This window comes from Micromonospora sp. RTGN7, assembly GCF_033804645.1.
In the GTDB taxonomy this organism is placed as follows: Bacteria; Actinomycetota; Actinomycetes; order Mycobacteriales; family Micromonosporaceae; genus Micromonospora.
The window spans coordinates 112,340-170,010 of record NZ_JAPZLF010000006.1; the positions used below are offsets into that span (position 1 = coordinate 112,340).

The window sequence follows — 57,671 nt, forward strand, 5'->3', positions numbered from 1 at the left end:
GTTGCTCGGCGGTGCCGTAGCGCATCTGGGCGGCGGGGCTGACCCCACTGGAGGAGACGAGCACGAGGAAGGCGGCCAGCTCGGGGTGGAGCGCGGCGGTCAGCGGTGCCGCCCAGGCGCCCTGGCTCAGCCCCCACAGCCCGACCGGCACGTCGCCGACGTGTCGGCGCAGGACAGCGATGGCCGCGGCCGCGTCGGCGGCCTGGTCGGCCAGGGGGACGCCATGGCCGTCCACCCGGGGTCGGCGGTCGAAGCGCAGCACCGCGATCCCCGCGCCGGGCAGCAGCCGGGCCAGGTGCTCGTAGCAGAAGTACGATCGGTGCCCGGCCTGCGCGGCGTGCAGCACCACCACCCCGCCCCGGACCGGGCCGACCGGCAGGTCCAACGTGGCCGGCAACCGCAGACCGTCGGCATCGAGTTCAAGCTCCACGCCGCCACCTGCCCAAGGCGTCAGGAGACGTCACTGAAGCGGCGCAGGGTCCAGCGGGGCGGTGGCCAACCCGTGGGGTCGCCGTCGGTGTTCCACTCGGTGATCGAGGCCAGGGCCACCTCCATGTCGAACCCCCGGAAGAGCGGCTGAGCGGCAAGGGCGTGGAAAGAGCCTTCGACCGTCTCGGTGTGGCCGACCAGCACGACGTTGCCGCCCCGGTGCCGGTACGCGATGTCCATGATCGCCCGGCTGACCCGTACGACCAGCTCCGCCCAGGTCTCGTTGCCCTCCTCGAACGGCCGGAAGATCCCGCCGCCGTCCGTCGCGCGCTCGCTGTGGAACCGGGCCGTGGGCAGCCCGTCGGCGTACGGCGGGGTGTGCCAGGCGCACAGCCCACAGTCCGCCACCGGGCTGACGCCCAGCGCCGAGGCGATCGGCCAGGCGGTCTCGACCGCCCGGCGCAGCACGGAGGAGTAGACGGCCACGGGGCCGGAGACCGCGAGTTCGTCGGCGAGCCGCCCGGCTAGGCGGTGTGCCTGCTGGTGGCCCGTTTCGGTCAGTCCCCGGCAGCCATGCGGGCCACCCACGACCCCCTCGACCTGGTGCACCGACTCACCATGCCGAACGAAGAGCAGCCGAGTTCGCATGACGCCATCATGCAGCGCGTTGGCTGACCTGTCGATCAACCCCCGGACGGGCCCGCCGGAATCGCGGCGATACGCGGACCGCAGTGCTACCGCTGAAGGGCGACTGACAGGAGTGATCCCGTACCCGGCCGGTCGCCTCCCGACATCACGCTGAGCGTTTGGCTGAGCTTACGATGTGCCAGAATCGCCGCGTGCGCCACGAGCAACGCATGCCGACACGGACGCCCGAGTCCCGAGCCTTCGCGGAGCGCGTACAGCTGGTCATGGACCTGACCTCGCGCCTCAACGCGCTGCCGTTCGACGACCTCGACGGGCGTAGGACGGTGCTCACCGAAATCTTCGGTCGACCGATCCCCGACTCGCTGTCCATACTGCCCCCGTTCTATTGCGACTACGGGCTCGGCGCGTCGTTCGGGGAACGGGTCTTCATCAATCAGGGGTGCTTTTTCCTCGACTACGGGGGCATCACCATCGGCGACCGCGTCATGATCGGTCCCCGAGTGACGCTGAGCACTGCCGGGCACCCCGTCGAGCCCGACGAACGGTACGACTTCATCACGCACTCGCCCATCGTCATCGAGGATGATGTGTGGATCGGCGCCGCGGCCACGGTCACCCCTGGAGTGACGATCGGCCGGGGTTCGGTCGTCGGCGCGGGCGCCATCGTCGCGAAGGATGTGCCGCCGCTGAGTGTGGTGACAGCGACAAGCCTCGTCGAGCGCAAGCGGCTGAAGTCAGCGCCTACCGCGACCTGAGACCTGCTCCTTGAGTTCGGCGCTGTGTCTGACTCCGACATGGCCACGAAGAAGTACGGCGCGGGTCGCGGTTGAGGTGATCCCGGTGCGGCTGGGCGCTGCCACCTTGCACGATGACGCGGTGACCGGTCTTGACAGTGAGCCTCAGGATTCCCGGGTGCCCTCGGGTTCCACGCCGCCGGCTCGCAAGATCCGCCGGACCTGTTCGCGGCCGTAGCCGGTGACCCGGGCGATTTCGCCTACGCGCCGACCATCCCGGTACCCCGTCACGATCGCGGCGGCCAGCCGCTCGCGCACCTTCGGCACGTCGGCACGGGCCGAGGCGACTTCAGCGAGCCCGTCCTGTACCCGCTGGAGTGCCACTCGGTACTCCTCCGAGGCTGCCTCAAGGTCGCCCTCCACGTGGCCACTCTGGCATGCGCACCGCGTCACACTTGCAAGCATACAAAGGCGGCCACCTTTACGATGTCGCGCTCGGTGGCCGTGATGACCTGCGGCACGTAGTCAGCCACGAGATGCCTCCAGGCCGCTCAACCCTTACTCCTAGACGTTGAAGCGGAACTAAGAGCCCTGATCTCCTGACCAGCACAACCAGCAGCCGACACCTGTTCAGGAGGCGTCTCGGGCTGTCATCGCTACTCGCTGGTTGACGACGTTTCACGCTGTCTTGTGCCCCAGGTGTGCCCCAGCGTGCTGGCGGGGTAGCTGTCGACCATGCACGTACCCTGCGGTGGTGAAGGCCCCCGTATGGAGCGCCCTGGCCGCATGGGTCGCGCTCGTAATCAGCGTTGCGAATCTGTGGTACAGCGTCGTCCGCGTGTGGTGGCGCGAGAGGAAGGCCAGCCCGGCGGCTCGCCTTGATCTATTCGACTATCACAACAATTCTGGCTGGCACGAGGAGGTACGAGTCGTCGTCACGAACCACGGCCCGGCGGACATGAAGGAGGTCGAAGTGCAACTTTTCGATGTCGACGGAACATCGCTGGAACTCGGAGACCCCGCCGTCTCGGCCCTTTGGCCCAAAATGCCCCTCGGCTGGCTGCACCCGGAGGAGTCTCTCTACTTGACGCTCAACCGAAGTCTCGACACGCGCGACCCGAGAGCAGCACTCATCCGTTGGGAGGACGGCCGCCGCTCTCAACAGTCTCGCTGGATCTGGCTTTCCTATCACCGGGTTACGTGACCCCCAGGCAGCCAACACGGGGCTCTGGCCTGCCGTTTCATGGGCGTTGAACTGCTGGAAGCGTCCATCAGTATCCCTGCTCGTCCGCTGGCGTCCGTCCCGATCGTCACCCAATTAGTCACCCGGGCGAGTTGCAGGATCCGTGCATCAATCGTCCTCGGTGACTGTGAAGGGCGCGTAGCCCTCCCTCACCTCCGTCACGTCAAGGTCGCTGAAGATGAGAGTGATGGCGTGAGCGTTCATATTGAAGCGGACCTCGTGAAAGGGAATGCCGATCTTCTCAGCCCACGACCGGGCACGCTCGGAGTCTGCCACCACCTCCGCACCTGGGTAGAGCGGCTGCCAGCGCACTGCCCACACGAAGCCGTCTAGGTCCGGACCGATCTCCCGGTCGGTCAGTCGCTCGTCGAGCGAGCAACGCCAGGTATCGGGACTCACCGCCGTCTGCACCTCGGCTGCGACGCAGTACTTGAAGAGGTAGCGGAGGTGGACGGGTGGGATGCCGGTATGCGGGTCTGCGGTGACATAGACGACGACTTCGTAATCGCGGATGTAGTCGGTGTACCCGTGATGCACCATCGCGCCGTCGAAGATGTCATCCAACGCCTGGCTGAGCTGCGCGATCTCCATGCCCCGTTCTACCACCCGCCGGAACACTGTCCTGGCGGGGACGGTCGAGCACTGTCAGCTTGGGAATCGGGTTGAGTCAGGGCCTGCCCTGAATCCGGCCCGTTCCGGCAGGTCAGCGGTTGGAACGTCGCACTAGACGTTGAAGCGGAACTCCACGACGTCGCCGTCCTTCATGACGTACTCCTTGCCCTCGATGCGGACCTTGCCCGCCGCCTTCGCCGCCGCCATCGATCCGGCCGCGACCAGGTCGTCGAAGGAGACCACCTCGGCCTTGATGAAGCCGCGCTGGAAGTCGGAGTGGATGACCCCCGCGGCCTCCGGGGCGGTCGCCCCGACCGGGACGGTCCAGGCCCGCGACTCCTTCGGCCCCGCCGTCAGGTACGTCTGGAGCCCGAGCGTGCGGAAGCCGATCCGGACGAGCTGGTCGAGGCCGGGCTCGGACTGCCCGATCGACTCCAGCAGCTCGCGGGCCTCCTCCTCGGGAAGGTCCACCAGCTCGGACTCGATCTTGGCGTCCATGAAGACAGCCTCGGCGGGAGCGACCAGGGCGCGCAGCTCGTCGAGGAACGCCTCATTGGCCAGTTCGGCCTCGTCGACGTTGAAGACGTACAGGAAGGGTTTGGTGGTGAGCAGGTGCAGCTCGCGCAGGTGCTCAAGATCGATCTTGGCGGCGGCGGCCCCCGAGTACAGCGTGGTGCCACCGTCGAGGACCTCGACGGCCTGCTTCGCGGCGGCCACGGCGGCGGCCCGATCCTTGCGGAGCTTGGCCTCCTTCTCCAGCCGGGGCAGCGCCTTGTCCAGAGTCTGGAGGTCGGCCAGGATCAGCTCGGTGTTGATCGTCTCGATGTCGTCGGCCGGGGAGATCTTGCCGTCGACGTGCACCACGTTCGGGTCGGAGAACGCCCGCACCACCTGGCAGATCGCCGAGGCTTCCCGAATGTTGGCGAGGAACGCGTTGCCCCGGCCCTGCCCCTTCGAGGCGCCTCGGACCAGGCCGGCGATGTCGACGAACGACACCGGCGCTGGTAGCACCTTCTGCGAGGAGAAGATCTCGGCCAGCTTGGGCAGCCGATCGTCCGGCAGCCCGACCACGCCGACGTTGGGCTCGATCGTGGCGAACGGGTAGTTCGCCGCGAGCACGTCGTTCTTGGTCAGCGCATTGAACAGGGTGCTCTTGCCGACGTTGGGCAGGCCGACGATGCCGATGGTGAGACTCACGACCAGCCAGCCTACGCCGGTCCCCTCCGACGCCGGGCAGGCAGCCCCGCCGGAGGCGCCCGGCGGCCGGGCGGTCAGCCCCGGGCGGGGCGTCAGGCGGGCCGGGCGGTCAGCAGCCGGGGCTCGATCCGGATCTCCCGTACGCCGCCGTCAGCACCCCGGCCTACCTCGTACGCCGCAACGCCCTCGCGGTCGGCGACCGCCTCGACCAGGCGGGTGCCCCGGTAGACCAGCCCGACCCCGTCGTCGGTGCAGTGGCTGGTCGGCAGCGTGCCGTCGGCGACCAGCGCGTGCATCAGCGGTCGCCGCTGGTCCTCGCTGTCGTAGTGCACCCCGTTGCCGTACGGCAACCAGCCCAGGCCGTCGGTGAAGCCGCGCAGCCGAGGGCCGAAGCTGTCGGTCGCGCCGCCCAGGTGCCAACAGATCGAGCCGGCGGAGACCCCGGCGAGCACCACCCCGGCCTGCCAGCACTCATGCAGGATCTCGTCGAGGCCGTGCACCCGCCACACCGCGCACAGGTTGGCCACGCTGCCGCCGCCGACCCAGATCACGTCCTGGGCGAGCAGGTGGGCCCGGATGTCGTCGACGTTCGGCATCGGGAAGAGCGCCAGGTGCGACGCCCGGAACCGGGTGCCGGCGAAGGCACCGTAGACGGCGCTGATCGAGGCGGCCGGGTCGCCGACGGCCTGGCCGAGGTAGCACAGTCGGGGCTCGGGGCCGGCCTGGGCCAGCTCGGCGGCAAGCTCGAAGACCGGGCCGGGGCGCAGGTCGTACGAGCCGCGGCGACGGCTGACGAAGCCCATGCTGGTGGCGATGATGGTCGGCTCGCTGGCGGGCACGGCGGTCCTTTCCTCGGTGGTCCTACGGTCGGTGCGGAATCCGGGCCCCGTGCTCGCGCGCTGAGCCCGCTGACCACCGCCGCGCTCGGCCCCGCTCATCCTGCCAGCAGGCGGCGCTCACCGGTGCCAGGCCCGGCGGCCTCCCGCTCGGCGGCAGCGGCCCGCCCGACGGCCTCCCGTCCCACGACCGCCTCCCGTCCCGCGACCGCCTCCCGTCCCACGACCGCCTCCCGTCCCGCGACCGCCTCCCGCCCGGCGGGGCCGGGGCGCTCCCCCGCCGGCAACTCCCGCCCGGTGGCCCCGGACAACTCGTGGGTGGCGAACTCCCGGCGGGCCGTCGGCGGCAGCTCTCGGGCCGCTGCGGCCGGCAGCGTGAACCGGTACCCGGCGGAGGGGCCGGCCGCCACGGACTCGCCGAACATCCAGCGCACCTCGTCGACCGTCCAGCCCAGCCCGGAGCGGCCGGCGATCTCCCGGATCAGGCGCCGCCCCACCCGGGTGTCGTCGTCGTAGAAGCGCATGCACCAGTGGTGCGCCCACATGCCGAGGGCGCGCAGGCCGGCGGCGTCGAGTGACACGGCGAGCCGGCCACAGGCCGTGTCCCGCAACGCCCGCCCCGGGTCATCAGCCCGGTCCCGCTCCATCGCCCCGTACGCCGCCGGGGCGACCGCCCGCATCCGGTCGTAGAAGCCCTGCACCACCGTGCGGTCGACCCGCGCCCGCCCCGATCGCATCAGCGGACACCCCACCCGGCCACGCTCACCATCGCCGCACCCTTCTTGAGTTGGTGCCGGGGACCGTACCGGCGCCGACCGACACTTTCCGCCCGGGTTTCCGTTTCCCGACGGGGCAGGCCGGGCGAGCCGGAGCGCCCGCGGCGGAGGACGGCGGGCGGCGGGCGGGAGAAGCGGGCCGATCCGTCCGCCCGTCCACGGTGAGGTCCGATTTCCGCGAGCCGACGGGCCGACCGGCGGGGCAGTATCGGTGCCGTGGACTTGGACTTCGAGCGGTGCTACCGGGCTGTGGACAGCCGTGACCAGCGGTTCGACGGCTGGTTCTTCACCGGGGTGACGTCGACCGGGATCTACTGCCGGCCGTCCTGCCCCGCGATGACGCCGAAGCGGTGCAACGTCCGGTTCTTCCCGTCGGCCGCCGCCGCGCAGGGGGCCGGCCTGCGGGCCTGCCGCCGCTGCCGCCCGGACGTCGCACCCGGCTCGCCCCAGTGGGACGTCCGGGCGGACGTGGTGGGCCGGGCGATGCGGCTGATCGCCGACGGGGTGGTCGACCGCGACGGCGTGCCAGGGCTGGCCGCCCGGCTCGGTTACACCGAACGCCACCTGCACCGGATGCTCCGCGACGAGTTGGGCGCCGGGCCGCTGGCCCTGGCCCGGGCACAGCGCGCGCAGACGGCCCGGATCCTGATCGAGACGACCGGGCTCGGGATGGCCGAGATCGCGTTCGCGGCCGGGTTCGGCAGCGTCCGGCAGTTCAACGACACGGTCCGCGAGGTGTACGCCGCCGCCCCGTCCGAGCTGCGCAACACCCCCGGGCGGCGGCCGGCTGCGGCCGGGGCGGGCACGATCGCGCTGCGGCTGGCGTACCGGCCGCCATTGCACGCGGCGGCGCTGCTGGACTTCCTCGCGTTGCGGGCGTTGCCCGGGGTGGAGGAGGTGCGCGACGGGACGTACCGCCGGGGGTTGCGGCTGCCGCACGGCGCGGCGGAGGTGGCGCTGACGCCGGTCGACGGGCATGTGACGGCGACGCTGCGGCTGGCCGACATGCGCGACCTGGCCCCGGCGGTGGCGCGCTGCCGCCGGCTGCTCGACCTCGACGCCGACCCGACCGCCGTCGACGGCACGCTCGCCGCCGATCCCGCCCTCGCCGCGCTGGTGGCGGCGGAGCCCGGGGTACGCCTCCCGCGCGCCGTGGACGGCTTCGAGATGCTGATCCGGGCCATAGTCGGCCAGCAGGTCTCACTAGCCTCGGCCCGCACCACCCTCACCCACCTCCAACCCCCCGACCCCAACCTTGTTGATCATGGAGTTGGCGGTCCTGCCCCCGGCGTGTCGCAGCGTCAACCCCATGATCACGGCGGGGGGCTGCGGGGGTTTGTGGACGCGGAGGGGGTGTTGCGGGTGGGGGATGGGGGGTTTCGGATGCCGGTGGGGCGGCGGGAGACCATTCGGGCGGTGGCGCGGGGCGTGGTCGACGGATCGCTCGACCTTGAGCCGGGCGGTGATCGGGAGGAGACCGTGCGGCGGCTGCTCGCGGTGCCCGGAATCGGCGCGTGGACGGCCGGATACGTGGCGATGCGCGCCCTCGGCGACCCCGACGTGTTCCTCCCCACCGACCTGGCCGTCCGGCGCGGCGCCGCCGCCCTCGGCCTCCCCGCCGACCCGAGAACCCTCGACGCGTACGCGCAACGCTGGCGCCCCTGGCGCTCGTATGCGGTGATCAGACTATGGAGAGCAGCATGAACGTCACCCTCGACTGCGTGGTCGTCGACACCCCCACCGGCCCGCTGAGCGTCCTGGCCGGCCCCGACGGTGCGGTCCGGGCGGCCGGCTTCACCGCCGACCCGCAGACGCTGCTGCCGCTGATGCACCCGGGGCTGCGTGGCCCGCTCCGGCAGCGGCCCGACCTCGGCCCGGTCACCACGGCGGTCGCCGCGTACCTCGGCGGGGAGTTGACCGCGATCGACACGGTGCCGGTGGAGCAGCACACGGATGGCGCTTTCATGGCGCACGCGTGGGAGGTGCTGCGCGCGGTGGAGCCCGGCCGACCGGTGACGTACACCGCCTACGCCGGGCTGGCCGGTCGGCCGGCGGCGGTCCGCGCCGCGGCGGCGGCCTGCGCGCGCAACGCCGCCGCGCTCTTCGTCCCGTGCCACCGGGTGTTGCGCACCGACGGCAACCTCGGCGGCTACCGCTGGGGGTTGGACGTGAAGCGCTGGCTGCTCGCCCACGAAGCGGACCCGGGAACGGGCGCCGGGACCGGGGCGGCGGTACGGCGCTGACTCTCGGCCTCCCTGAACATGGTCGACCTGCGCGCCTGGGAGGGGCAGTCCGGATCATCGCCCCGTTCGTCGATCCGCTGCGCGGCATCGGCGTGGTCCGGGCAGACCTGCCCCGCCTGGCAACTAGCGGGTCTTCGCAGCCGACGACGCCTGCCAGCGGATCAGACCGCACGAGTTTTTGCCAGGATGAGGGCGATTTTTCCGCGGCATGGCCACGGTGGAATCGAGTTCCCCCGGGCGATCATTGCAGCTCAACTGAGCTTTCGATCACACTTCGGAGTCCTGAAGGGACGATCCACCACTCCATGTGGTCGGTTCACTACGCTGGCAGCGTTGCGCGAGGTCACTGCTGGCGACATAGGCTGTACCCGACCCAGAGCGGGGCCGCATCCGATCTGTCATCTGTCGGAACAGCACCGTAAGCTATGGGTCGGTCACCAGAAGTTGATCACTTGGTTGGTCCTCGCACCGAGCGCGCGGGGGCGAGAGAACATCCGAGTGAGAGGAATCAGGTGGCAGCACCAAAACGCCGACGGAAACGTCGGCACCCCGGGAAGTCAACCCGCCGTGACACCTGTCGGTGCCGGAGGGACGGGGGGCGACTGGCCGCGTTCGCGCGGCTCGCCGCTCCCCTCGTGGCGGTTTACACCATCACGAGGCAACTGGTGTCCGACCTCATCAGCGGACAGCGGTGACCCGGCGAAACCAGACGTGGGGGGGGGGGGGGGGGGGGGGGGGGGGGCGGGGGGGGGGGCGGGGGGGGGGGGGGGGGGGGGGGGGGGGGCGGGGGTGGGGGGGGGGGGGGGGGGGGGGGGGGGGCCCGCGGCGCCCCCCCCCCCCCCCCCCCCCCCCCCCCCCCCCCCCCCCCACGACATCAGGTAAGAGGCGCGGGTCTGACACCCGGGGTTGCACCCCCATCACGGTGGAGGGCCCGCGCCGCCTTTTGTGGCGTCTCACACTTCTTGCCGTGAAACGACTCGCCGAGTTTTACACAGCCGCTGACAGATGTGAACCCTTCAACGGTGTGGCGTCGCTTCCAACCGTACGCGCATCCTGGGCCGTGACCAGCAAAAACGAAACAACCGCCCTAACGGGCGATGACTGACCCAGCCCAAGAGATCGATGCTGGTGAGGCCCTGTCGCTCGGTTCACTTTTTGCCCTCGGGTAGAACTTCCACGTCGCACGGCCTCCCGGCAGGCACTTTTCGGCTCGCTCACGCAAAACGTCCACAGGGGATCCCTGCGCGTGGCGCGACGTGCCTAGAATCACCGGTCAATCGGGCACCACCGACCACACGGGGAGGACACGGGGTGCGTACACGACGCATGATCATTTTGGGGGTCGCCGCCGTCTGCGCGGTCGCGACGACCACCTACGGGCTGACGCCGGCCACCGCCGGGGCCACCACGGCCAAGCCGGCCGACGCCGGATCGGCGGTGCGGGTGCCCGCCGGGCGACCCGCCGCCAAGGTTGCCGCCGCCGCGCCGGCCTCCGTCGCCTACCTGCGCGACCGCTACGGAATCTCCGCGACCGAGGCGGCCCGGCGGCTCGCCCTCCAGGAGCTCTCCACGCCGCTGGCCGCCACGCTCGCCAACGGCCTTCCGGGCGAGTACGGCGGGATGTGGCTCGACCAGGCGGCCGGCGGATTGCTCACCGTCGCCGCCACCCGCCCCGAATCAGTACGGGCGGCCGTCGCCGCCGTGCCGGACGCCACGCACGTCCGGGTGGTGCCGGTGCGGCACTCGCTGCGACAGCTCACCGCCTCGGCGACCCGGATCGCCAAGGCGCTGGGTGTGGCCGTCGGCACCGACGTCGTGGTGGACCAGACTGCCAACGAGGTCGTGGTGCTCACCGGGGGCGAGGTCGCCGCGGGCGACCGGCGGCTGCCGGTGGCGCTGCGCGACGCCGGGGTGTCCGCCCGGTCCCGGGCCCGGGTGACGCGGCCGTCGGTGCCGAAGGCGTGCGACCCGCGCAGCTGCGTCCAGGCGCCGATGCGCGGCGGGATCCGGCTCGACATCCCGCGCGACGATGGCACCGTCGGCGGCTGCACCACCGGCTTCAACGTGCAGGACCGGTACGGGGTCCCGTACGTGCTGACCGCCGGGCACTGCGTGGTCGGCGGCCGGCACACCCGGATCGACGACACCTGGCACCAGTTCCTCGGGCCGAAGATTCCGGTGACGGTCGAGTCCGGCAACGCCGCGCTGGCCGAGAACGCCTACCCGAACGACTACGCCGTGATGCCGTACCAGGTGGGGGCGTTGCGGCAGTGGGGATACCCGACGACGGCCACCACCCGGCCGAGCCTGGTCAACTACTGGTGTGTCGCCGACAACCCGCGCTGCACGACCGGCCAGGACGTGGCGGTCACCGGGTACGTGCCGTGGAGCGGCATCCAGACCGGCTGGGTGGTCTGCGCGACGGGCTCGGCGTACACGCCGACGGCCGGCGAGACCTACGTGGACTCCGGCGCGGGCGCGGGCTACCTGCCCGGCACCCGGTGCGGGCAGGTCACCGGCAAGAGCGCCGGCGGGATCGACGTGCGGATCTGTGCCCGGCCGGGGGACAGCGGCGGGCCGCTGTTCACCGAGTCCGACGGGAAGGCGCTGGGCATCCTGTCCAACGGCGACCCCGGACAGGGCCCCTGCACCAACCCCGACGAGCAGAACAAGTACGCCCCGGTGTCGACCATCCTCGACCGGGTCAACGCCCGCGCCAACGGCCGCCTCGGGCTCCGACTGGCCCTCACCGGCCCGGTCTTCGGCCCGATCAAGCGCTGAGCGAGGATCGCCCGCCGGGTCGTACGACACGCAAAGCGCCCGCCCCGATCGGGGCGGGCGCTTCGTCGTCCGAGCGGCAGCCGGGGGACGTTCGGCAAACTCGATCTGCTGCCGCGGGCAGGGCCGGTGTGGGGCACACCGCCCCGCCCGTCGGGTTCAGCCGCGGGTGATCACCTCGTTGCCCTTGAGGCTCTCGGTCCGCTGCTGGACGAGGGTGCGCAGCCGGGCGGCGTCGGAGTCGACCGCCGCCGCGTCCACCCCGTCCACCGTCTTCAGGACCACGGTGATCGCGTCGAGCGACCCGGTTGCCCGCCCGCTGGCGTAGACCTGCTGAAAGAGCTCGCGGTACGCGTTCTCGTAGATCCCCTTGAACGCGGTGCTGGCGAGGAAGCGCTCCTTGAGCTTGTGGCCCCCCATCATCCCGCCGGGACGGCCACGCGCGGCGTTCCCGCCCTCCTGCTCGGTGGCCCCGCCGCCAGGCGGCTGCATGCCCTCGGGAGGCTGCACGCCGCTGGGAGGCTGCATGCCCTCGGGGAGCTGAGCGCCTCCGGGAGGCTGAGCGCCCGTGGGCGTCCGTGTCCGGCCCTGCATACCGAGGCCGCCGCTGTCGTGCGGGCCCTGTGCCACGTTGCCGCTGAAAGTGAGGTTGTGGTCCCAGCTGATCACGCTGAACTTCTTTGTCCCCAGGTCGTACCAGAGGTAGTAGTTCTTCCCCGGGCCGGCCATGTCGTCGAAGTTGAGCAGCAGGTTCTGGAGTGCGACGTAGCGGGCGAACGACTCGACGTCGACCCGGTCGGCGAGCTGCGCGGCGAACTCCTCGTCGCTCGCGGTGTTCACCCACCTGATCAGGTTGATCACGGGTTGCAGGTCCTGGCTGCCCTGCATGGTGATCTGCTTGAAGTCGTCCTGGTAGTCGGTCTGGTCATCGCCCTGATCGGTGAAGCTGCTGCTGGCCAGGGCCTTGTAGAGCACACCGGAGCCGTCCATCTGGTCGGCGAAGTGCTCGTCCGGGTGCTCGACCAGCAGCCGGGCCTTGGTCGGCCGGTCGTTGACCGTGAACGAGGAGTACGCGTACCGCTGGGCCGGCTCGCCGGTGTCGTCCATCAGGGACAGCGACAACGCCTCGTTCAGCACGGTGGAGCCGCCGCCCATGCCGGACACCCGGACGGCCACCTCGCGGTGCCCCTGGTACCGACGGCCGTCGACGAACTCGTCGAAGCTGATCAACCAGGGCAGCGTCTCCGGTTCCTCGGCCTTCAGGCTGGTGCGGGCCATTCCCCCGCCGGGAGCCCCACCCCCGCCCTGCTGCTGGCCGTCCTGCTGCTGGCCCGCGCCGGGAGCGCCGCCCGCCTGGCGCCGGGCCTCACCGGCACCGACCTCACCACCCGGGGCGCCGCCACCCGGGGCACCACCACCAGTGCGCGGCTTGCTCTCGCCCTTCCAGGTCAGCGAGCCCAGCGTCGAGTTGCCCTTGAGCCGGATACCGACGCTGGGGACGGTGCTGCCGTCGACGGTCAGGTCCGCCTCGACGTACTCCTTCTCCCCCTCCTTCCAGTAGGTGTCGAGCATCCGCCCGTAGTCCGCGTCCCGGAAGGTCAGCTTGATCGAGTGGGCGGTGGTCGCGTCGAAGAGGTCCGTCGTGCCGGCGATGTCCACCGTCGCCGCCTTCGCCGCGGTGTCGCCGGCGCTGGTGACATACGGTCGGATCCGCTCGGCGCCCAGCGCCAGGGTCAGGACGGCGACGAACGCCGCGCAACTGATCAGCAGCTTCCAGTTCTGCCGTACCCGCACCGGCAGGCGGCGCCGCAGGCCGCGGGGCAGCGCGGACCGGGCGCGTAGCGGCTCGGCCATCACAGGTCCGTCTGGTCGTAGCCGGTCAGCACCGTCACCCGCTGGCCGGAGGTCCGCTCGCTGAGCGCCGCGATCAGGTCGCCCGGCTCGCTGCCCTTCTTGAGCCGCACGGTGTACATCAGCTCGGTGAGCGCACCGGCCCGGATCGACTCCAGGCTGACCAGCTCGAACTCGCTGGTGAAGCGGACCAGCACGTCCTGGATGTCGGCGGTGTGGTTGCCGCCGGCCGGGAGCTGGACCTTGACCACCTGCCGCTGCACGTTCAGGGCGAACCAGTTGAACCGGTACATCACCATGATGATCAGGCTGATCGCGACGGCGGCGACGATGGCCAGGGTGTAGAACCGGGTGCCGCAGGCCATGCCGACGCCCATCACCAGGAAGATGAAGCCGACGTCGCGGGTCTCTTTGATCGCGTTGCGGAACCGCACCACCGACAGCGCGCCGACCAGGGCGAACGCGCGGGCGATGTTGGAGCCCACCACCAACATGATCAGAGAGATCAGCATGCCCAGGATGATCAGCGTCTGGACGTAGGACTGGCTGTACGACACGTTGCGGTGGGAGGCCCGGTAGACCCACCCGATCATGGCGCTCAGCAGGAAGGACAGCGACAACGTGAGCGCGACGTCGCCGACGCTGAAGGTGCCGGACAGGTCCTGGAACGTGATGTCCATCGGTGCTCAGGCCTCGCTTCTCGTGGTGGTGGCCGTCGCCAGATCGGCGGCGGGGTCGTCGTCCTGGATGTGGAAGATCGAGCGCGGCGCCCGGCCGAACGCCTCGACGCTCTGGCAGTACTTGGAGACCCGCACCACCGACAGTTCGGCGCGGGCGGCGAGGTCGGTGAGCCAGTACGGAACCCGCTCGTTGGCCTTGATCTCGACGATCGACAGCCCGGCCGGGACGATGAGCCGGTTCTCGGCGGCGGCCCCGAGGTGGAAGTCACGGTCCCGGCCCCGGATCCGCTGGTCGAGGGTGACCCGCAACCCGAGGTCGGCGTCCTGGCCGACGAACGCCTCGCGCTGGTAGCCGGTCATCGCCACCGGGCGCAGGTCGAGGCCGGAGACGAGTTCGAGCACCTCCTCGACGAACGCCCGCTGGGAGGGGTCGTGCTCGACCATCACCCGCTCGTCGCAGAGCTGCCGGGCCGCCCGGTACGGCAGGGCGATCCGCCGCTTCTGGGTGACCCGGTTGACCCGCTGCTTGATCTCGACGTACACGGTCGTGTCGTCATCCACGGTGGACCGGTCGCCGTAGTGGCGCACCCGCAGCTTGCGGCGGAACCTGAGCCCCTCGATCTTCTCCCAGTAGAACCGCAGGTCGGTGGTGTCGTAGTAGACGCTCCACACGCCGTATCCGTCGGTGCCGCCGTGGCTGTCCGGCGCGAGTCGATCGGCCAGTTCGCGCCGGAGCGCCGCCACCTTCGTGGTCGCGACCAGGTACTTGATCTCGTACCGGTTGAACGCGTGCAGCTTGCTCGGCGCCCGCAGCGCGTGACCCGCGTGGTCCCGGCCGGTCGTCGGGGGCCCGGGGTCCGGCATCGGGTCACCCGCCGGCTCTGGGGGGCGGGCGCGGCGGTTGAACCGTAGACGCATGGACGGATTTCCTCCGGCTCGGTGGTGCGATCGGTCGAAAGCGAAGAAAACAGGGCCGCCATGGAAGCAGCGTGTGAACAACCTGTGGGCGGGCTATGGACGGCAGGTGAGGGCCCGGATCATCGGGGCGTTCCGCCTCCGACGGACCCCGGATCTGTGGGTCTGACTGACCAACCAACCGGTACGCTCCGGTGAGACCCCACCCCGCTGCGGGCCGCCGGCTGACCGGTCCCGGGCAAATCCGCCACGGTAGGGGGGAACGGCGCTCTCGACCGATCGTCGGTCGGCTGAGAAACTATGGGCCGGCCAGTAGTGGGGGGTGCGATGAGCAACGGGTGGGTGCTGCCCGACGAGGTTCTTCGGGAGGCGCCGGCGTACACGCCGCGGCCCGGGGAACTGGCCGATCTGGAGTTGTTGCTGACCGGGGCGTACACGCCGCTCACCGGCTTCATGACGCGCGCGGACCTGGCCGCGGTCAGCCGGCGGGGTCGGCTCGCCGACGGCACGTCGTGGCAGGTGCCGGTGGCCCTCCAGGTGCCGGCGGCGCTCGCCGACGGCCTGGACCCGACCGATCCGCAGCGCCGAACGCTGGTGCTGACCGACGGCGAGGGCGCCCCGGTCGCATCGCTGGAGGTCACCGACGTCTGGCCGGCCCGCGAGGGCGTCGCCGGAGTCGGCGGGACGGTACGTCGCCTCGGCGACGGCGGCCACGGGCCGTTCCAGCGGTTGCGCCGCAGCCCCGAGGAGGTCCGGGCGCTGCTGCCTGCGGGCCGGGTGCTCGGCGTCCTCGCCGACCGGCCCCTGCACCGGCCGCAGTTGGCCCAGATCGCCCACGCGTCCCGCACCCTGGGGGCGCACCTGCTGATCATGATCCCGGTCGGCGAGGGGACGACGAACGGCCTGCCCTCCGAGGCGCTGGTCCGGGCGGTCTTCGCCGCCCGGGACCGGATGCCACCGGCGACCCTGGTCGCGGTGCCGCTGTCCCGCCGCCGCGACGAGATCAGCGACGCCCTGCTCCAGGCCCGGGTGGCCGCCGCGTACGGGGTGACCCACCTGCTCTCCACCGGCGAGATGCTCTCCGGCGCGGGCCTGCGGGTGCTGGTCCCCCGGGAACTGGCCTACGACAGCCGGGACGGGCAGTGGCGCTGGCGGGAGGACATCCCGCCGCGCAACCGGCGGCTGGCGCTCGGCCAGGCGGAGATCGACGACCTGCTCGACCGGGGCTTCCCACTGCCGGAGTGGCACACCCCGCCTGCGGTGGCCAAGGAATTGGCCCGGGCCCGGCCGGCCCGGCGGCACCGCGGGCTCGTGGTCTTCCTGACCGGCTTCTCCGGCTCCGGCAAGTCGACCATCGCCCGAGGGTTGGCGGACGTGCTGCGCGAGGGCGGGGACCGGACGGTGACCCTGCTCGACGGCGACGTGGTGCGCCGGGAACTCTCCGCGGGGCTGACCTTCAGCAAGGCCGACCGGGACCTCAACGTCCGGCGGATCGGCTGGGTCGCGGCCGAGGTCGCCCGGCACCGGGGCGTCGGCATCTGCTGCCCGATCGCCCCGTACGCGCAGGCGCGTTCCACCGCCCGGGAGATGGCGCACGCCGCTGGCGCGGGCTTCGTGCTGGTGCACGTGGCGACGCCGATCGAGGTATGTGAGCAGCGCGACCGCAAGGGCCTGTACGCCCGGGCCCGGGCCGGCCTGCTCACCGGGATGACCGGAATCGACGACCCGTACGAGGTGCCGACGGACGCCGAGGTGGTGGTCGACACCACCGGCTTGTCGATCGACGAGGCGGTGCACGCGGTGATGCACCACCTGACCGAGACCGGGTGGGTGGAGCCCCGCCTCCAGTCCACCTGACCGCCGTAAGCTCCCCGATCGTCGAGACGGGTAGGGCGGGCCGGCGGAAGCCACCAACATGGTCGGGGCCCGAACGCGCGCCGACGAAAAGGGGAACGGCGGAGTGAAGCGTACGACTATCGAGCTGGCCGACGGTCGGGAGCTGATCTACTTCGACGAGCGGGACGACGCGGTCCGGAACCAGCCGGACCGGCGGGAGCTGTCGCCGCCCCCGCCAGCGTCCCAGCTGCGGTACGACCCGCTGACCGACGAGTGGGTGGCCGTCGCCGTGCACCGGCAGAGCCGCACGTTCCTCCCCCCGGCCGACCAGTGCCCGCTCTGCCCGTCCCGGGACGGGCGGCTCAGCGAGATCCCCGCGCCGGAGTACGACGTCGCCGTCTTCGAGAACCGGTTTCCGGCGCTGAGCCGGCGGATCGCCGAGGAGCCCGCGGCGATCACCCCGTTCACCCCGGTCCAGCCTGGTCAGGGCCGGTGCGAGGTGGTCTGCTTCACCGACGACCACAACACCTCGTTCGCCGCCCTTGCGCCAGGCCGGGTGCGTACCGTGCTGGACGCCCTCGCCGACCGGACGGCGGCGCTGTCCGAACTGCCCGGCGTGGAGCAGGTGTTCTACTTCGAGAACCGGGGCGTGGAGATCGGGGTGACCCTGCACCACCCGCACGGGCAGATCTACGCGTACCCGTTCGTCACGCCGCGCACCCGGGCGCTGCTCGGCGCGGCCCGTCGACACGCCGAGCGCACCGGCGGTGGCAACCTCTACGCCGACGTGCTGGCCGCCGAGCGTGCCGCCGGGACGCGCGTGGTCACGAGCAACGAGCACTGGACGGCGTACGTGCCGGCGGCGGCCCGGTGGCCGTTCGAGGTGCACATCGCCCCGCACCGGCCGGTGCCGGACATCCCCGCGCTGAGCGACGCCGAGCGGGACGCCTTCGGCCCGCTCTACCTGGACCTGCTGCGCCGCTTCGACGGGCTCTTCGACGCCCCGATGCCCTACATCGCGGCCTGGCACCAGGTCCCGGTACGGATCGACCGCGAGCTGGGGCACCTGCACCTGCAGCTTTTCAGCATCCGGCGGGCGGCGGACAAGCTGAAGTACCTGGCCGGGTCGGAGTCCGGCATGGGCGTCTTCATCAACGACATCGCCCCGGAGCGCGCCACCGAACTCCTCCGCGCCGCCTGAAAGCGGGGCGTCGACGGGGCGGACGCGTCCACCGGGCGCGGGGGGCGAAAACAGGGCGCGGGGGGCCCGGAACGGGCCCCCCGCAGGGAAGGGACGGCTGGCTGTGTGCGACAGCCGGGAGGGCTTGCTGATCGGCACTCGCGCAACGAGGCGACCTACGGTCAGCCTTCCTGGACGCGACTGGCACCACGTCCATCCAGCTCGGGCGCAGGATCAGGCGAGCCTGCGCGCCAGGTTCTCGTCCAGCGCGTTCATGAACTCGTCGGTGCTCAGCCACGGGGCGTCGCGGGAGATGAGCAGCGCGAGGTCCTTGGTCATCTGGCCGCCCTCGACGGTGTCGACGATGACCTGCTCCAGGGTGTTGGCGAACTCGATGACCGCCGGGGTGCCGTCCAGCTTGCCCCGGTGGGCCAGACCCCGGGTCCAGGCGTAGATCGAGGCGATCGGGTTGGTCGAGGTCTTCTCGCCCTTCTGGTACTGCCGGTAGTGCCGGGTGACCGTGCCGTGCGCGGCCTCGGCCTCGACGGTGCGACCGTCCGGGGAGAGCAGGACCGAGGTCATCAGACCCAGCGAGCCGAAACCCTGCGCGACGGTGTCGGACTGCACGTCGCCGTCGTAGTTCTTGCAGGCCCAGACGTAGCCACCCTCCCACTTGAGCGCGGCGGCGACCATGTCGTCGATGAGCCGGTGCTCGTAGGTGATGCCGGCGGCGTCGAACTCGGCCTTGAACTCGGCCTCGAAGACCTCGGCGAAGATGTCCTTGAACCGGCCGTCGTACGCCTTGAGGATGGTGTTCTTGGTGGACAGGTAGACCGGGTAGTTGCGGTCCAGGCCGTACCGGAACGAGGCGCGGGCGAAGTCCCGGATCGACTCGTCGTAGTTGTACATGCCCATGGCGATGCCGCCGCCGGGGAAGTTGGCGACCTCCATCTCCATCGGGGCACCGCCGTCGGCCGGGGTGTAGGTGATGGTCACCGTGCCCGGGCCGGGAACGACGAAGTCGGTGGCCTTGTACTGGTCGCCGTGGGCGTGCCGGCCGATGATGATCGGCTTGGTCCAGCCCGGTACCAGGCGCGGCACGTTCGACATGATGATCGGCTCGCGGAAGACGACGCCGCCGAGGATGTTGCGGATGGTGCCGTTGGGCGACCGCCACATCTTCTTCAGGCCGAACTCCTCCACCCGGGCCTCGTCCGGGGTGATGGTGGCGCACTTGACGCCGACGCCGTGCTCCTTGATGGCGTTGGCGGCGTCGATGGTGACCTGGTCGTCGGTGGCGTCACGGTGCTGGATCGAAAGGTCGTAGTAGTGCAGGTCGACGTCGAGGTAGGGCAGAATCAGCTGCTCACGGATCTGCTTCCAGATGATCCGGGTCATCTCGTCGCCGTCGAGCTCCACGACCGGGTTGTTTACCTTGATCTTCGCCATCGACCGGCGCTCCTCTCGGGGGACACGTGCTCTAGCAGTACGAGCGTACTGGAAACTGGCCGGCACTCCCCAGCCGGCCTCGGTCGGCCGGTGAAACCGGGGTGCACGCGGTCCAGCTCGTCGACCCCGACTACCTGGCGTACGCCCACGACGAGCAGCCGGCCACGGCGCGCGACACCCGCACGGCCCTGCTGCACACCCTCCTCGCGCACCCCTTGACCACCCTGGCCACCCCGCACCTGGGCCACCCCTTCCTGGCCCTACCCCCGCCCTCCTGACCGACGTGCCGGTTGATCGACGGGGAGCAGGAGGGGCGGAGCGGGGTTGAGTTACAGGTGCGTTATGTCGGACTGTTTGGTACGGACGGCCTCGGCGGCGGCCCTGAGGCTGGCCAGCTCGTCGGCGTCCAGGTCAGTCTCGACGACCCGCCGGACTCCCCCGGCACCGATCTCGGCCTCGACGCCCAGGTAGACGCCGGAGATGCCGTACTCGCCGTCGACCCAGGCGCAGACCGGCATCACCTCGCCGGAGTCCTCCGCGACGGCCTTCGCCATCCGGGCGGCGGCGGCCGACGGGGCGTAGTACGCCGAGCCGGTCTTCAGCAGCGCGACCACCTCGGCGCCACCGTTGCGGGTCTTGTCGACCAACTCCTCGATCTGTTGGGCCGGCATCGCCTCGCGTAGCGGCCTGCCGTCGACGGTGCTCCTCGACGGCACCGGCACCATGGTCTCGCCGTGCGAGCCGAGGGTCAGGGTCTTCACCGACCGCACCGGGACGTCCAGGGCCTCGGCGACGAAGTTGGTGAACCGGGCGGTGTCGAGCATGCCGGCCTGGCCGAGCACCCGGCTCTTCGGAAACCCGCTGGCGAGCTGGGCCAACGCCGTCATCTCGTCCAGCGGGTTGGACACGACGATGACGACGGCGTCCGGGGCGTGCCGGGCCACGCTCTCGGCGACCTGACGGACGATCTTGGCGTTGGTCGCCAGCAGGTCCATCCGGCTCATGCCCGGCTTGCGCGGGAGCCCGGCGGTCACCACCACGACGTCCGAGCCGCCGATGGCCTCGTACCCCTCGCCGGCGGGGCCGGTGGTGACGCCGACGACCGTCGTCTCGAAACCCTCCACGGCGCGCGACTGGTTGAGGTCCAGGGCCAGGCCGGCCGGCTTGCCCTCCACGATGTCGGTGATCACGACGGTGTCGAAGACGTCGTACTCGGCCAGGCGCTGCGCCGTGGTGGAGCCGTAGAAACCGGCCCCGACGACAGTGACCTTCTTTCCCATGGTCGCCCACTCCCTGTAACCGTCAGATTGCAGGACCGTATCAGGCATCCTGGCACCGATCGGCACAGAACCGGTCACAGTCGGCGGGACGGGGCGACCGCACCGGCCGACCGGCCCCGGGGGGCCGGCGAGGGCTCAGTCGCGCTCGGCGCGCTCCACGACGTTGGTGAGCAGCATGGCGCGGGTCATCGGGCCGACACCGCCCGGCATCGGGACCACCTTGCCGGCCACCTCGGCGACCCCGGCGTCCACGTCGCCGGTGTAGCGGCCCTTGCCGTCCTCGCCGATCACCCGGGTGATGCCGACGTCGACCACCGTCGCGCCGGGGGTGACCATGTCGGCGGTGAGCAGGCCCGGCACGCCGGCCGCGACGATGACGATGTCCGCCCGCCGGGTGTGCGAGGCCAGGTCGAGCGTGCCGGTGTGGCAGAGGGTCACCGTGGCGTTCTCGCTGCGCCGGGTGAGCAGCAGCCCGAGGGGGCGGCCCACGGTGTTGCCCCGGCCGACGACGGCGACGTCGGCGCCGCGCAGCGGCACGTCGTGTCGCCGGAGCAGCTCGACTATGCCGCGCGGGGTGCAGGGCAACGGGCCGTCGTAGCCGAGGACCAACCGGCCGAGGTTGACCGGGTGCAGGCCGTCGGCGTCCTTGTCCGGGTCGATCATCTCCAGCGCCCGCTGGGTGTCCAGGTGGCCGGGGAGCGGGAGCTGGACGATGTATCCGTGGCAGGCCGGGTCGGCGTTCAGCTCGGTGAGGGCGTCGTCGACCTGCTGCTGGGTGGCGTCGGCGGGCAACTCCCGGCGGATCGAGGCGACGCCCACCTCGGCGCAGTCGCGGTGCTTGCCGTTGACGTACGCCTGGGAGCCCGGGTCCACCCCGACCAGGACGGTGCCCAGCCCCGGGGTGATGCCACGCTCCGCCAGTGCCTTGACCCGGGTCCGCAGCTCGTCCTTGATCTGCGCCGCAGTCGCCTTGCCGTCCAGGATCATCGCCGTCACGCACAGATCGTCTCACGTCCCGGGCACACCGTTCCGTGGACCCGCGCCCGGGACGATCGGTGGGTGACCCGCCTCGGGCCGGCCGGGACCGTCCACCGAGCAGTGACGGTCCGTTACGTGTCGATAGTCACTTACGGTTACGTCTTGTAGATTGCGCCACACCCAGAACCGGACGGCGGGCCAGCATCGACCCACATCCGGACGGACGATGGCGAAGGGGACTCCAAGCCCAGGCGAGTGCCGAAAGCACCCGGACCTCTCGGCAAATGCCCTGCCTACCGTCGATCAGCGGGGCGCTTGTAGCAGAGTCACCGGTCGACAACAAGGCGGGATCACCCGTTCCGTCCCCGCTTCGCCACGGCCTCGTTGCCGATCCGGGCCTGGACGACCTACCGTTGCCAACCGTTGCGCAGCGTTACCCCAACGCCGGGCCCGACCGCGCAGCGTGAGGAAAATGAGGAGACTAAATGCGTGTTCGTAGGCTTGCCGCCTGGACCGCCCTCCCGCTCGCGGTGACCCTTGGCCTGGTGGCCTGCGGCTCGGGCGGCGACGGCGGATCCGGCGAGAGCGACCCCAACGCGGCCGTGCGGATCGAGATCGCCGAGCCGCAGCACCTGGTGCCGACCAGCACCAACGAGACCAGCGGCGCGCAGGTGCTCAGCGCCCTGTTCAGCCCGCTCGTCGACTACGACGAGGCGAACAAGCCGTACGAGGTGGCCGCCGAGTCCGTGACGTCGTCGGACAACAAGGTCTGGACGGTCAAGCTCAAGGACGGCTACACCTTCCACAACGGCGAGAAGGTCACCGCCGAGAACTACATCGACGCCTGGAACCACGGCGCGTACGCCCCCAACGGGCAGAACTCCAGCTACTTCTTCGAGAAGATCGCCGGCTACGACGACCTCCAGGGCGAGCAGCCGAAGGCGAAGACCCTGACCGGCCTGGAGAAGGTCGACGACCTGACCTTCACCGTGACGCTGGCCCAGCCGTACAGCGAGTTCCGGACCATGCTCGGCTACACGGCGTTCTACCCGCTGCCGAAGGCTGCGTTCTCCGCCCCCGGCGTGCTCGCCGAGGGGTACGAGCAGGCCCCGATCGGCCAGGGCCCGTTCCGGATGAAGGGCTCGTGGCAGCACGACGCCAAGGTCGAGGTGGAGAAGTACGAAGCCTTCCCCGGCCAGCAGCCGAAGGTGGCCGGCGTCGAGTTCCGGATCTACCAGCAGCCGACCGCCGCGTACGCGGACGTGCTGTCGGACAACCTCGACGTGATCAAGACGATCCCGACCGAGAACCTGTCGACCGCCGGCACCGACCTCGGCGACCGGTTCCAGCAGAGCCCCGCCTCGGCGCTCCAGGTGCTGGCCTTCCCGACGTTCCAGAAGGAGTTCAGCAACCCCCAGGTGCGCAAGGCGATCTCGATGGCGATCGACCGGGACGAGATCACCACGTCGATCTTCAAGGACTCGCAGCAGCCGGCCCGCTCGTTCGTCTCGCCGGTCGTGGCCGGCTACCGGGAGAACACCATCGGCGCCGCCGGGGAGTTCGACCCGGCCAAGGCCAAGGCGGCGTACGAGGCCGCCGGCGGCCCGAAGAAGATCGAGCTGTCGTACAACGGCGACGGTGGCCACAAGGACTGGGTCGACGCGACCTGCAACCAGCTCAAGGCCAACCTGGGCGTGGAGTGCGTGGGCACCGCCGAGCCGAAGTTCGCGGACCTGCTGACCAAGGTCAAGGCCAAGCAGCCGGTCGGGCTGTTCCGGATGGGCTGGGTGATGGACTACCCGTCGATGGAGAACTACCTGGGCCCGCTGTACAGCACCAACGGCTCGTCGAACTACTACGGCTACAGCAACCCGGAGTTCGACAAGCTCCTCGCCGAGGGCGCGACGGCCCCGACCGAGGAGGAGGCGGTCAAGAAGTACCAGGCCGCGGAGGACCTGCTGGCCGAGGACATGCCGGTGATCCCGCTGCGCTACGGCCAGAACAACTTCGGCCACTCGACCAAGGTCCAGAACGTGGAGATGGACCTGTTCGACCGGGTCAACCTGCTGAAAATCGAAGCCATCAAGTAATTCCGCTCGACACGACGGGTCGGGCCACCACGAGGTGGCCCGACCCGCCACGCGCTTTGCCCCTTTTCAGGAAGACTGCTCAGTATGCTCCGCTTCATTCTGCGGCGATTGCTCCAGATGGTCCTGGCCTTCTTCGGGACCACGCTGATCGTCTACGCCCTGATGTTCGCCGGTCAGGGCGACCCCATCCAGGCCCTCGCCGGGGAACGCCCGGTCACGGACGCCCAGCGGGCATACCTGACGGAGAAGTTCCACCTCGACCGGACCGGCGTCGGTGGCTTCTTCTACCGCTACTTCGACTACCTCAAGAACCTGCTCCAGGGCGACCTGGGGCAGTCGCTGACCGGCCGGCAGATCGGCGACATCCTCGCCGCCGCCTGGCCGGTCACCGTCAAGCTCGCGCTGATCGCGATGGCCGTGACGGTCGCCTTCGGGGTGACCGCCGGGGTCATCGCCGGGATCCGGCGGGGGAGCCTCTTCGACAACGCGACCCTGGTGCTCACCCTGCTGGTGCTCGGCATCCCCACGATCGTGCTGGCCCCGCTCGCGCAGTACCTCCTCGGCGTGAAGTGGCAGCTCTTCCCGCCCACCGCAGGCGCCGACCCGGACCTGTACGCGCTGCTGCTGCCCGGCATCGTGCTCGGCTCGCTGTCGTTGGCCACCGCGCTGCGACTGACCCGAACCTCGGTCACGGAGAACATGCGCGCCGACTACGTCCGCACCGCCCGGTCGAAGGGCCTGGTCAAGCGGCGCATCGTCAGCGTGCACGTGCTGCGCAACTCGCTCATCCCGGTGATCACCTTCCTCGGCGTCGAGCTGGGCAACCTGATGAGCGGCGCGATCATCACCGAGGGCGTGTTCAACATCCCCGGCGTCGGCTTCAACCTGTTCCGTGGCATCCGCACCGAGGACGGCCCGCTGGTGGTGGGCATCGTCAGCGTGCTCGTCGTGGTCTACCTCGTCTCCAACCTTGTGGTTGACGTCCTGTACGCCGTACTCGATCCGAGGATCCGTTATGAGTGACTTCGAGACCGTGGCGGCCACGGAGAACCAGGCCGCGCGGCGGGGCGTGTCGGGCGAGCCCGGCGCGCCCAACCAGGTGGGCGTGCCGCAGAAGCCCCGCAGCCTGGCCGGCCACGCCTGGCGGGACCTGCGGGGCAGCCCGATCTTCTGGATCAGCCTGGCCCTGGTCGTGCTGGTCGCCGCGATGGCGGTCGTGCCGTCGCTGTTCACCGCCAACAACCCGCGCGACTGCGTGCTCTCCCGCCAGCACGCCGGGCCGTCCGGCGGGGCCTTCTTCGGGTACGACTTCCAGGGCTGCGACACGTACTCCCGGGCGGTGTACGGCGCCCGGGCGTCCCTGCTGGTCGGCGCGCTCTCGGCGCTGCTCACCGGCATCATCGCGCTGGTCGTCGGAATGCTCGCCGGGTACTTCGGCCGCTGGGTGGACGCGGTGCTCTCCCGGGTGATCGACATCGTGCTCGGCATCCCGCTGCTGCTGGCCGCGATCGTGCTGCTCAAGCGGGTGAGCAGCAGCAGCGACAACGTCCGGCTGTTCGCGGTGATCTTCGTGCTGGCGGTGCTCGGCTGGACCACGGCGGCCCGGGTGGTCCGCTCCTCGGTGATCACCGCCAAGGAGCAGGACTACGTCGCCGCCGCCCGGATGCTGGGCGCCGGCAACAGCCGGATCATGTGGCGGCACATCCTGCCGAACGCGCTCGCCCCGGCGATCGTGGTGCTCACCATCGCGCTGGGCTCGTTCATCGCCGCCGAGGCGACGCTGAGCTTCCTCGGCATCGGCCTCAAGGCGCCGACCATCTCCTGGGGCATCGACATCGACTCCGGCCGGGTGCACATGCGGGAGTCCGCCACGCCACTGGTGGTGCCCTCGGCCTTCCTCGCGCTGACCGTACTGGCCTTCATCATGCTGGGCGACGCGATCCGCGACGCCTTCGACCCGAAGCTGCGCTGACATGCGAGCGCGAGGAGTGAACGCAGCGAGCCCCGCAGTCACGAGTGAAAGGCAGGCACCGTGACCCACTCCGCCGTCCGGCCGACGCCGGCCTCCCCGACCCCGCCGGGCGGCCACCTGCTGGAGGTCCGGGACCTGCACGTCGAGTTCCGCACCGGCGAGGGCGTGGCCAAGGTGATCAACGGCGTCTCGTACCACCTGGACGCCGGCGAGACGTTGGCCGTGCTCGGCGAGTCCGGCTCCGGCAAGTCCGTCACCGCCCAGGCGATCATGGGCATCCTGGACACTCCCCCGGCGCACGTGCGCTCCGGTCAGATCCTCTACCAGGGCCGGGACCTGCTGAAGCAGTCGGAGGAGCAACGCCGCCAGGTACGCGGCAAGGAGATCGCGATGATCTTCCAGGATGCCCTGTCCGCGTTGAACCCGGTCTTCCCGGTCGGCTGGCAGATCGGCGAGACGCTGCGCCAGCGCGAGGGGATGTCCCGGGCCGACGCCCGGGCCCGCAGCGTCGAGCTGATGGACCTGGTGGGAATTCCGGCCGCCGCAAAACGCCTCGGCGACTACCCGCACCAGTTCTCCGGCGGAATGCGACAGCGCGTCATGATCGCGATGGCGCTGGCGCTGAACCCGAAGGTGCTGATCGCCGACGAGCCGACCACCGCGCTGGACGTCACCGTGCAGGCCCAGATCATGGACCTGCTGACCGGGCTGCGCCGGGAGCTCGACATGGCGATGATCCTGATCACCCACGACCTCGGCGTCGTCGCCGGCGTCGCCGACCGGATCGCCGTCATGTACGCGGGACGGATCGTCGAGCACGCCGATGTCCGCTCGCTGTACCGGGCGCCGGCCCACCCGTACACCAAGGGTCTGCTGGAATCGATCCCGCGCCTGGACATGCGCGGTCAGGCCCTTTCGACGATCAAGGGGCTGCCGCCGAACCTGATGCGCATCCCCTCCGGCTGCCCGTTCCACCCCCGGTGCCCGTACGTGCAGCAGGTCTGCGTCGACGTGGTGCCGCACGACCTGGTCCTCGGCGACGGCCGGACCAGCGCGTGCCACTTCGCCCAGGAGGTCCATGATGACAGCGCCCGCTAGCCCGGCGAAGGTGCGGGGCGAGACGATCCTCGCCGTCGACAACCTGGTCAAGCACTTCCCGATCAGCACAGGGGTGCTCTTCCAGCGTCGGGTCGGCGCGGTGAAGGCCGTCGACGGGGTCAGCTTCGAGCTGCGCCGGGGCGAGACCCTCGGCGTGGTCGGCGAGTCCGGATGCGGCAAGTCCACCCTGGCCCGGATGCTGATGCGGCTGGAGACGCCGACCTCCGGCCGGGCGACCCTGGAGGGCAGGGACCTGTTCCGGGCCTCCGGGTCCGAGCTGCGCCGGCTGCGGCGCAACATGCAGATGGTGATGCAGGACCCGTACACCTCGCTGAACCCGCGGATGACGGTCGGCGACATCATCGGCGAGCCGTTCGACATCCACCCCGACGCCGCACCGAAGGGCAGCAAGAGCAAGCGGGTGCAGGAGCTGCTGGACGTGGTCGGGCTCAACCCGGAGCACATCAACCGGTACCCGCACCAGTTCTCCGGCGGCCAGCGCCAGCGCATCGGCATCGCCCGGGCGCTCGCCCTGCGCCCCGAGATCATCGTCTGCGACGAGCCGGTGTCGGCCCTGGACGTCTCCATCCAGGCCCAGGTGATCAACCTGCTGGAACAGCTCCAGGACGAGTTCGGGCTGTCGTACATCTTCATCGCCCACGACCTGTCCGTGGTGCGGCACATCTGCGACCGGGTCGCGGTGATGTACCTCGGCAAGATCGTTGAAATCGGCACTGAGGACGAGATCTACGAGCGGGCCACCCACCCGTACACCCAGGCGCTGTTGTCGGCCGTGCCGGTGCCCGACCCGGACGCCCGCACGGACCGCACCATCATCCGCCTCACCGGCGACGTCCCCAGCCCGGCGGACCCGCCCAGTGGCTGTCGCTTCCGCACCCGCTGCTGGAAGGCCCAGGAGGTCTGCGCCCGCGAGGAACCCCACGCGGTCCCCCGCGCGGCGGACCCCCACCCCTCGGCCTGCCACTTCGCCGAACTCCGCCCGACCACCCACTGACCCCGGCCGGGTGTCGGCGGGCGCCGCCGTGACCGGCCGAACGGCGTCCGCCCCGTGCCGCCGGGGTGGGCCCGGCGGCACGGAGCGCGCGACGGTCAGTGGAAGAAGTGGCGGGTGCCCGTCAGGTACATCGTCACGCCGGCCTCCTTGCAGGCGGCGACGACCTCCTCGTCGCGGATCGAGCCGCCGGGCTGGACGATCGCCTTCACCCCCGCGTCGATGAGGATCTTCGGGCCGTCGGCGAACGGGAAGAACGCGTCCGAGGCGCAGACCGAGCCGCCGGCCCGCTCCGTGCCCGCCCGGGTGACCGCCAGTTGCGCCGAGTCGACCCGGTTGACCTGGCCCATCCCGACCCCGACGGTGGCCCCGTCCCTGGCCAGCAGGATCGCGTTGCTCTTCACCGCGCGTACCGCCCGCCAGGCGAACGCCAGGTCGCGCAGGGTGGCCTCGTCGGCCGCCTCGCCGGTGGCCAGCCGCCAGTTGGCCGGGTCGTCGCCGTCGGCGTCGATCCGGTCGGCCAGCTGCACCAGGACGCCGCCGGTGACCTGCCGCCACTCCGCCGGCAGCGGGGCGTACGCGGGGGCACGCAGCAGCCGGATGTTCTTCTTGCCCTGGAGGACCTCCACCGCGCCGGGCTCGAACTCCGGCGCCACCAGCACCTCGGTGAAGATGTCGGCGACCTGCCGGGCCAGCTCCACGGAGACGGGCCGGTTGACCGCGATGACCCCGCCGTACGCGGACACCGGGTCGCAGGCGTGCGCCCTGCGGTGCGCCTCGGCGACGTCACCGCCGACCGCGATCCCGCACGGGTTGGCGTGCTTGATGATCGCCACGGCCGGCTGGTCGGCGAAGTCGTTCGCCGCCCGCCACGCGGCGTCCGCGTCGACGTAGTTGTTGTACGACATCTCCTTGCCGTGCAGCTGCTCGGCCTGGGCCAGGCCGGCCGGGCTGCTCGGGTCGGTGTAGAGGGCGGCAGCCTGATGCGGGTTCTCGCCGTAACGCAGCACCTGCCCACGGCGCAGGGACAGCCCGGCGAACTCCGGCCAGCCCCCGGCATCCGGGGCCAGGGTGACGGCACACCACTCGGCGACGGCCACGTCGTACTCGGCGATGGCGGCGAACGCGCGGGCCGCCAGCGCCCGGCGCTGCGTCGGCGTGAACCCGCCCTCGCCGAGGGCCGCCAGCAGGGCCGGGTACGCGGCCGGGTCGGTGACGACGGCGACGACGGCGTGGTTCTTCGCGGCGGCGCGGACCATGGCCGGGCCGCCGATGTCGATCTGCTCCACGCACTCCTCGACGCCGGCGCCGGAGGCGACCGTGGCCTGGAACGGGTAGAGGTTGGAGACCAGCAGGTCGATCCCCGCGATGCCGTGCTCGTCGAGCTGGGCGGCGTGCGAGTCCCTGCGCAGGTCGGCCAGGAGGCCGCCGTGGATCGACGGGTGCAGGGTCTTCACCCGGCCGTCGAGGATCTCGGGGAACCCGGTCACCGACTCCACCGGGGTCACCGGCACCCCGGCGCCGGCGATGGTCGAGGCGGTGCTGCCGGTCGAGACGATCTCCACACCGGCCGCGTGCAGGGCACGAGCCAACTCGACCAGGCCGCTCTTGTCGTAGACGCTGACCAGCGCCCGCCGGATGGGGCGGCGCTCGACCTCAGGGGAACTCACGGAACCGTGACCTTTCTTCCGGTGATCGTCCAGCCTTCGCGGACCAGGCGACCGACCTGCTCGACGAGCTGGCGGCGCTCGGCTTCCTTGATGCGCTCGGTGAGCGTCTCCTCGTCGTCGCCGTCCAGCACCGGCACGGCGACCTGGGCGACGATCGGGCCGGTGTCCATCCCGGCGTCGACGAAGAAGAGCGTGGCCCCGGTGACCTTCACGCCGTAGGCGAGGGCGTCCCGGGGACCGTGGATGCCGGGGAACGCCGGCAGCAGGGTGTTGTGTGTGTTGAGGTAGCGGTCGCCGAAGGCGGCGAGGAAGTCCGGGCCGACCAGCTTGAGGAAGCCTGCGGAGATCACCAGGTCGGGGCGGTGCGCGGCAACCTGCGCGGTGAGCGCCGCGTCCCAGTCCGCCCGGGTCGGGTGGTCGGCGACCCGCTCGACGAAGGTCGCCACCCCGGCGGCGGCGGCCCGGTCCAGGCCGGTGATGCCCTTCCGGTCGGCGCCGACGGCGACCACCCGGGCCCCGTACGCCGGGTCGGCGGCGGCGTCGAGCAACGCCTGAAGATTGCTGCCGGAGCCGGAGACGAGGACGACGATGCGGGCGACGGACGCGGGCTCGGTCACGCCGCCACCCTATCGGGCAGGGTGGGGCTGCCCCCGTGTGGGCAGGCAGGTAGGGACCGCCGCCGGGCGGGGAGACCGGGATCCGGACCACGACGGTTTGAGGACCTCCACTGTCACAGCCACCCTGTACGCTGCCGGTCGCTCGGTGCCCGGCGCAAGCCCGGCACCGCACCCGTCAGTGACCCGACACATCCGTTGTGTCGATGGATTGAGGAGCAGTCGCGATGCAGCCCGGTTACCAGGCCCCCCACCCGCAACAGATCAATAACAACATGACGATGTCCATCGTGGCCATCTTCCTCTTCTGGCCGCTGGCCATCCCCGCCATCATCAACGCCTCGAAGGTCAACCCGCTCATCCAGCAGGGTGACTACGCGGGGGCTCAGGCGGCCGCGGCCGAGTCGAAGAAGTGGTCCAAGTGGGCCCTGATCGTCGGCATCGCCTGGTACGTGATCGCCATCGTGTGCTGCGCGCTGGGGGGTCTTGCCGGGATCATGGGTGCGGAGACCAGCACCACCAGCTAGTGACAGCACCCTCAGCCAAGGAGCGCCAAGCCCATGCAGCCCGGTCAGGACCCGTACGGTCAGCAGCCCCATGACCCGAATCAGCCGCCGCAGAACGACCCGTACGCCTCGCCGCCGCAGGCACCCTACGGGCAGCAGCCCACCTCGGGTCAGCCCTACGGCCAGGACCCGTACGGCCAGCAGCCGCCGGCGCCCTACGGCCAGCAGCCCACCTCGGGTCAGCCCTACGGCCAGCCCACCTCGGGCCAGCCCTACGGCCAGCAGGACCCGTACGGCCAGCAGCCGCCGGCGCCCTACGGCCAACAGCCCACCTCCGGCCAGCCCTACGGCCAGCCCACCTCGGGCCAGCCCTACGGCCAGCAGGACCCGTACGCCCAGCAGCCCTACGGGGCGGCGCCGAGCTACCCGAACGCCGGCTACCCGCAGGCGCAGGGCCAGCAGAACACCCTCGGCCTGGTGTCGATGATCCTCGGCATCGCGTCGATCCCGCTGGTCTGCTGCCTGTACCTGGGCATCCCGGTCGGCATCGGCGCGGTGGTCACCGGCTACCTCGGCCGGCAGAAGGCGAACCAGGGCCTGGCCAGCAACGACGGCCAGGCCAAGACCGGCCTGATCTGCGGTGCGGTGGGCGTCGGGATCGGCATCCTGCTGCTCATCCTCAGCTTCGTGGCGAACGTCAGCCTGCCGACCACCTGAGTCGGCGGCACCGCCGAGGGGCGCCCCCGGCGCCCCGCGGCCCCCCCCCGCCCCCCCCGAGCCCACCCCCCCCCCCCCCCCCCCGCGGGGGGGGCGCCCCCGGCGGGGGGCCCCGGGGGCCCCGGGGCCCCCCCCGCGGCACCTCCGGAGCCCACGCCTCCCCCGCCCAGGAGCGGTGCGAGGGGAACCCTTCTCTACCGCAGGCGTTAAGAGGGTGCCCTTCCTTTCCCCAGGGAGCGGGTGGCGGCGGCGCCGAGCAGGGCGCCGACACCAATCACCGCCGTGGCCGCGCCGGCCACCTGCCACGACACCGGGCCGATCTCGGCCAGCCGGCCCCCGCCGAGCGGCCCGCCGGAGGCCGCCGCGAGCGCCCCGAGCAGCAGCCCGGCTACCGGGCCCGCGAGGGCCGCCGGGACCAGCAGCGCCGGCCAGGTCACCTCCGCGCGGTCCTGCGCGGCCAGCCGCAGCAGCCGCCGGGCGAGCAGGCAACCGGCCGCCATCCCGGCCAGGACCGGAATCGCGAGCAGGCCCGCCCCGACATCATCGACCGGCCCGCTGGGCAGGCCGGCCAGCAACGGTACGGCTGGCAGCGCGCCCACGGAGACCTCGCTGGTGCGTACGGCGGTGTCGATGCCGACGGCGAATCCGGGGCCGAGCAGGTAACTGGCGGACCAGACCGTGGCGTTCGGCGCATAGGCGAGGCTGAGCAGCGTGATCCCGGCCTGCCCGGTAACCCCGGTGTGGTACGCCCCGATCATGTCCGCGGCGTCCCCGCCACCGGTGGCGATCGCCAGCCCGGCCGCCCCGGCCCCCGCCCCGAGCAGCAGCAGCCCGGCGACCAGGCCGGTGCGCACCCCGTTGCGTAGCCGTGGGGGCGCCCGGTCGACGAGCAGGCCGGCCACGCCGGTGGTCCGGGCCGCGCCGGCCAGGGCCGCGAGCGCGCCGAAGAGCGCGAAGGTCACCCCGGCGCGGACCGGGGACACCGCCGACCCGCCGAGGCCGGTCAGCACCGCGGCGAGCGTGCCGAGCAGCCCGTACCCGACGCCGACCGCGCCGGCGGCAGTGAGCGCCTGGCGGGGGGAGCGCCGACCGCGGGCCCCGATCGCCCGGCTGGTGTGCACGCCGGCCCGGATCAGCCGCCAGACGGCCAGCACGGCCAGCGCCAGCGGGGCCAGGCCGAACGGCCCGGCGTCGGTGTCCAGCGGGACGCCGTGGCCGAGCAGCCAGCCGGCCAGCCCGGCGCGCAGCGCCCCGGAGACGGAGCCGGCTTCCTCGCTGAGCTGGACGAGCCCGAGCACCAGCACGACCGGCAGGTACGACGTGAGCGCGGCCCCGGTGGCGGCGACCCCGGCGGCGACCGCGAGGGGGGCCCTGCCACGGCGGGTCTCCCCGGCCCGGGGCGCGGGCACCCGGGAGCCTCCGGAGCGGCCGGTGGGCCGGCCGTCGGCGCCGACCCCGGCGGCCGGACGGCGGGGCTGGTCAGGGGTGACGGAGGACATCGGCTCTACTCTGGCATGCCGCGTCGTCGCGGGCAGTCCGATACCGCCCTCGAGCGGCGGGAAGTTCCGTGATCCACCGACTTACCGTCCCCGATCCGGTCTAGCCTCGGCCCAGGGCGCGAATTTCCCGTCGCGGCCGGAGACCGCTCGGAGGAAGCCGTGAACGCTCCGTATCCACCGCCGCCGCCCGCCGGTGGTCGGGACCGCACCACGCTGTGGGGTGTGCTCGGCATCGTCCTCGGCCTGATCTGCTGTGGCATCCTCGGGATCGTCTTCGGGTATCTGTCGATCCGGGACGCCAAACGATACGGCCAGTCGCCGGTGCTCGGCTACGTCGCCATCGCGCTGGGTGTGATCAACATAATCGGCAGCGCCATCTTGCGGGCGAGCGGCAACTACCCGTTCTGGAACAACGACTGACCTGACGACGCGAGGGGGCCGACCATCCGGTCGACCCCCTCGGCGCGTCTCTCGGCGATCAGCCGGCGGACATAATCTCCCGCATCAGCTTGGCGGTCTCGGTCGGGGTCTTGCCGACCTTCACACCGACGGCCTCCAGCGCCTCCTTCTTGCCCTCGGCGGTGCCCGCCGAGCCGGAGATGATCGCGCCGGCGTGGCCCATGGTCTTGCCCGGGGGCGCGGTGAAGCCGGCGATGTAGCCGACCACCGGCTTGGTCACGTTCGCCTTGATGAACTCGGCGGCGCGCTCCTCGGCGTCCCCACCGATCTCGCCGATCATCACGATCGCGTCGGTCTCCGGGTCGGCCTCGAAGGCGGCCAGGGCGTCGATGTGGGTCGTCCCGATGATCGGGTCGCCGCCGATGCCGACACAGGTCGAGAAGCCGATGTCGCGCAGCTCGTACATCATCTGGTAGGTCAGCGTGCCGCTCTTGCTGACCAGGCCGATCCGGCCGGAGCCGGTGATGTCGGCCGGGATGATGCCGGCGTTGGAGGCGCCCGGCGAGGCGATGCCCGGGCAGTTCGGCCCGACGACCCGGGTCCGCTCCCCCTTGGCCACGTTGTGCGCCCAGAACACGGCGGTGTCGTGCACCGGCACGCCCTCGGTGATCACCACGGCCAGGCCGATCTCGGCGTCGATCGCCTCGATCACGGCGGCCTTGGTGAACTGCGGCGGAACGAAGATGACTGTGACGTCGGCCCCGGTCTGCGCCATCGCGTCGGCGACGGTCGCGAAGACCGGCAGCGCGGTGCCGTCGAAGTCCACGCTCTGGCCCGCCTTGCGCGGGTTGGTGCCGCCCACCACGTTGGTGCCGGCGGCGAGCATTCGCCGGGTGTGCTTGGAACCCTCGGAACCGGTCATCCCTTGCACGATGACCTTCGAGTCCTTGGTCAGCCAGATTGCCATGTTCAGACCCCCGCAGCCGCCAGCTCGGCGGCCCGCTCGGCCGCGCCGTCCATGGTGTCGACCCGCTGCACGAGCGGGTTCTTCGCGCCGTCCAGGATCGCCCGGCCGGCCTCGGCGTTGTTGCCGTCGAGGCGGACGACGAGCGGCTTGGTGACCTTCTCGCCGCGCTGCTCCAGCAGGGCCAGTGCCTGGACGATGCCGTTGGCGACCTCGTCGCAGGCGGTGATGCCGCCGAACACATTGACGAAGATGCTGCGCACCGACGGGTCGGACAGGACGATCTCCAGCCCGTTCGCCATTACCGCGGCGCTGGCACCGCCGCCGATGTCGAGGAAGTTGGCCGGCTTGACGCCGCCGTGCCGCTCCCCCGCGTACGCGACCACGTCGAGGGTCGACATGACCAGACCCGCACCGTTGCCGATGATGCCGACCTCGCCGTCGAGCTTGACGTAGTTGAGGTCCTTCTCCTTGGCGGCCTGCTCCAGCGGGTCCACCGCAGCCTGGTCGACCAGCGCCTCGTGGTCGGGGTGCCGGAAGCCGGCGTTCTCGTCCAGGGTCACCTTGGCGTCGAGCAGCAGCAGCTTGCCGTCGCCGGTCGTCGCCAGCGGGTTCACCTCGACCAGCGTGGCATCCTCGGCGACGAACGCCTGCCAGAGCCCGACGGCGACCTCGACGACCTGGTCGGCGACCTCGGCGGGGAAGTTCGCGGCGGTGACGATCTCACGCGCCTTGGCCTCGTCCACGCCCTTGACGGCGTCGATCGGGGCCTTGACGACCTTGTCCGGGGTATCGGCGGCGACCTGCTCGATGTCCATCCCGCCGGCGACGCTGGCGATGCAGAGGAAGGTGCGGTTCGCCCGGTCGAGCAGGTACGAGAAGTAGTACTCCTCGGCCACGTCCGCGGTCACCGTGATCATGACCTTGTGGACCGTGTGACCCTTGATGTCCATGCCGAGGATGTCGGTGGCGCGGGCCACCGTCTCATCCGTGCCCTCGGCCAGCTTGACGCCGCCCGCCTTGCCCCGGCCACCGACCTTCACCTGTGCCTTGACGACCACCCGACCGCCGAGGCGTTCGGCGATCGCGCGGGCCTCCTCCGGGGTGTTGGCGACGCCGCCGGCGAGCACGGGCAAGCCGTGCCGCTCGAACAGGTCCCGCCCCTGGTACTCGTACAGGTCCACGATTGCGCGTCCCGTCCCGTCTCCGCGGCGCGCCATCGCGCCGCCGCCAGCGTGTGAAAAGAGTTTGACGCCTGTCATCAGTTGTAACAGGCCATTGGGCGCAGCCTAGCGAGGTCGGCACGGCCGGCAACCGAGCGGGTGCACGGTGTGCCCTAATCCACAACCAGCCCGGCGACCCCGGTGGCATCATCCGCCCGAGGGGTCCGGGCAACGGACCGACCGGCCGGCAGCGGGGCAGCGGGGCAACCGGCCAGCGGTCGGCGCGGGGCGGGGCCGGCGGCGAGGCCGGAGGTGCCCGCCGATGATGTTCGCCGAGCCGCGTAACCCCCTGGTCAGGGCCTCGTTGAGTCAGATGTCGGAGCGCTGCTCAGCGCGACGGCGGGAGACGGCCGATGCCCTGTCGGTCGAGGGGTGGCGGCGGGGCATCGTGCATAGAGGGGCCGGACGTGTGAGGGGTGCGTCCGGCCCCTCCCCCGTGTCCGGGGGAGGGTCGCCTCGGGTCAGCCCACCGGCTGGGCGACGTTGGACCGGACCCACTCCACGATCGACTGGGTGGTCGCTCCCGGGGTGAAGATCTTCGCGACGCCGAGCTGCTCCAGCTCCGGGATGTCAGCGGCCGGGATGATGCCGCCGCCGAAGACGACGATGTCCCGCGCGTCGCGATCTCCGAGCAGCTCGATGACCCGCTTGAACAGCGTCATGTGCGCCCCGGACAGCACCGAGAGCCCGACGGCGTCGGCGTCCTCCTGGATGGCGGTCTCCACGATCTGCTCCGGCGTCTGGTGCAGGCCGGTGTAGATGACCTCCATGCCGGCGTCCCGCAGGGCGCGGGCGACGACCTTGGCCCCACGGTCGTGGCCGTCGAGGCCCGGCTTCGCGACGACGACCCGGATACGAGAGCTCATCAGCGGACACCTTTCGAGGCGCTACGACTGTCACCTGAACGAACGGTAACCCGACCGGCCGCCGCCGGGGAATCCGGGCGTCCGCACAGCGGAGCGGAGGGGGCCGACCCAGCCTCCGTGAGCCCTGAGAGCCCTAGCACCGCAAGAGTGACCAGCCAGGGTCGGACATCGGTGACGGCGATCACGATCTGCGACGAAAAGGCAGTGACGAGGCCACCCGCCAGAGTGACGGGACCCCACAATAAGGGGCACAACCGGACAGATCGACACGCCAATTATTCGGTCTGGCTTGTGACTGGCGTGGCGGTTGGCTACCGTTGCCACGGTTGTCATCAGGTCCACGGACGGGTGACGACGCGGCCAGCCGACGTTCAACACCGCTTCACGAACGCCGGCCGACCGCTTCGGAACCCCGACAACGGAGGGTGTGCGTGCGCCAGCGCCTGTCGTCTGAGCCCGATCGATATCGCGGCCGCCGCCGCGTGCCCACCCCCCCGCGCAGCCGTTACGCCGCCGTCGTCACCACCGCGTTCGTCGGTGCGGGCATGGTCGCGCTCGGCGCGGCCGCACTGCCGGACGCCAAGACCGTCAGCCCGTCGGTCCTCGACGAGCTCAAGCAGGCCTCGATCACCAGCCAGGACGTCGCCGGCCGCGCGGATTCCGCCGACCGGGCCTCGCGGGACGGCCGGACGGAGACGAAGGGCTCGACCGAGCAGGACGTCTGGCTCCTGCCCCTTCAGGGCTACGACTTCAACGCGCCCTACGGCATGCACCTGGGCAAGCTGCACACCGGCGTCGACCTGGTCGCCCCGGAGGGCACCCCCTTCGTCGCCATCCACGCGGGCACCGTCACCAAGGCCGGCTGGTTCGGCGGCTACGGCTACGCGGTGATGGTCAAGCACACCGACGGCAGCGAGGCCATCTACGGCCACTCCTCCCTGGTGAGCGTCAAGGAGGGGCAGCAGGTGAAGGCCGGCGACCAGCTCGGCCTGGTCGGCAACACCGGCCACTCCTACGGCTCGCACCTGCACCTGGAGCTCCATGTCAACGGGGACCCGAAGGACCCGGTGCCTTACCTCCAGGACCGCGGAGTGGACATCAAGCTGCAAGTCGAGGCATTTTACAGCGACGTAGCCACACCCTGACACTGCGTATCGCCCATTGACCGCCCGGATCAGCCGATCCGGGCGGTTCTTTGTCCCGGTGCTGCGGCCGAATGTCTCCTGGATCACAGGAAGAGATGTGACCGGCGACACAAGGGCCATGATCACTTATCCGGACGCAACCGCCGAAGAGTGGACACAACGCGCCGGAGGCGGCCGTACCGCGACGCGGCTGCCCGCCCCCTCCCGCCGGCCCACCGGCGCAAACACCAAGATTTCGAGGTCCCTGCCCCTCGAAGACGTAAAGGTTCCGCCGTGCAGGAAGTGAACAGCCGCAACGAGAGCAACCCCGCCGTCCCGGCCCGCCACCGACGCGGCGGGCGGGCCCTGGTCATCGGTGCGGTGGCTCTGCTCGGGCTCGGCCTCGCCGGCGTCGCCGTCGCCACGACCGGCGGTGACGACGAGTCGACCCCGGCCGCCGTGGCGATCGACGCCCGGGCCCGCGCCGAAGCCGACGCCCGTGCCGACCGCTCCGTGCGCGAGTCGGGAAGCCCGGCCGCCCCGGCCGCCAGTCCCACCACCGCATCGCCCAGCCCGTCGAGCGCGAGTCCCACCCCGAGGAGCGCGAGTCCCACCCCGACGAGGAAGGCGACCGCCAAGCCCAAGCCCCAACTGAAGATCACAGCGAAGAAGGCCAGCAAGCCCGCGCCGTCCTGGGTCATCCCGATGGCGGGCGCCGAAATCACCTCCTGCTACGGCCAGCGGTGGGGCACCCTGCACGCCGGGATCGACTTCGCCCTCCCCGCCGGCACCCCGATCCACGTCGCCGCCGCAGGCACCGTGGTCAAGGCCGGCGACGTCGGCGACGGGTACGGCATCTCCGTCTTCGTCGACCACGGCAACGGCTACCTGACCCACTACGCCCACCAGAGCCGCACCACGGTCGGCGAGGGCGACAAGGTGAAGGTCGGCCAGGTCATCGGCTACGAGGGCTCCACCGGCGACTCCACCGGCCCGCACCTGCACTTCGAGGTGCACCAGGGCGCCATGTGGAACCAGATCGACCCGGCGCCGTTCCTGCGCGCCCGGGGCATCGACGTGGCCTGCTGACGGCGACGGCCGCTGTAGGTTCTCGTTGAAGATGTCTGATGTTCCCCGGGTTTGTGGAGTCGTCGTGGTTGGTTTCATGCCACGGACAGGGAAATCGGTCGGACTCTCTCATACTCGCAAACCAGCTCCATCGAACCCGGGGAACATCAGTCCGGTACGCCATGCCCAACCCAACGCCGGACCTGCTCGGCGGCTTGGTCAGCAACGGCGTGCCCCACAGGGCGAGTCAGCAGGTCACTCAATGCGAACATGTCCAGGACCCGCCCCACATAGGTCCAGTTCTGCACCAGCGGCAGGTCTGCGGGCTGCTGCTCAGCGAAGCCCGCCTGGAAGCCATCCAAGAACCCGGCGGGATAGTCAGCGCCAAACCGGGCCATGTTCGCAGCATCGCCATACGGGCAACCGGAATAACTGAACTCCCAGTCGAGCAGCGCATCCACTCGCCAACCGCCGCCCACCCGAGAGACCAGGATGTTCTTCGGGTTGATGTCGGCATGCACCAGCCGAGCCTGACCGTCAATGCCTTCCAGCGCCGTCGCGTGAGCCGCGCACAACTTCACCCAAGCACGACGCGTCTCGCCGTCGAGCCGGCTGTCGGGAACCGCAGCCATACAACCCTCGGCGACCGCCACCAACTGCTGCGACCAGGGGCGCTCCTCCTTGACGGTGAGATTCCCGTCCACGAAGAAACCTCGTCGGTCGAACGCCGCAGCAGCGACTCGCCCGACGACCCTTCCGACCTCAGCGCCCAGTTCGCCCGCTTCGGGCCGGCCAAGAGCGCCTCCAGCAAGCATCTCGCTCAGCGCGACACCCTCCACGAACTCAATGACCATCGCGGGTCGCACTCGCCCGTCTCCGGCACGCTTGACCAACAAGACATCCGGAACCGGCACATACCGGCGGGCGAGATCCATGACCCCCGCCTCAACCGCCGGGTCCGTTCCCCCGAACCGGGCAACGACCCGACGGTCAGCAAGCGTGAGCAGGCAAGTCTCGTGAGAGAAACCGCCCGCCAACACGGATGTCGTTACGACCTTGCTACCCAACGCCGCCGCGATCCCCTCAAGTTCCTCGATCCGCATTGGCCCAGTCAATCAAGACCCCACGACATCCGACCGAATTATGCGCTGGCAGTGCACCCCGATCCCACGGCGCCGCCACCAGCCGGACGGGGATGCCTCGGCTACGCCCACCGCAGCGGCGTCGCGCCGCACCCGAGCCCAAGGTCATCAAGAAAACGATAAACCGCTGAGAACAACCAGACGACAAACCGCTGAGAAACCACCAGCATGCCCAGGTCAAACGACGCGAGTCCGACAAGATCAACGAGAACCGACGGCCGCCAGGACCGCGCCGGCCGGCCCCGTCGCGGGGACGTACGCGCAACAACGACGGCCCGGCCCGGCAGCACACGCCGGGCCGGGCCGCCGCCGGGTCAGAGCTTGTCGATCGGGGCGTGCCGCAGCACCAGCCACATCGTCTGGTCGCCGAAGTCGATCTGCGCACGCGCCCCCGGGCCGTGCCCCTCCACGGCGACCACCCGGCCCAGGCCGTACCGCTGGTGGTTGACCCGGTCCCCGGCCGCCACCTTGGGCCCCTGGGGCAACTCGCTGGCCGTGGCCAGCCGGCTGCCGTCCACGCCGAGACGCTTGGCCAGCTGCGCCGCCTTGGGCGTGCCCCCGGCGAAGCCGCCCGGCCGGTCCGCACGGCCCCCGACGCCACCGCCACCGCCACCCCACGCGGTGTACGTCCCCTCGGTGCGCTCCCAGCGCACCAGCTCCGGCGGCAGCTCCTCCAGGAACCGCGACGGTGGGTTGTAGGCCGGCTGCCCCCATGCCGAGCGGGTCACCGCGCGGGACAGGTAGAGCCGCTGACGGGCCCGGGTGATGCCCACGTACGCCAGCCGGCGCTCCTCTTCCAGCTCCCGGGTGTCGCCGAGGGAGCGCAGGTGCGGGAAGACGCCGTCCTCCAGCCCGGTCAGGAACACCACCGGGAACTCCAGGCCCTTGGCGGTGTGCAGGGTCATCAGGGTGACCACGCCCGGGTGCGGCTCCGCGTCGTCGGCCTCGGTGCCGCCCGGTGCCGAGCCGGGCTGCTCAGGGATCTGGTCGGCGTCGGCGACCAGCGCCACCTGCTCCAGGAAGCCGGCCAGGGTGGCCCGCTCCCCCTCGGCGCCCAGCGCCTCGATCCGCTCGGTGTACTCCCGGGCGACGCTGACCAACTCCTGGAGGTTGTCGACCCGGCCGGCGTCCTGCGGATCGAGGCTCTCCTCCAACTCGGCGAGGTAACCGGAGCGGGTGAGCACGGCCTCCAGGACCTCCTCCGGGGTGCCGGTCGCGGCCAGCTCCCGCGCCCCGTCGAGCAAGGCGACGAAGTCGGCGATGCCGTTGGCCGCCCGGCTGGATATGCCCGGCGCCTCCCTGGCCCGGCGCAGCGCGGCACCGAAGGAGATCCGGTCCCGGCCGGAGAGCGCCTCGACGCACGCCTCGGCCCGGTCGCCGATGCCCCGGCGGGGGGTGTTGAGGACCCGGCGCAGGCTGACGATGTCGTCGTCGTTGACCACCGCGCGCAGGTAGGCCAGCGCGTCGCGGACCTCCTTGCGCTCGTAGAAGCGCACCCCGCCGACCACCTTGTACGGCAGGCCGACCCGGATGAACACCTCCTCGAAGACCCGGGACTGGGCGTTGGTGCGGTAGAAGACCGCGACGTCGCCGGGGCGGGTGTCACCGTCGTCGACCAGCCGGTCGATCTCCCGACCCACCCAGTCCGCCTCGGCGTGCTCGGCGTCCGCGACGTACCCGACGATCTGCTCGCCAGCCCCGGCGTCGCTCCACAGCCGCTTGGGCTTGCGGGAGGTGTTCCGGTCGATCACCGCGTTGGCGGCGTTGAGGATGGTCTGGGTGGAGCGGTAGTTCTGCTCCAGCAGGATCGTCCGGGCGTCGGTGAAGTCCCGCTCGAACTCCAGGATGTTGCGGATCGTCGCGCCCCGGAACGCGTAGATCGACTGGTCGGCGTCGCCCACCACGCAGAGCTCGGCCGGCTCGAGCCCCTCGGTGCCGGAGACCAGCTCCTTGATCAGCGTGTACTGGGCGCGGTTGGTGTCCTGGTACTCGTCCACCAGGACGTGCCGGAAGCGGCGGCGGTAGCTCTCCGCGACGTGCGGATGCGACTGGAGCAGGTGCACCGTCGTCATGATCAGGTCGTCGAAGTCCAGCGCGTGCGCCTCGCGCAGCCGCCGCTGGTAGAGCGTGTACGCCTCGGCGAGCGCCCGCTCATTGGGGCCGTTGGCCCGGCCGGCGAACTCCTCCGGGTCGACCAGCTCGTTCTTCAGGTTGGAGACCTGGGCGGCCAACCCACGCGCCGGATAGCGCTTCGGGTCGAGGTCCAGCTCGCGGGCGACGAGCTGCATCAGCCGGCGAGAGTCGTCGGCGTCGTAGATCGAGAAGGTCGACTTCAGGCCGGCGTGCTCGTGCTCGGCCCGCAGGATCCGCACACAGGCCGAGTGGAACGTCGACACCCACATCAGCCGGGCACGCGGGCCGACCAGGTGGGTCACCCGCTCCTTCATCTCGCCAGCGGCCTTGTTGGTGAAGGTGATCGCGATGATCTCGCCGGGGTGCACGTCCCGGGCGGCGAGCAGGTACGCGATCCGATGGGTGAGCACCCGGGTCTTGCCGGAGCCGGCACCGGCCACGATCAGCAGCGGCGAGCCGGAATGGGTGACGGCATCGCGCTGGGGCCCGTTCAGGCCCTCCACCAGCTGCTGCGGGTCGAGTCGGACCGGTGGGCCGGCGCGGCGCGGCGGGGCCGACGCGGGCTCGGGATCGGGCGGGGACACGGGGATGTCGAAGAGAGGCTGCATCGCAGGGCGAGTCTATGCCGCCGGTCGGACACTTCCCGACTCACTGCCCCGCCCGCCACCGCCTTCGGGCCCCGGCGTACAGCCCGAAGAGACCAAGCCGTCATCCGACCGGCTCTGGCGCGTCCGTCCCGGATAAACGACGATGGCCGGGAAACCCCGGATCCTCCCCCGTACACGATTTGGGAGACACACCATGAGTCAACCGCGCTCGCGCGGTCGGGCGGTGCTGCGTCACCTCGCCGCGCCGGCCCTCGCACTGGCCGTCGTCGCCACGCTGCCGGCCGCCACACGGCCCGCGCCGGCCCCGGCCGCCGACCCCCCGGCGGCCCTCGCCCCGGTCTCGGTCTCCTACGCCACGCCGCTCGGCGGCGAGGTCAAGGGCAACTTCCTCAGCTACAACGACTTCCACGGTGCCATCGACCCGCCGACCGGCAGCGGCGCCGCCGTCAACGGCACCCCCGCCGGTGGGGTGGAATACCTGGCCACCTGGCTGAAGAAGCTCCGCACCGAGGCCAAGGCCGAGGGTCGGACCAGCACCACCGTCGGCGCCGGCGACCTGGTCGGCGCGTCGCCACTGGTCAGCGCCGCGTTCCACGACGAGCCGACGATCGAGCTGATGGACGAGATCGGGCTCCAGGTGAGCTCGGTCGGCAACCACGAGTTCGACGAGGGCGTCAACGAGCTGCTCCGGCTCAACAAGGGCGGCTGCCACCCGGTGGACGGCTGCGCCGACGGCGACGGCTTCGCCGGCGCGAAGTTCAACTACCTCGCGGCCAACACGATCAACAAGAAGACCGGCCTGCCGATCCTGCCCCCGGTCGACGTCAAGCTCGTCGGCGGCGTGCCGGTCGGCTTCGTCGGGGTCACCCTGGAGGGCACCCCGGGCATCGTCAACCCCGCCGGCATCACCTCGGTCACCTTCGCCGACGAGGTGGAGACCGCCAACAAGTGGGGCGGGCTGCTCAAGCTCTTCGGCGTCAAGGCGATGGTGCTGCTGGTGCATGAGGGCGGCGCGCAGTCGCCGCCGCCGAGCACCCCGGGCGTCTCCGACTGCGCCAACTTCTCCGGCCCGATCGTGGACATCGTGCGCGGCCTGCGACCGGAGTTCGGCCTAGTCGTCTCCGGCCACACCCACCGCTTCTACTCCTGCTCGCTGCCGAACTCGGCCGGCCAGCAGAGCGTGGTCACCAGCGCCGGCACCAACGGCCAGCTGATCACGGACGTGGACTACTCGCTGGACCGCCGCTCCGGGCGGTTCACCGGGATCACCGCCCGCAACGTGGTCGTCGAGAACGGCGTCCGCAATGCCGACGGAACCTGGCAGCAGAGCACCCCCGGCGTCTTCGTGCGTAACCCCGCGCTGGTCGACGCGCGCGCGAAGGCGCTGGCCGACAAGTACCGCGCGGCGGTCGCCCCGATCGCCAACCGGGTGGTCGGGAGGATCAGCGCGGACATCGTCCGGGACGTCCGGCCCAACGGCGAGAGTCCGCTCGGCGACGTGATCGCCGACGCGCAACTGGCGTACACCCAGGGTGAGGGGGCGCAGATCGCGCTGATGAACCCGGGCGGCGTCCGGGCCTCCCTGTCGTACGGGGCGTCGACCGGCGGCGAGGCACCGGGCGAGGTGACCTACGGCGAGACGTTCAGCGTGCAGCCGTTCAACAACCTGGTGGTCACCCAGACCTTCACCGGGGCCCAGCTGAAGAACGTGCTGGAACAACAGTTCCCGGGCTTCAACGGGCAGACCAGCCAGCGGATCCTCCAGGTCTCCGCCGGGCTGACCTACTCGTACGACAGCACCGCCCCGGCGGGCTCCCGGGTGAGCGCGCTGGCCCTGAACGGCACCCCGGTCGACCCGGCGGCCAGCTACCGGGTCACCACGAACGACTTCCTGGCCAACGGCGGCGACAGCTTTACCGAACTGGCCGGCGGAACCGGCCGCACCACCGCCCCCGGCTTCGACGTCGACGCCCTGGTGTCGTACCTGAGCGCGGGAGCCCCGGTCGCCCCGGGCACCGCCGACCGCATCACCCGCCTCGGCTGATCCGAAAGCGGGTGGATTCGGCGCGAAATCCTTGCGGAGCGGGCCGACAGGTCGGCATACTCGACGACATGTTCGGTCAGCGCTTCTACTTTTACTACGGCACCGGAAGTCCGGCAGCCGTGGGTCGCGCCTGATCAGATCAGACCTACGAAAAGCCCCGGGCTCGCCGAGCCCGGGGCTTTTCGGTCCCGGGATCCGGGCACCGGGCCCGATCTCCGAGGGGTACGGCGATGATGACAGACGTGGTGGAGCAGAGCAGCGGTGTGGCGCGGTCCCGGTCGAGCGACGAACACGAGGGCGGTGCCCGCCCGGCCGGTGACGGCGGGACGGAACCGACGGCCGAAACCGTCGGCGGGGCCCGGACCGGCACGGAGGACTCCGCCGCCGGCGCGCGGATCGTCGCCATCAGGGAACGCATCGACGAGATCGACCGCACGCTCATCGAGCTGTGGCACGAGCGGGCGACGCTCTCCCAGGAGGTGGGGGTGACGCGGATGGCCTCCGGCGGCACCAGGCTGGTACTCAGCCGCGAGCGCGACATCCTGGAACGGTTCCGTGAGGCCCTCGGCGCAGACGGCACCCAACTCGCCCTACTCCTCCTACGAGCCGGCCGCGGCCCCCTATAACCCCACCCACCCACCCTCTCCGCACGCAAATACACGGAAAGAGTGCCTCTGCGCGACCGCAAGGCCACTCTTTCCGTGTATTTGCGCACTCACGGGGTGGGGTGGGGTGGGGTGAGGTCGGGGGGTCAGGCCTGGTGGGTGGGGACGATTTCGCGCTTCTCCGCGAAGTGGCAGGCGCTCAGGTGGTCCGAGCCGGAGCGGAGCTCCAGCAGCGGGACCTGCTCGGCACAGAGGTCCTGCGCCTTCCAGCACCGGGTGCGGAACCGGCAGCCCGAGGGCGGGCTGATCGGCGACGGGACGTCACCGGTGAGCCGGATGATCGTCTTGTTGTTCCGCTGGGTCGGGTCCGGCACCGGCACCGCCGAGAGCAGAGCCTGGGTGTACGGGTGGGTCGGCCGCTCGTAGATCTCGTCCTCGGTGCCGATCTCCACGATCTTGCCGAGGTACATCACCGCGACCCGGTCCGAGAGGTGGCGGACCACCGACAGATCGTGGGCGATGAAGACGTACGACAGGCCGAACTCGCCCTGGAGCTTCTCCAGCAGGTTCATCACCTGAGCCTGGATGGAGACGTCCAGCGCCGACACCGGCTCGTCGCAGACGATCACCTCGGGCCGCAGCGCGAGCGCCCGGGCGATGCCGATGCGCTGGCGCTGACCGCCGGAGAACTGGTGCGGATACCGGTTGATGTGCTCCGGGTTGAGCCCGACCAGGTCGAGCAACTCCCTGACCTTGTCCCGACGGCTACCCTTCGGCGCCACCTCCGGGTGGATCTCGAACGGCTCACCGAGCAGGTCGCCGACGGTCATCCGAGGGTTCAAAGAGGTGTACGGGTCCTGCATCACCAGCTGGATCTGCCGGCGGAGTCGCCGCAGCGCCCCACCGGAGAGCTTGGAGATGTCCTGGCCCTTGTAGACCACGTTGCCGGCGGTCGGCTTCTCCAGGTTCATCAGCACCCGGGCGAGGGTCGACTTGCCGCAGCCGGACTCGCCGACCACGCCGAGCGTCTCGCCGGCACGTAGACCGAACGAGACCCCGTCGACCGCCTTGACCTGACCGACGGTCTTCTTGAACACCACACCCTTGGTGACGGGGTAGTGCTTGACCAGGTCACGGACCTCGATAATGTTCTCAGTCACGGTTCACCAGCTCCTCGGCGAAGTGGCAGGCGCTGGCCCGGGCGTGGCCCACCTGCAGCAGCGGCGGGACCTTCTCCCGGCACACCGGCTGGACCTTGGGGCAGCGCGGGTTGAACGGGCAGCCCGGCGGGATGTTCATCAGGTTCGGCGGGAGGCCCTTGATCGTCCGGAGCTGCTGCCCCTTCTCGGTCAGCCGCGGAATGGAGTCGATCAGGCCCATCGTGTACGGGTGCGCCGGCTTGGCGTACAAGTCGTACACGTCGGCTTCCTCGACGATCCGGCCCGCGTACATGACGGCGATCCGGTCCGCGACGTCGGCGACCACGCCGAGGTCGTGGGTGATCAGGATCATGCCCATCTGCCGCTCACGCTGAAGCTCGGCGAGCAGGTCCATGATCTGGGCCTGCACGGTCACGTCGAGCGCGGTGGTCGGCTCGTCCGCGATCAGCACCTCCGGGTCGAGCGCCAGCGACATCGCGATCATCGCCCGCTGCCGCATACCGCCGGAGAACTGGTGCGGATAGTTGCTGAACCGGCCCTTGGCATTCGGGATCTTGACCTGGTCGAGCATCTCGATCGCACGCTTCTTGGCGTCGGCGCGACCCATGCCTCGCCGAACCCGGAACTGCTCGGCGATCTGGAACCCGACGGTGAAGACCGGGTTCAGCGCGGAGAGCGCGTCCTGGAAGATCATCGCCATGCCCTCACCGCGGATGCGGCGACGCTCCTCGTTGGACATGCGGAGCATGTCCTTGCCGTGGAAGCGGACCTGCCCGCCGGTGACGAAGCCGGGCGGGGTGTCGAGGATGCCCATGATGGTCTGCGCCGTGACGCTCTTACCAGAGCCGGACTCGCCGAGCACGGCGAGGGTCTCTCCCGCGTCGACGTGATACGTGACCCCGTTGATGACCTTGGCGACGCCGTCCCGGGTACGGAACTCCACCCGCAGGTCTTCGACCTCGAGCAGCCGGCCGGAGGGACGTCCGGAGTCGCCGGTTCCCGGCGCGGACTGCTCTGACACGAGAATGTCGGACAACTGGATCTCCCCTAGCGGAGTTTCGGATCGAGGGCCTCGCGGACCGCCTCGCCGAGCATCACGAAGCTCAGCACTGCGGTGACGAGGAACGCGGCGGGGAAGAACACCAACCCCGGCGCGACCCGGAGGAACTGCTGTCCGTCGTTGATCATGATGCCCCAGGACACCACCGGTGACCTCAGTCCGACGCCCAGGAACGACAGGGTCGCCTCGGCGCCGATGAACGAACCGACCATGATCGTGCCGTAGACCAGCAGCGGGGCCAGGCAGTTCGGCAGCAGGTGTTTGAGGATGATCCGGCCGGTGCCGGCACCCAGCGCGCGGGCCGCGACGATGTAGTCGGCCTCCTTGGTGGCCAGCACCGCGGAACGCATCAGCCGCATCACGACCGGCCAGCTCAGGACGATCAGGGAAGTAATCACCAGGCCCATGATCTTGGCCTTGCTGTTGCCGCTGCCCGGGCCGTTGAACGTGGTCAGGATGACGATCGCGCCGAGCACGAAGGGCAGACCGAAGAAGACGTCGGCGATCCGGCTCAGCAGACCGTCCACCCAGCCACCGAGGTAGCCGGCGATGATGCCCATGGTGCCGCCGACCAGCAGGGTGCCGATCACGGAGAGCACGGCCACCACGATGGAGGCCCGCGCGCCGTAGATGACCCGGGCGTACACGTCCCGACCCAGCAGGTCGTACCCGAACCAGCCGTCCGCGCCCGGTTTGATCAGGCTGCGCGACAGCGAGCCGTTCACCGCGTCGCCCGGAGCGAACAGCCCCGGGAAGGCCGCCATCAGCAGGTAGATCACGATCAGCGTGGCCGAGAGCCAGAACAACGGCTTGCGCCGCAGATCCCGCCAGGCGTCATCCAGCAGGCCACGCGGCTTCTCGTTGCTCTGCGGCAGGCCCGTCCCGGTGGGGGCGACGACATCGGTGGGCTGGGCGGCAGGCGTGCTGACGATCGATGCGGCGCTCGGGTCACTCATAGCGGATCCTCGGGTCAAGGGCGGCGTAGAGCAGGTCAACCAGCAGGTTCATCACGAGATAGACCAGCACGAGGACGACCACGATCCCTACCACGGTAGCGCTCTCTTTGGTGACGATCGCGCGGAGGACCTGGCGGCCGATTCCGTTGATGCCGAAGATGCCCTCGGTGACGATCGCGCCGCCCATCAGGGCGCCGAGGTCGGTGCCGAGCAGGGTGACCACCGGGATGAGCGAGTTACGCAGCAGGTGCACGCCCACCACCCGACGCATCGGAAGGCCCTTGGCGATGGCGGTACGCACGTAGTCGGCGCGACGGTTCTCCGCGATGCTCGTTCGCGCCAGCCGGGCGATGTACGCCACCGACGCGCTGCCGAGCACGAAGCCCGGCACGATCAGCTCGGAGAACCGCATCTCGGAGGAGACGGTCGGCTTGATGATGCCCCACTGGACGCCCAGCAGCCACTGAAGCACGAAGCCGACGACGAAGACCGGCAGCGCGATCAGGAAGAGGGAGGAGACCAGGACCAGGTTGTCCAGGAAGCCGTTGCGCCGCAGACCGGTCAGCACGCCGGCACCGAGGCCGATCACGGCCTCGATGGCGAGCGCCACCACGGCCAGCTTCAGGGTGTTCGGGTACGACGTCAGGATGATGTCACTGATCTCGCGCTGCGAGAACGTGGTGCCGAAGTCGCCCTGGAGCAGGTTCTTCATGTAGTTCCCGTACTGCACGAAGACGTTCTCGTCCAGGTGGTACTTCTCGGTCATGACGGCGATGTACTGATCCGGACAGCGGCGCTCGCCGCACTTGCCGGCGAACGGGTCGCCAGGAACAGCCCAGACGAGCCAGTAGATCAGGAACGTCGTACCGATGAAGACCGGCACGAGTTGGAGCAGCCGTCTCAACAGATAACGGCCCATGGGGTGGTCCTCCAGACAGGGGGCGCGTCGGACGGCCGACACGGGGTGACAACCTGGCGAGCGGAGTGTGGTGACACCCACTCGCGGAACGGCCCCGGGTCGGGCTCACCGGATTCGGCGCGCCCGACCCGGGGTCAGACCGTTCGGATCAGAGCTCGACCGAGGTGATGTCGAGTTCGCCGACGTTGTTCAGCTCAAGCTTCTTGATCTTCTCCGAGTGGCCGGACTGCTGACCGTAGAAGTAGACCGGGATGGTCGGGACGTCCTGGTCGACAAGCTCGACCGCCTTGGCGAACAGCTCGTGCGAGGCCTCCAGGCTCGGCGCGGCGCCGGCCTGCTTGGCCAGGTCGTCGACCTGCGGGTTGGTGTAGAGGCCGTCGTTCGAGGAGCCGCCCGTCACGAAGAGCGGGTTGATCCAGTTCTCCACGTCCGGGTAGTCCTGCTGCCAGGCGGCACGGTACGGGCCGGTCATCTTGTGCGCGTTGATGTTCTGGCGGAAGACCGCGAAGGTCGGGACGCCCTCGGCCCGAGCGTTGATGCCCAGGTTGGTCTTGACCTGCTGCGCAACCGCGTCCATCCAGTCCTTGTGGCTGGAGTCGGCGTTGTAGTAGAAGACCATCTCACCCGTGAAGCCACCGGCCTCGGTCAGGAGCCGCTTGGCCTCCGTCGTGTCGAACTTGCAGGCGGTGCAGTTACCCGCCTTGGCACCCGGGGTCAGCGGGTTCGCCCAGCTGTCGGCCGGCTTGCGGGTACCGAAGAAGATCTTGTCAGAGATCTCCTGCCGGTTGATCGACAGCGATACGGCACGACGCAGCTTCGCGTTCTGGTAGCGCTTGTCGTAGATCGGGAACGCGATGAACGCGGTCGTCGGCGTGGTCGTCGAGATGCCCCGCTCGCCGAGGTCCTTCTTCCACTTCTCACCGGCGAGCGCCGAGGTGGGGATCGACTCCAGGAAGTCCAGGTTGTTGGCGAGCACGTCGTTGTACGCGGCGTTCTCGTCCTGGTACAGCTTGACGTCGACGTCCTTGATCTTCATGGAGTCGCTCAGGCTGTAGTCGTCGAAGCGAGTCAGCTTGATGAGGACGTTGTCCTCCCATGACACAAGCTTCACCGGCCCGTTACCGATCGGCTTCTTGCCGAACTCCTCGGACTTCTGGGTGAAGAACACGTCCGGCAGCGGCATGAAGGCGCTGTAGCCGAGCTTGGTCGGGAAGACCGCCGTCGGGGCCGCCAGCGTGACCTCGAAGGTCTGCTCGTCGACGACCTTCAGGCCGGACATCTTCTCGGCCTTCGGCGCCGGAGCCTTCTGCGGGCCCTCGCCGTCCGGGTCCGAGGCGTAGGTGTCCGAGAAGCCCTGGATGTCCGAGAAGAAGGTGCCGTTCTGCGCCGCGTTCGGCGAGTAGGCAGCCCAGTTCCAGGCGTCGACGAAGTTCTTCGACTTCACCTCGGTACCGTCGTGGAACTTGGTACCCTTCTTGATCTTGATCGTGAAGACCTTGGAGTCCGTGGTGTTGATGGACTCCGCCAGCGCGTTGCGCGGGGCCCCACCGTCGTTCGGGTACTCGACCAGGCCGGTCCACAGCCAGTCGATGATCTTGCCACCGCCGGTCTCCGTGGTGTTCGACGGCACCAGCGGGTTCTCCGGCTGGACGCCGTGGACAACGATCGAGCCGTCCTTGCTGGCGGCTGCGTCGCCGTCACCGTCACCGGTCGAGCAACCGCTCGCGACAAGCGCGGCAGCCGCGCTGAGCGCGATTGCGCTCGTCGCCCGCTTCGAGACTCTCATTCCGAGGGGCCTCCTCTTTCTAAGCCTGATTCGTCGTGGGTTTCACGCACGCTTGGGGGTGACACCGCCCGACCACCCCGGGATGGGGGTCGTCGGGTTCACAGGGAAGCTGGGGACACCCCTGATGTTCCGATCCGCCGGGCTCCCCACCGACGAGGCGCGACCCGACGCAGGCGACGCAGCCACAAACTCTCCGCCAAACAGCGGAGGTCGTGGTCGTGGGCCGTACGGGGTGCCGCACACCGGGGGTGAGGTGCTGCAACTGTGACACCTACCGGCCCGTTACGTGAAGGTGCCGTTATCAAGCCGTTAGTTGGCCGCAGTGTTGCCGATACTTGAGAAAAGCTCATCAACCGCCCCGGCCGCACTGCCCTGACCAGGGAATACGCGGCTTAGTTCGACTGCGGGCGGCAGCGCAGACCTGCGGCCCTGTGAGCTTCCACGCCTCGGCTACGACCCTCGCCGACGTCCGCCGCGCGACGGCCGTATCTGCCCGTTCGGATGATGCCAACCTCGGTTGTGATGCCAACCTCGGTTGTGCGGAAAACCAGGGCCGGGCGGGCCAGGGCCGGAGGGGATCCACCTGACCACTTCGGGTGACGTCGGCGGGTGCCAGGCGGACGATGAGTTGATCAGACCAGCCGGCGGTCGGCCGCCCACCGGGACAGCTCGTACCTGTTGGACATCTGGAGCTTGCGCAGCACGTTCGACACATGCGTCTCGACCGTCTTGATCGAGATATAGAGCTCCTTGGCGATCTCCTTGTACGCGTACCCCCGGGCGAGCAGCCGGAGCACCTCGCGCTCCCGGTTGGTCAGCTGGTCCAGCTCCGGGTCGGCCACCGGGGCGTCCGGCCGGGCCGCGAAGGCGTCCAGCACGAACCCGGCCAGCCGAGGGCTGAACACGGCGTCCCCGTCGGCCACCCGACGGACCGCCGCGGCCAACTCGTCCGGGGAGATGGTCTTGGTGACGTAGCCCCGGGCGCCGGCCCGGATCAGGCCGATCACGTCCTCGGCCGCGTCGGAGACGCTCAGCGCCAGGAACCGCACCTGCGGGTGACTCCGGCGCAGCGCCTCCAGCACCGCCCGGCCGCCGCCGTCAGGCATGTGCACGTCCAGCAGCACCACGTCGGGGACGGTGGCGGCGATCCGAGCGACCGCCTCGGCCACCGTGCTGGCCTCACCCACCACCTCGACGTGGGCGCCCAACTCCGCGCGGACCCCCGCCCGGAACATGGCATGGTCGTCAACGAGGAAGACGCGCAACCGCTCGGGGCGGCCCTGGCCCCCCTCGACGGGCCCGATCGACTGCTCGGCCATGGTCAGCTGTCCCTTTCCGCTGTGGACTGGTCGCGGGAGATCGGCAGGATCAACCGCACCTCAGTCCCCTCCCCCAGCTCTGAGCGGATCTCCGCCCGGCCGCCGTGCCGCCTCATCCGTCCGATGATCGACCCCCGGACGCCGTGCCGGTGGTCCTCCACCGTATCGGGGTCGAAGCCCTTGCCCCGATCCCGGACGAAGACGCTCACCTGCTCCGGCTCCACCTCCGCGTAGAGCGAGACGGTCCGCACCCCGGCGTGCCGGGCCGCGTTCACCAGCGCCTCCCGGGCAGCCGCCACCAGCGCACCGACCCGCTCGTCGGTTCCCCGATCGCCCACCACCACCGCCTCCACGGTGATCGCGAAGGTGTCCTCCACCTCGGCCGCCGCCTGCTCCAGGGCCGCCGCGAACCGTTCGGCGGGCGAGGCGGCCGGCTTGTAGAGCCAGTTGCGCAGCGAACGTTCCTGCCCGCGGGCCAGCCGCTGCACGGTCGTGACGTCGGCGGCGTTGCGCTGGATCAGGGCGAGGGTGTGCAGCACCTGGTCGTGCACCATGGCGGCCAGCTCCGCCCGTTCCTGCTCGCGGATGCGTCCCTCGCGCTCCGAGCGGAGCTGGTTGTACGTCCGCCACAGCACCGGGGCCGCCACCACCCCCACGCCGGCCAGCCCCACCAGCGCGAAGATGACGCCGTTGATCACCGCATCGAAGTTTTGCGCCGGCGAGTAGACCGCCGCGACGCCGATGATGCCGACCGCGACCAGCACCCCGCCGCCGATGAACCGCAGCACGAACGCCCGCCGGTCGCTCTCCTCCACCACCGCGCCCAACCACGGCACCGGCATCGCCTCGCCCCACTGCCAGCGGCGCTCCGGCGCGGACTGGTGCCAGATCACCCCGGTGCCTACCGCGATGATCGCGACCAGCCAGCCGGCGGTGCCCGCCGCACCGACGGAGTCGAAGACCATCACCTGCACCAGGAGCACCCCGAACCCGATCGCCACGAACGGCAGTAACTGGCCGAGGTCCCGCCGGGGCGCAACGGCGGCGGTGTCCCCCGGCCGCAGCGGCACGACCGCCCAGAAGGCGGCATAGAGCAGCAGCCCGAGCCCGCTGAGGCCGAGCAGCACCGTGAAGGCGATCCGCACCCGGACGACCGAGATGCCGAGATGGTCGGCGATGCCGGCGGCCACACCGGCGGCCATCCGGTGCTCGGGCGCCCGGTAGAGGCGGGGTGGCTGGTTCACGGTGCTGATCAAGGGCTCCCTGGTCAGGGGTGACAGGCGGACTCCGGAGCTGCGCGGTTCGATCGTCACACGCGGAAGCCGTCCGGGACCACGGGGACGCCCCCGACATCCGGCCCGCCCGATCTCAGGGTGGGGTCAGGGTCGGTTCCTGAGGTGAACCGGCCGGTCGGGGCAGCAGGATCGACCCATGACCGAGGAAGCTGTCCCGTCGCCCCGTCCCGGGGCGGCACCACCGGACGGGCCGCCACCGGCGGGTCCGGCATCCACCACGCCCGCCAGTTGGACCGCGCCGACCACCTTCGGGCCCGCCCGGTTCGCCGGGCCGGAGGAGTCGGGTACGACCGAGGCCCCCACGGGGCCGAGGACGGTCGGCGCGGTCGACGCCGCAGACCTCCCCCCACAGGCCGGGGCGACCGACCAGGCCGGGACGGGAGGCGGGCCGGAGGCGTCCGCGCCGAGCGGCTGGCCGCCGCCGGCTGCCGGCGCCGCCGGGCCACCGCCGGGCGGGCTGGGCCCCGGGTCCGACGGCCCCGGCTGGGGGCCACCGCCGCCCCCGCCGGGGGGATACGCGGCACCGCCGCCCCCGCCGCCCGAGGGCGCCGGCTTCACCTCCCGGTACGGGCTGGTCCGCCCCCGTGAGGGCCGCTACCTGGCCGGCGTGTGCGCCGCGATCGGCCGGGCCACCAACACCGACCCGGTGCTGTGGCGGGTGCTGCTCGCCGTGCTCGGCTTCTTCGGCGGCATCGGCATCCTCGTGTACGTCGCGGCCTGGCTGATCATCCCCGGCGAGGGCGACACCGCCTCCCCGGTCGAGTCCATGCTGGGCCGGGGCCGGTCCAGCATGTCCCCGGTCACCGTGATCGTGCTGAGCATCCTGGTGGCGGTGAGCTTCGGGTACATCGTCACCGACGGGTTCCGGGCGGTGCTGCTCGGCGCGGCGATCCTGGTAGGTGGCGCGCTGCTGCTCAACCGGGCCCCCGGGGCGGTCGGCCGGAGCGCCCCGCCCGACCGGGGACCGTTCCCCGGCCAGCCCGGCCCGGTGCCGTCGGTCGCGTGGCCCACGCCGGGCCTGTTCGCGCCGCCCACCGGCTTCGGGGCCACCCCTCAGACGCCGACGGCCGGCCACTCGGCCCTCGGCCGGCCACTCGGCACGCCGTCGTCGGGGCAGCCCTTCGCAACGCAGGCCCCGGCGGCACCGTTCCCCGGTCAGCCGCTCGCGACGCACGGCTCCGGGGGGCCGTTCCCCGGCCAACAGCCCGGGATGCCGTTCACGGGGCAACCCGCCGGGGCGTCTCTCGCCGATCAGCCGGGGGCCGCGTGGGCCACCGCCCCGGTCCGGCCCCCGGACGAGCCGACCACCGAGTTTCCTGCCTGGCCGCCGGCACCGGGCACGTCGACCGGCCCCCTCCCCCCGGTCGGCGTGTCGATGGCCGGGTACCCGCCGGTCGGCGCGGCCGGCTACCGGCCACCGTTCGCCCCGCACGGCCCGTACGCCAGCGGCCCGCGATCGGCGCCGCCCCCGCCGCCCCCGCCGCCGGTCAAACCGCCGAAACGGCCCCGGGAACGCTCCCCGCTGGGCGCCGTGACCTTCTCGCTGATCTTCCTGGTGCTCGGCGTGGTCGCCGTCCTCGACCTGCTGGACGTCATCCACGTGGGCGCAGCGGCGTATTTCGCGGCGGCCCTGGCCACCATCGGCCTCGGCCTGCTCGTCGGCACCTGGTTCGGCCGGGCGCGGTGGCTGATCGCGTTCGGCCTGATCACCACAGCTGCGCTCGGCATCGCCACGGTGGCGGAGTCCTATGACCGGATCCGTGGGGTGGACGGCGACGTCACCTGGGCCCCCACCGACCGCCGCGACCTGGCCGACCGGTACGAGAACAGCTTCGGCGACGCCGTGCTCGACCTGCGCGGGGTCGACCTCGACAAGCAGGACACCCAGGTGACCGTCGAGGTCAACTTCGGAAAGGCGACCGTGGTGGTGCCGCCGAACGTCGACGTCACCACGATCGCCGACGTCAACGCCGGGGACGCCACGGTCTTCGGCAACCGCTCCGGAGGGCTGGACGGCAAGACCCGGGAGAGCACCGACCTCGGCAGGGACGGCGCCGGCGGCGGGAAACTGCGCCTCTACGTCCACGTCAACGCCGGCAACCTGGAGGTGACCCGATGAAGGCGCACCGTACCGATCTCGTCTCCCTCGCCTTCGGTCTCGTTTTCGTGGCCCTCGCCGCGTGGTGGCTGCTCGCCCAGTTACTCGGCCTGGACCTCCCACCGGTGGGCTGGTTCCTGGCCGGCGGGCTGATCCTGATCGGCCTGCTGGGGCTGGTCGGCGCGTTGCGCTCAGGCCGCAGCGACCGGAACACCGACGCCACCCGGCCGACACCGGAGGAGACCGTGGCCGTCGACCTCGGCGACGGACCGGGCACCGACCGACCAGGAGCCCCGGACACCGGGGGGGCCGGCCTCGCCGACCCGCCGGGCACCGGGGTCAGCCCCGCCCCGGCCGACGAGTGGTCCACCGGGGCGGCCACCGACGGGCACCCTGGGGCCGTCGAGGAGCGGCCGGTCAGCGGCGCAGGTGGAGCGCCCCGCTGGTCGCCGACGGACCCGCTGGACGACGAGGCCGCCGGTGGGTCGCCGTCCGGTCCGGCCACCGAGCGGGTCACCGAGCCGCTGCCCCGGTTGACCGACCCGACCGCCGTCGCGCCGACGGTGGACCCGACGGCGTCGTCCACGCCGGACGCGCCGCTGCGCGGGCCGGGCCGGGCGGACGGCTGACCACGGCGGTGCGGTCGCCCGCGCGGGGCGCATATGCTGGCCGGTGGAGAGCTCGTTTCCGCCGGCTGGCCCACGCCGCGGCCCGTCCGTGGCCACGGCCGACCGGTCGCGGCCCGTCCCTGGTCGAGCCGACCGGTCGCGGTGCCACCCGAGAGCCGAGCCGACCGGTCGCGGCGTCACGCGCGGCCGAGCCACCTGCTCACGGGGCCTCCTCCGCGGCCGACCCGACCGGGTCACCGTGGCGGCCCCACCGCGATTCCGTCTCTACCCCGTCAGGAGCCCGTCCGACATGACCCAGTCCCCCGCCGTGCGCACCTCCGGCCGGCCCGGTCCGGTCCGCATCGGCGAGCGTGCCGCCCGTACCCTGGTCACCGAGCTCGCCCGGCGCAACGACCCGAAGGCCGCCCTGCTGGTCGGCGCGACCCCGGGCTCCGCGGTGCTGGCCGCGGCGATCGACGCCCTGCTGCCCGGCGACACCCTCACCATCGTGCCGGCCACCACGACCGCGCCCACCGAGCTGCGCGAACACGTGACGGCCCAGGGCCGCTGGGTCGCCGACCGGGTACGCGTGGTGGACTCCCTCGCCGAGGTCGACGCGAGCGAGGTAATCATCGCCGCCGAGCCGCTCACCGGCACCGCCGACGAGGCCCGCACCACCATCGACGGCCTGGCCAAGTACCTCGCCGACGGCGCGGTGCTCAGCCTCGCCGCGCCGGCCGCCCCCGGGCGCACCGCCGGCGCCGCGGCCGAGTTGGAACGGCAGGGCGCGCTGCACGGCGTCGGGACCGACCTGGTGCTGCGCAACTCCCCGCCGGTACGGGTGTACCAGCTCCGGTTCACCCCGGCCAGCGCGGCGGTCGCGGCCCGGCTTGCCCCGGCCCACCGGCCGTCCAGCGTCCCGCTGACCCGAAGCATGCACATCGACTCCAACGGCGTGGCGGCGGCCGGGATCACCCTGGGGCTCGCCGCGCTGGCCCGGGTGGTCCGGCCGAAGTCGAAGCTGTGGCTGCTGCCGGCGCTGGCCGCCGCCCCGGTGGCAGCGTTCTTCCGGGACCCGGAGCGGGACGTCCCCGAGGACCCGTCGGCCGTGGTGGCTGCCGCCGACGGGCAGGTGTTGTCGGTGCAGCGGCTGCGCGACGAGCGCTTCGGCGACGGCGAGTGGCTGCGGGTCGCGGTCTTCCTGTCGGTGCTGGACGTGCACGTCAACCGGTCCCCGGTGGCCGGCAAGGTGGTCGACTACTTCGTCGCCGATGGCGGTTTCGTCAACGCTATGAAGCCGGACGCCGAGCACAACGTGGCGGCGTACACGGTGCTGGACACCGAGCACGGCACGGTGGTCGTCGCGCAGCGTACCGGGCTCATCGCCCGGCGGATCGTGCAGCGCGCCCCGATCGGCGCGCTGCTGGCCAGGGGCGAGCGGTTCGGCCTGA

The 57,671-nt window shown here is 71.0% G+C and carries 49 protein-coding genes and 2 pseudogenes (2 of these 51 running past the window's edge); 23 read left to right on the forward strand and 28 right to left on the reverse strand.

What is annotated here, in order from left to right:
* Positions 1-430 carry the beginning of an alpha/beta hydrolase gene (locus SNR22_RS10910; RefSeq protein ID WP_320066401.1) on the reverse strand. 464 nt of this gene lie to the left of the window's left edge, so the window shows 430 of its 894 coding nt (coding positions 1-430); the start codon lies at positions 428-430; its stop codon lies off the left edge, out of view.
* 20 nt (positions 431-450) lie between these two features.
* Positions 451-1,077: a histidine phosphatase family protein gene (locus tag SNR22_RS10915; RefSeq protein ID WP_320066402.1), complete on the reverse strand. Its 627-nt coding sequence runs from the start codon at positions 1,075-1,077 to the stop codon at positions 451-453.
* Positions 1,078-1,268: 191 nt separating this feature from the next.
* On the opposite strand from SNR22_RS10915, the gene SNR22_RS10920 reads away from it, so the two are divergent.
* Positions 1,269-1,832 (forward strand): sugar O-acetyltransferase, encoded by a 564-nt coding sequence (locus SNR22_RS10920; RefSeq protein WP_320066403.1) that lies wholly within the window; start codon positions 1,269-1,271, stop codon positions 1,830-1,832.
* A 144-nt stretch (positions 1,833-1,976) separates the two neighbouring features.
* On the opposite strand, the gene SNR22_RS10925 is transcribed toward SNR22_RS10920, so the two are convergent.
* A complete protein-coding gene (locus tag SNR22_RS10925) occupies positions 1,977-2,195 on the reverse strand; it encodes a hypothetical protein (RefSeq protein ID WP_320066404.1) in 219 nt (72 codons plus the stop codon).
* 370 nt (positions 2,196-2,565) lie between these two features.
* On the opposite strand from SNR22_RS10925, the gene SNR22_RS10930 reads away from it, so the two are divergent.
* The gene (locus SNR22_RS10930; protein WP_320066405.1) at positions 2,566-3,015 is read left to right on the forward strand and encodes a hypothetical protein; all 450 of its coding nucleotides are present in this window, start codon (positions 2,566-2,568) and stop codon (positions 3,013-3,015) included.
* A 147-nt stretch (positions 3,016-3,162) separates the two neighbouring features.
* Here SNR22_RS10930 and SNR22_RS10935 read toward each other — a convergent pair whose 3' ends face one another.
* The 4 genes and pseudogenes from SNR22_RS10935 to SNR22_RS10950 form a co-directional block, all read right to left on the reverse strand.
* A complete protein-coding gene (locus SNR22_RS10935) occupies positions 3,163-3,645 on the reverse strand; it encodes a hypothetical protein (RefSeq protein WP_320066406.1) in 483 nt (160 codons plus the stop codon).
* Positions 3,646-3,777: 132 nt separating this feature from the next.
* Complete coding sequence (gene ychF / locus SNR22_RS10940) at positions 3,778-4,863, reverse strand: redox-regulated ATPase YchF (RefSeq protein ID WP_320066407.1); 1,086 nt, start codon at positions 4,861-4,863, stop codon at positions 3,778-3,780.
* 92 nt (positions 4,864-4,955) lie between these two features.
* Entirely contained in the window at positions 4,956-5,702 is a 747-nt protein-coding gene (locus SNR22_RS10945) for a peptidase E (protein ID WP_320066408.1), read from the reverse strand.
* A gap of 323 nt (positions 5,703-6,025) precedes the next feature.
* Positions 6,026-6,436: pseudogene (locus tag SNR22_RS10950) on the reverse strand (hypothetical protein); the annotation flags it as partial.
* A 255-nt stretch (positions 6,437-6,691) separates the two neighbouring features.
* Between SNR22_RS10950 and SNR22_RS10955 the strand changes: the two are divergent.
* The 3 genes from SNR22_RS10955 to SNR22_RS10965 all read left to right on the forward strand — a co-directional run bounded on the left by SNR22_RS10955 (position 6,692) and on the right by SNR22_RS10965 (position 11,499).
* Positions 6,692-8,179 carry a DNA-3-methyladenine glycosylase 2 family protein gene (locus SNR22_RS10955; RefSeq protein ID WP_320066409.1) on the forward strand — a complete coding sequence of 496 codons (1,488 nt, stop codon included), beginning with the start codon at positions 6,692-6,694 and terminating at the stop codon, positions 8,177-8,179.
* Positions 8,176-8,718, forward strand: a complete 543-nt coding sequence (locus SNR22_RS10960; RefSeq protein WP_320066410.1) for a methylated-DNA--[protein]-cysteine S-methyltransferase — start codon at positions 8,176-8,178, stop codon at positions 8,716-8,718. The genes SNR22_RS10955 and SNR22_RS10960 overlap by 4 nt, the downstream gene beginning before the upstream one ends.
* 1,311 nt (positions 8,719-10,029) lie before the next feature.
* The gene (locus tag SNR22_RS10965) at positions 10,030-11,499 is read left to right on the forward strand and encodes a S1 family peptidase (RefSeq protein WP_320066411.1); all 1,470 of its coding nucleotides are present in this window, start codon (positions 10,030-10,032) and stop codon (positions 11,497-11,499) included.
* 156 nt (positions 11,500-11,655) lie between these two features.
* On the opposite strand, the gene SNR22_RS10970 is transcribed toward SNR22_RS10965, so the two are convergent.
* From SNR22_RS10970 to SNR22_RS10980, 3 genes are read right to left on the reverse strand one after another with little or no spacing between them, the layout of a single operon-like run.
* Positions 11,656-13,350: a CotH kinase family protein gene (locus SNR22_RS10970; protein WP_320066412.1), complete on the reverse strand. Its 1,695-nt coding sequence runs from the start codon at positions 13,348-13,350 to the stop codon at positions 11,656-11,658.
* Positions 13,350-14,027, reverse strand: coding sequence for a DUF4956 domain-containing protein (locus tag SNR22_RS10975; protein WP_320066413.1), 678 nt, complete (start codon positions 14,025-14,027; stop codon positions 13,350-13,352). Before SNR22_RS10975 ends, SNR22_RS10970 begins: the two co-directional genes overlap by 1 nt.
* Before the next feature lie 6 nt (positions 14,028-14,033).
* Positions 14,034-14,945 carry a polyphosphate polymerase domain-containing protein gene (locus SNR22_RS10980; protein WP_320066414.1) on the reverse strand — a complete coding sequence of 304 codons (912 nt, stop codon included), beginning with the start codon at positions 14,943-14,945 and terminating at the stop codon, positions 14,034-14,036.
* Between the two features lie 324 nt (positions 14,946-15,269).
* Here SNR22_RS10980 and cysC point away from each other — a divergent pair, with 324 nt between their 5' ends.
* Positions 15,270-16,799: an adenylyl-sulfate kinase gene (cysC, locus tag SNR22_RS10985; protein ID WP_320066415.1), complete on the forward strand. Its 1,530-nt coding sequence runs from the start codon at positions 15,270-15,272 to the stop codon at positions 16,797-16,799.
* A gap of 103 nt (positions 16,800-16,902) precedes the next feature.
* Positions 16,903-17,979 carry a galactose-1-phosphate uridylyltransferase gene (gene galT / locus SNR22_RS10990; protein WP_320066416.1) on the forward strand — a complete coding sequence of 359 codons (1,077 nt, stop codon included), beginning with the start codon at positions 16,903-16,905 and terminating at the stop codon, positions 17,977-17,979.
* Positions 17,980-18,192: 213 nt separating this feature from the next.
* Here galT and SNR22_RS10995 read toward each other — a convergent pair whose 3' ends face one another.
* Positions 18,193-19,407: an NADP-dependent isocitrate dehydrogenase gene (locus SNR22_RS10995; RefSeq protein ID WP_320066417.1), complete on the reverse strand. Its 1,215-nt coding sequence runs from the start codon at positions 19,405-19,407 to the stop codon at positions 18,193-18,195.
* Positions 19,408-19,508: 101 nt separating this feature from the next.
* Between SNR22_RS10995 and SNR22_RS11000 the strand changes: the two genes are divergently transcribed.
* Positions 19,509-19,685, forward strand: a complete 177-nt coding sequence (locus SNR22_RS11000) for a hypothetical protein (RefSeq protein WP_320066418.1) — start codon at positions 19,509-19,511, stop codon at positions 19,683-19,685.
* A 51-nt stretch (positions 19,686-19,736) separates the two neighbouring features.
* On the opposite strand, the gene SNR22_RS11005 is transcribed toward SNR22_RS11000, so the two are convergent.
* Positions 19,737-20,687: a malate dehydrogenase gene (locus tag SNR22_RS11005; RefSeq protein WP_320066419.1), complete on the reverse strand. Its 951-nt coding sequence runs from the start codon at positions 20,685-20,687 to the stop codon at positions 19,737-19,739.
* Positions 20,688-20,822: 135 nt separating this feature from the next.
* A complete protein-coding gene (locus SNR22_RS11010; protein WP_320066420.1) occupies positions 20,823-21,683 on the reverse strand; it encodes a bifunctional methylenetetrahydrofolate dehydrogenase/methenyltetrahydrofolate cyclohydrolase in 861 nt (286 codons plus the stop codon).
* Positions 21,684-22,150: 467 nt separating this feature from the next.
* Between SNR22_RS11010 and SNR22_RS11015 the strand changes: the two genes are divergently transcribed.
* From SNR22_RS11015 to SNR22_RS11035, 5 genes are all read left to right on the forward strand, one after another.
* Positions 22,151-23,755: an ABC transporter substrate-binding protein gene (locus SNR22_RS11015; RefSeq protein ID WP_320066421.1), complete on the forward strand. Its 1,605-nt coding sequence runs from the start codon at positions 22,151-22,153 to the stop codon at positions 23,753-23,755.
* Between the two features lie 84 nt (positions 23,756-23,839).
* Positions 23,840-24,778 (forward strand): ABC transporter permease, encoded by a 939-nt coding sequence (locus SNR22_RS11020; protein ID WP_320066422.1) that lies wholly within the window; start codon positions 23,840-23,842, stop codon positions 24,776-24,778.
* Complete coding sequence (locus tag SNR22_RS11025; protein ID WP_320066423.1) at positions 24,771-25,727, forward strand: ABC transporter permease; 957 nt, start codon at positions 24,771-24,773, stop codon at positions 25,725-25,727. The genes SNR22_RS11020 and SNR22_RS11025 overlap by 8 nt, the downstream gene beginning before the upstream one ends.
* Before the next feature lie 60 nt (positions 25,728-25,787).
* Positions 25,788-26,825 carry an ABC transporter ATP-binding protein gene (locus SNR22_RS11030; RefSeq protein WP_320066424.1) on the forward strand — a complete coding sequence of 346 codons (1,038 nt, stop codon included), beginning with the start codon at positions 25,788-25,790 and terminating at the stop codon, positions 26,823-26,825.
* On the forward strand, positions 26,809-27,840 hold the full coding sequence (locus SNR22_RS11035) for a dipeptide ABC transporter ATP-binding protein (protein WP_320066425.1): 1,032 nt from the start codon (positions 26,809-26,811) through the stop codon (positions 27,838-27,840). Before SNR22_RS11030 ends, SNR22_RS11035 begins: the two co-directional genes overlap by 17 nt.
* A gap of 95 nt (positions 27,841-27,935) precedes the next feature.
* Here the strand turns inward: SNR22_RS11035 and purH are convergent, their stop codons facing one another.
* Positions 27,936-29,507 carry a bifunctional phosphoribosylaminoimidazolecarboxamide formyltransferase/IMP cyclohydrolase gene (gene purH / locus SNR22_RS11040; RefSeq protein ID WP_320066426.1) on the reverse strand — a complete coding sequence of 524 codons (1,572 nt, stop codon included), beginning with the start codon at positions 29,505-29,507 and terminating at the stop codon, positions 27,936-27,938.
* Positions 29,504-30,124, reverse strand: coding sequence for a phosphoribosylglycinamide formyltransferase (gene purN / locus SNR22_RS11045; RefSeq protein ID WP_320066427.1), 621 nt, complete (start codon positions 30,122-30,124; stop codon positions 29,504-29,506). The genes purH and purN overlap by 4 nt, the downstream gene beginning before the upstream one ends.
* A gap of 224 nt (positions 30,125-30,348) precedes the next feature.
* Here purN and SNR22_RS11050 point away from each other — a divergent pair, with 224 nt between their 5' ends.
* Both SNR22_RS11050 and SNR22_RS11055 read left to right on the forward strand, forming a co-directional pair.
* Positions 30,349-30,648: a CD225/dispanin family protein gene (locus SNR22_RS11050; protein WP_320066428.1), complete on the forward strand. Its 300-nt coding sequence runs from the start codon at positions 30,349-30,351 to the stop codon at positions 30,646-30,648.
* A 33-nt stretch (positions 30,649-30,681) separates the two neighbouring features.
* A complete protein-coding gene (locus tag SNR22_RS11055; protein ID WP_320066429.1) occupies positions 30,682-31,344 on the forward strand; it encodes a hypothetical protein in 663 nt (220 codons plus the stop codon).
* 206 nt (positions 31,345-31,550) lie between these two features.
* On the opposite strand, the gene SNR22_RS11060 is transcribed toward SNR22_RS11055, so the two are convergent.
* On the reverse strand, positions 31,551-32,843 hold the full coding sequence (locus tag SNR22_RS11060; RefSeq protein WP_320066430.1) for a DUF6350 family protein: 1,293 nt from the start codon (positions 32,841-32,843) through the stop codon (positions 31,551-31,553).
* 159 nt (positions 32,844-33,002) lie between these two features.
* Between SNR22_RS11060 and SNR22_RS11065 the strand changes: the two genes are divergently transcribed.
* On the forward strand, positions 33,003-33,263 hold the full coding sequence (locus SNR22_RS11065) for a DUF4190 domain-containing protein (RefSeq protein ID WP_320066431.1): 261 nt from the start codon (positions 33,003-33,005) through the stop codon (positions 33,261-33,263).
* Positions 33,264-33,321: 58 nt separating this feature from the next.
* Here SNR22_RS11065 and sucD read toward each other — a convergent pair whose 3' ends face one another.
* From sucD to SNR22_RS11080, 3 genes are all read right to left on the reverse strand, one after another.
* Complete coding sequence (sucD, locus tag SNR22_RS11070; RefSeq protein WP_320066432.1) at positions 33,322-34,209, reverse strand: succinate--CoA ligase subunit alpha; 888 nt, start codon at positions 34,207-34,209, stop codon at positions 33,322-33,324.
* A 2-nt stretch (positions 34,210-34,211) separates the two neighbouring features.
* On the reverse strand, positions 34,212-35,390 hold the full coding sequence (sucC, locus tag SNR22_RS11075) for an ADP-forming succinate--CoA ligase subunit beta (RefSeq protein ID WP_320066433.1): 1,179 nt from the start codon (positions 35,388-35,390) through the stop codon (positions 34,212-34,214).
* Positions 35,391-35,890: 500 nt separating this feature from the next.
* Complete coding sequence (locus SNR22_RS11080; RefSeq protein WP_320066434.1) at positions 35,891-36,295, reverse strand: cobalamin B12-binding domain-containing protein; 405 nt, start codon at positions 36,293-36,295, stop codon at positions 35,891-35,893.
* A 431-nt stretch (positions 36,296-36,726) separates the two neighbouring features.
* On the opposite strand from SNR22_RS11080, the gene SNR22_RS11085 reads away from it, so the two are divergent.
* Complete coding sequence (locus tag SNR22_RS11085; protein WP_320066435.1) at positions 36,727-37,440, forward strand: M23 family metallopeptidase; 714 nt, start codon at positions 36,727-36,729, stop codon at positions 37,438-37,440.
* A 273-nt stretch (positions 37,441-37,713) separates the two neighbouring features.
* Positions 37,714-38,508 carry a M23 family metallopeptidase gene (locus tag SNR22_RS11090; RefSeq protein WP_320066436.1) on the forward strand — a complete coding sequence of 265 codons (795 nt, stop codon included), beginning with the start codon at positions 37,714-37,716 and terminating at the stop codon, positions 38,506-38,508.
* Between the two features lie 146 nt (positions 38,509-38,654).
* On the opposite strand, the gene SNR22_RS11095 is transcribed toward SNR22_RS11090, so the two are convergent.
* Together SNR22_RS11095 and pcrA are read right to left on the reverse strand one after the other, a co-directional pair.
* Positions 38,655-39,590, reverse strand: a complete 936-nt coding sequence (locus tag SNR22_RS11095) for a phosphotransferase (protein WP_320066437.1) — start codon at positions 39,588-39,590, stop codon at positions 38,655-38,657.
* Positions 39,591-39,943: 353 nt separating this feature from the next.
* Entirely contained in the window at positions 39,944-42,370 is a 2,427-nt protein-coding gene (gene pcrA, locus SNR22_RS11100; RefSeq protein ID WP_320066438.1) for a DNA helicase PcrA, read from the reverse strand.
* Positions 42,371-42,563: 193 nt separating this feature from the next.
* Here pcrA and SNR22_RS11105 point away from each other — a divergent pair, with 193 nt between their 5' ends.
* Together SNR22_RS11105 and SNR22_RS11110 are read left to right on the forward strand one after the other, a co-directional pair.
* Positions 42,564-44,414, forward strand: coding sequence for a bifunctional metallophosphatase/5'-nucleotidase (locus tag SNR22_RS11105; RefSeq protein WP_320066439.1), 1,851 nt, complete (start codon positions 42,564-42,566; stop codon positions 44,412-44,414).
* Positions 44,415-44,644: 230 nt separating this feature from the next.
* A complete protein-coding gene (locus SNR22_RS11110; protein WP_320066440.1) occupies positions 44,645-45,040 on the forward strand; it encodes a chorismate mutase in 396 nt (131 codons plus the stop codon).
* Between the two features lie 125 nt (positions 45,041-45,165).
* Here the strand turns inward: SNR22_RS11110 and SNR22_RS11115 are convergent, their stop codons facing one another.
* From SNR22_RS11115 to SNR22_RS11145, 7 genes are all read right to left on the reverse strand, one after another.
* On the reverse strand, positions 45,166-46,179 hold the full coding sequence (locus SNR22_RS11115) for a dipeptide ABC transporter ATP-binding protein (protein WP_320066441.1): 1,014 nt from the start codon (positions 46,177-46,179) through the stop codon (positions 45,166-45,168).
* Complete coding sequence (locus SNR22_RS11120) at positions 46,172-47,200, reverse strand: ABC transporter ATP-binding protein (RefSeq protein ID WP_320066595.1); 1,029 nt, start codon at positions 47,198-47,200, stop codon at positions 46,172-46,174. The genes SNR22_RS11115 and SNR22_RS11120 overlap by 8 nt, the downstream gene beginning before the upstream one ends.
* A 26-nt stretch (positions 47,201-47,226) precedes the next feature.
* Positions 47,227-48,195, reverse strand: coding sequence for an ABC transporter permease (locus SNR22_RS11125; RefSeq protein WP_320066442.1), 969 nt, complete (start codon positions 48,193-48,195; stop codon positions 47,227-47,229).
* Positions 48,188-49,114 (reverse strand): ABC transporter permease, encoded by a 927-nt coding sequence (locus SNR22_RS11130; RefSeq protein WP_320066443.1) that lies wholly within the window; start codon positions 49,112-49,114, stop codon positions 48,188-48,190. The genes SNR22_RS11125 and SNR22_RS11130 overlap by 8 nt, the downstream gene beginning before the upstream one ends.
* Positions 49,115-49,262: 148 nt before the next feature.
* Positions 49,263-50,900 (reverse strand): ABC transporter substrate-binding protein, encoded by a 1,638-nt coding sequence (locus tag SNR22_RS11135; RefSeq protein ID WP_320066444.1) that lies wholly within the window; start codon positions 50,898-50,900, stop codon positions 49,263-49,265.
* 632 nt (positions 50,901-51,532) lie between these two features.
* Positions 51,533-52,219 (reverse strand): response regulator transcription factor, encoded by a 687-nt coding sequence (locus tag SNR22_RS11140; RefSeq protein ID WP_320066445.1) that lies wholly within the window; start codon positions 52,217-52,219, stop codon positions 51,533-51,535.
* Between the two features lie 2 nt (positions 52,220-52,221).
* Entirely contained in the window at positions 52,222-53,490 is a 1,269-nt protein-coding gene (locus tag SNR22_RS11145) for a PspC domain-containing protein (RefSeq protein WP_320066596.1), read from the reverse strand.
* A 160-nt stretch (positions 53,491-53,650) separates the two neighbouring features.
* On the opposite strand from SNR22_RS11145, the gene SNR22_RS11150 reads away from it, so the two are divergent.
* From SNR22_RS11150 to SNR22_RS11160, 3 genes and pseudogenes are all read left to right on the forward strand, one after another.
* Positions 53,651-55,633: a PspC domain-containing protein gene (locus tag SNR22_RS11150; protein ID WP_320066446.1), complete on the forward strand. Its 1,983-nt coding sequence runs from the start codon at positions 53,651-53,653 to the stop codon at positions 55,631-55,633.
* Positions 55,630-55,816: pseudogene (locus SNR22_RS11155) on the forward strand (hypothetical protein); the annotation flags it as partial. The gene SNR22_RS11150 and the pseudogene SNR22_RS11155, both read left to right, overlap by 4 nt.
* A gap of 714 nt (positions 55,817-56,530) precedes the next feature.
* A protein-coding gene (locus tag SNR22_RS11160) for a phosphatidylserine decarboxylase (protein WP_320066447.1) crosses the window boundary here: on the forward strand, positions 56,531-57,671 show its 5' portion. Its footprint extends 113 nt past the window's final position; only the first 1,141 of its 1,254 coding nucleotides appear in the window; the start codon lies at positions 56,531-56,533; its stop codon lies beyond the right edge, outside the window.

Excerpts from the sequence above, each read along its gene's own strand:
- SNR22_RS10915 (WP_320066402.1), bottom strand. The coding sequence starts at position 1,077 with ATGCGAACTCGGCTGCTCTTCGTTCGGCATGGTGAGTCGGTGCACCAG.
- SNR22_RS10935 (WP_320066406.1), bottom strand. The coding sequence starts at position 3,645 with ATGGAGATCGCGCAGCTCAGCCAGGCGTTGGATGACATCTTCGACGGC.
- SNR22_RS10960 (WP_320066410.1), top strand. The coding sequence starts at position 8,176 with ATGAACGTCACCCTCGACTGCGTGGTCGTCGACACCCCCACCGGCCCG.
- SNR22_RS10970 (WP_320066412.1), bottom strand. The coding sequence starts at position 13,350 with ATGGCCGAGCCGCTACGCGCCCGGTCCGCGCTGCCCCGCGGCCTGCGG.
- SNR22_RS10975 (WP_320066413.1), bottom strand. The coding sequence starts at position 14,027 with ATGGACATCACGTTCCAGGACCTGTCCGGCACCTTCAGCGTCGGCGAC.
- SNR22_RS10980 (WP_320066414.1), bottom strand. The coding sequence starts at position 14,945 with ATGCGTCTACGGTTCAACCGCCGCGCCCGCCCCCCAGAGCCGGCGGGT.
- cysC (WP_320066415.1), top strand. The coding sequence starts at position 15,270 with ATGAGCAACGGGTGGGTGCTGCCCGACGAGGTTCTTCGGGAGGCGCCG.
- SNR22_RS10995 (WP_320066417.1), bottom strand. The coding sequence starts at position 19,407 with ATGGCGAAGATCAAGGTAAACAACCCGGTCGTGGAGCTCGACGGCGAC.
- SNR22_RS11005 (WP_320066419.1), bottom strand. The coding sequence starts at position 20,687 with ATGGGAAAGAAGGTCACTGTCGTCGGGGCCGGTTTCTACGGCTCCACC.
- SNR22_RS11015 (WP_320066421.1), top strand. The coding sequence starts at position 22,151 with ATGCGTGTTCGTAGGCTTGCCGCCTGGACCGCCCTCCCGCTCGCGGTG.
- SNR22_RS11020 (WP_320066422.1), top strand. The coding sequence starts at position 23,840 with ATGCTCCGCTTCATTCTGCGGCGATTGCTCCAGATGGTCCTGGCCTTC.
- SNR22_RS11025 (WP_320066423.1), top strand. The coding sequence starts at position 24,771 with ATGAGTGACTTCGAGACCGTGGCGGCCACGGAGAACCAGGCCGCGCGG.
- SNR22_RS11035 (WP_320066425.1), top strand. The coding sequence starts at position 26,809 with ATGACAGCGCCCGCTAGCCCGGCGAAGGTGCGGGGCGAGACGATCCTC.
- SNR22_RS11050 (WP_320066428.1), top strand. The coding sequence starts at position 30,349 with ATGCAGCCCGGTTACCAGGCCCCCCACCCGCAACAGATCAATAACAAC.
- SNR22_RS11055 (WP_320066429.1), top strand. The coding sequence starts at position 30,682 with ATGCAGCCCGGTCAGGACCCGTACGGTCAGCAGCCCCATGACCCGAAT.
- SNR22_RS11060 (WP_320066430.1), bottom strand. The coding sequence starts at position 32,843 with ATGTCCTCCGTCACCCCTGACCAGCCCCGCCGTCCGGCCGCCGGGGTC.
- sucD (WP_320066432.1), bottom strand. The coding sequence starts at position 34,209 with ATGGCAATCTGGCTGACCAAGGACTCGAAGGTCATCGTGCAAGGGATG.
- SNR22_RS11080 (WP_320066434.1), bottom strand. The coding sequence starts at position 36,295 with ATGAGCTCTCGTATCCGGGTCGTCGTCGCGAAGCCGGGCCTCGACGGC.
- SNR22_RS11095 (WP_320066437.1), bottom strand. The coding sequence starts at position 39,590 with ATGCGGATCGAGGAACTTGAGGGGATCGCGGCGGCGTTGGGTAGCAAG.
- pcrA (WP_320066438.1), bottom strand. The coding sequence starts at position 42,370 with ATGCAGCCTCTCTTCGACATCCCCGTGTCCCCGCCCGATCCCGAGCCC.
- SNR22_RS11105 (WP_320066439.1), top strand. The coding sequence starts at position 42,564 with ATGAGTCAACCGCGCTCGCGCGGTCGGGCGGTGCTGCGTCACCTCGCC.
- SNR22_RS11110 (WP_320066440.1), top strand. The coding sequence starts at position 44,645 with ATGATGACAGACGTGGTGGAGCAGAGCAGCGGTGTGGCGCGGTCCCGG.
- SNR22_RS11125 (WP_320066442.1), bottom strand. The coding sequence starts at position 48,195 with ATGAGTGACCCGAGCGCCGCATCGATCGTCAGCACGCCTGCCGCCCAG.
- SNR22_RS11130 (WP_320066443.1), bottom strand. The coding sequence starts at position 49,114 with ATGGGCCGTTATCTGTTGAGACGGCTGCTCCAACTCGTGCCGGTCTTC.
- SNR22_RS11135 (WP_320066444.1), bottom strand. The coding sequence starts at position 50,900 with ATGAGAGTCTCGAAGCGGGCGACGAGCGCAATCGCGCTCAGCGCGGCT.
- SNR22_RS11140 (WP_320066445.1), bottom strand. The coding sequence starts at position 52,219 with ATGGCCGAGCAGTCGATCGGGCCCGTCGAGGGGGGCCAGGGCCGCCCC.
- SNR22_RS11150 (WP_320066446.1), top strand. The coding sequence starts at position 53,651 with ATGACCGAGGAAGCTGTCCCGTCGCCCCGTCCCGGGGCGGCACCACCG.